Origin of the sequence: Mesorhizobium sp. M1406 (genome assembly GCF_040317555.1) — a bacterium.
Classification (GTDB): Bacteria; Pseudomonadota; Alphaproteobacteria; order Rhizobiales; family Rhizobiaceae; genus Mesorhizobium.
The window spans coordinates 54,645-109,540 of record NZ_JAMYKW010000003.1; the positions used below are offsets into that span (position 1 = coordinate 54,645).

General features: G+C 61.9%; 57 protein-coding genes and 1 pseudogene (2 of these 58 cut by a window edge). 24 read left to right on the forward strand and 34 right to left on the reverse strand.

The features are described 5' to 3' along the window. The 6 genes from NKH03_RS04235 to NKH03_RS04260 form a co-directional block, all read right to left on the reverse strand. Nucleotides 1–1,492, reverse strand: partial view of a molybdopterin-containing oxidoreductase family protein gene (locus tag NKH03_RS04235; RefSeq protein ID WP_352967260.1) — the 5' portion only. Its footprint begins 617 nt before the window's first position; only the first 1,492 of its 2,109 coding nucleotides appear in the window; it begins with the start codon at nt 1,490–1,492; its stop codon lies beyond the left edge, outside the window. Nucleotides 1,493–1,706: 214 nt separating this feature from the next. Further along, nucleotides 1,707–3,584, reverse strand: a complete 1,878-nt coding sequence (locus tag NKH03_RS04240) for an ABC-F family ATP-binding cassette domain-containing protein (protein ID WP_352967261.1) — start codon at nt 3,582–3,584, stop codon at nt 1,707–1,709. A 136-nt stretch (nt 3,585–3,720) separates the two neighbouring features. Further along, nucleotides 3,721–4,176 (reverse strand): Ros/MucR family transcriptional regulator, encoded by a 456-nt coding sequence (locus NKH03_RS04245; protein ID WP_352882620.1) that lies wholly within the window; start codon nt 4,174–4,176, stop codon nt 3,721–3,723. Nucleotides 4,177–4,328: 152 nt separating this feature from the next. Then, a complete protein-coding gene (locus NKH03_RS04250) occupies nt 4,329–4,532 on the reverse strand; it encodes a hypothetical protein (RefSeq protein WP_352868274.1) in 204 nt (67 codons plus the stop codon). A gap of 10 nt (nt 4,533–4,542) precedes the next feature. Further along, a complete protein-coding gene (locus NKH03_RS04255; RefSeq protein WP_352967473.1) occupies nt 4,543–5,469 on the reverse strand; it encodes a DMT family transporter in 927 nt (308 codons plus the stop codon). Between the two features lie 45 nt (nt 5,470–5,514). After that, nucleotides 5,515–6,348 carry a hypothetical protein gene (locus NKH03_RS04260; RefSeq protein ID WP_352967262.1) on the reverse strand — a complete coding sequence of 278 codons (834 nt, stop codon included), beginning with the start codon at nt 6,346–6,348 and terminating at the stop codon, nt 5,515–5,517. A 110-nt stretch (nt 6,349–6,458) separates the two neighbouring features. Between NKH03_RS04260 and NKH03_RS04265 the strand changes: the two genes are divergently transcribed. After that, complete coding sequence (locus NKH03_RS04265) at nt 6,459–7,418, forward strand: LysR substrate-binding domain-containing protein (protein ID WP_352967263.1); 960 nt, start codon at nt 6,459–6,461, stop codon at nt 7,416–7,418. Between the two features lie 72 nt (nt 7,419–7,490). Beyond that, a complete protein-coding gene (locus NKH03_RS04270; protein ID WP_352967264.1) occupies nt 7,491–8,081 on the forward strand; it encodes a GNAT family N-acetyltransferase in 591 nt (196 codons plus the stop codon). Between the two features lie 51 nt (nt 8,082–8,132). On the opposite strand, the gene NKH03_RS04275 is transcribed toward NKH03_RS04270, so the two are convergent. After that, nucleotides 8,133–8,645: a DinB family protein gene (locus NKH03_RS04275; protein ID WP_352967265.1), complete on the reverse strand. Its 513-nt coding sequence runs from the start codon at nt 8,643–8,645 to the stop codon at nt 8,133–8,135. A 61-nt stretch (nt 8,646–8,706) separates the two neighbouring features. Here NKH03_RS04275 and NKH03_RS04280 point away from each other — a divergent pair, with 61 nt between their 5' ends. Then, the gene (locus NKH03_RS04280; RefSeq protein WP_352882564.1) at nt 8,707–9,399 is read left to right on the forward strand and encodes a glutathione S-transferase family protein; all 693 of its coding nucleotides are present in this window, start codon (nt 8,707–8,709) and stop codon (nt 9,397–9,399) included. 82 nt (nt 9,400–9,481) lie between these two features. On the opposite strand, the gene NKH03_RS04285 is transcribed toward NKH03_RS04280, so the two are convergent. Further along, entirely contained in the window at nt 9,482–9,742 is a 261-nt protein-coding gene (locus NKH03_RS04285) for a DUF2934 domain-containing protein (protein WP_352967266.1), read from the reverse strand. Between the two features lie 193 nt (nt 9,743–9,935). On the opposite strand from NKH03_RS04285, the gene ndk reads away from it, so the two are divergent. Both ndk and NKH03_RS04295 read left to right on the forward strand, forming a co-directional pair. Beyond that, nucleotides 9,936–10,358, forward strand: coding sequence for a nucleoside-diphosphate kinase (gene ndk, locus NKH03_RS04290; RefSeq protein WP_352882560.1), 423 nt, complete (start codon nt 9,936–9,938; stop codon nt 10,356–10,358). 126 nt (nt 10,359–10,484) lie between these two features. Continuing rightward, entirely contained in the window at nt 10,485–11,093 is a 609-nt protein-coding gene (locus NKH03_RS04295) for a class I SAM-dependent methyltransferase (protein ID WP_352967267.1), read from the forward strand. A 30-nt stretch (nt 11,094–11,123) separates the two neighbouring features. On the opposite strand, the gene NKH03_RS04300 is transcribed toward NKH03_RS04295, so the two are convergent. The 7 genes from NKH03_RS04300 to NKH03_RS04330 form a co-directional block, all read right to left on the reverse strand. Further along, nucleotides 11,124–11,393: a hypothetical protein gene (locus NKH03_RS04300; RefSeq protein WP_352868075.1), complete on the reverse strand. Its 270-nt coding sequence runs from the start codon at nt 11,391–11,393 to the stop codon at nt 11,124–11,126. 163 nt (nt 11,394–11,556) lie between these two features. Next, nucleotides 11,557–12,321: a YbaY family lipoprotein gene (locus NKH03_RS04305; RefSeq protein ID WP_352967268.1), complete on the reverse strand. Its 765-nt coding sequence runs from the start codon at nt 12,319–12,321 to the stop codon at nt 11,557–11,559. A 94-nt stretch (nt 12,322–12,415) separates the two neighbouring features. Then, on the reverse strand, nt 12,416–12,892 hold the full coding sequence (locus NKH03_RS04310) for a molybdenum cofactor biosynthesis protein MoaE (protein WP_352967270.1): 477 nt from the start codon (nt 12,890–12,892) through the stop codon (nt 12,416–12,418). A 1-nt stretch (nt 12,893) separates the two neighbouring features. After that, nucleotides 12,894–13,151, reverse strand: a complete 258-nt coding sequence (gene moaD, locus NKH03_RS04315; RefSeq protein WP_352868081.1) for a molybdopterin converting factor subunit 1 — start codon at nt 13,149–13,151, stop codon at nt 12,894–12,896. 1 nt (nt 13,152) lies between these two features. Further along, a complete protein-coding gene (gene pgsA, locus NKH03_RS04320) occupies nt 13,153–13,749 on the reverse strand; it encodes a CDP-diacylglycerol--glycerol-3-phosphate 3-phosphatidyltransferase (RefSeq protein WP_352868083.1) in 597 nt (198 codons plus the stop codon). 101 nt (nt 13,750–13,850) lie between these two features. Continuing rightward, nucleotides 13,851–15,935, reverse strand: a complete 2,085-nt coding sequence (gene uvrC, locus NKH03_RS04325) for an excinuclease ABC subunit UvrC (protein ID WP_352967271.1) — start codon at nt 15,933–15,935, stop codon at nt 13,851–13,853. Continuing rightward, nucleotides 15,932–16,696, reverse strand: coding sequence for an SDR family oxidoreductase (locus NKH03_RS04330; RefSeq protein ID WP_352868087.1), 765 nt, complete (start codon nt 16,694–16,696; stop codon nt 15,932–15,934). The genes uvrC and NKH03_RS04330 overlap by 4 nt, the downstream gene beginning before the upstream one ends. Nucleotides 16,697–17,109: 413 nt before the next feature. On the opposite strand from NKH03_RS04330, the gene NKH03_RS04335 reads away from it, so the two are divergent. Continuing rightward, entirely contained in the window at nt 17,110–17,766 is a 657-nt protein-coding gene (locus tag NKH03_RS04335) for an outer membrane protein (protein ID WP_352868089.1), read from the forward strand. Between the two features lie 135 nt (nt 17,767–17,901). Here the strand turns inward: NKH03_RS04335 and NKH03_RS04340 are convergent, their stop codons facing one another. Beyond that, nucleotides 17,902–18,498: a glutathione S-transferase family protein gene (locus tag NKH03_RS04340; protein ID WP_352967272.1), complete on the reverse strand. Its 597-nt coding sequence runs from the start codon at nt 18,496–18,498 to the stop codon at nt 17,902–17,904. Between NKH03_RS04340 and NKH03_RS04345 the strand changes: the two genes are divergently transcribed. Then, nucleotides 18,497–18,781 carry a hypothetical protein gene (locus NKH03_RS04345; protein ID WP_352967273.1) on the forward strand — a complete coding sequence of 95 codons (285 nt, stop codon included), beginning with the start codon at nt 18,497–18,499 and terminating at the stop codon, nt 18,779–18,781. The genes NKH03_RS04340 and NKH03_RS04345 overlap by 2 nt on opposite strands. Before the next feature lie 207 nt (nt 18,782–18,988). On the opposite strand, the gene NKH03_RS04350 is transcribed toward NKH03_RS04345, so the two are convergent. Continuing rightward, on the reverse strand, nt 18,989–19,456 hold the full coding sequence (locus NKH03_RS04350) for a hypothetical protein (RefSeq protein ID WP_352868093.1): 468 nt from the start codon (nt 19,454–19,456) through the stop codon (nt 18,989–18,991). Between the two features lie 565 nt (nt 19,457–20,021). On the opposite strand from NKH03_RS04350, the gene NKH03_RS04355 reads away from it, so the two are divergent. Further along, the gene (locus NKH03_RS04355; RefSeq protein WP_352967274.1) at nt 20,022–20,333 is read left to right on the forward strand and encodes a transcriptional regulator; all 312 of its coding nucleotides are present in this window, start codon (nt 20,022–20,024) and stop codon (nt 20,331–20,333) included. 19 nt (nt 20,334–20,352) lie between these two features. On the opposite strand, the pseudogene NKH03_RS04360 reads toward NKH03_RS04355, so the two are convergent. From NKH03_RS04360 to NKH03_RS04385, 6 genes and pseudogenes are all read right to left on the reverse strand, one after another. Next, nucleotides 20,353–20,960, reverse strand: a pseudogene (locus tag NKH03_RS04360) (LysE family translocator). 101 nt (nt 20,961–21,061) lie between these two features. Then, nucleotides 21,062–21,898, reverse strand: coding sequence for an EamA family transporter (locus NKH03_RS04365; RefSeq protein WP_352967276.1), 837 nt, complete (start codon nt 21,896–21,898; stop codon nt 21,062–21,064). Next, nucleotides 21,895–22,476: a TetR/AcrR family transcriptional regulator gene (locus tag NKH03_RS04370; RefSeq protein WP_352967278.1), complete on the reverse strand. Its 582-nt coding sequence runs from the start codon at nt 22,474–22,476 to the stop codon at nt 21,895–21,897. The genes NKH03_RS04365 and NKH03_RS04370 overlap by 4 nt, the downstream gene beginning before the upstream one ends. 138 nt (nt 22,477–22,614) lie before the next feature. Next, nucleotides 22,615–23,067 carry a hypothetical protein gene (locus tag NKH03_RS04375; protein ID WP_352967280.1) on the reverse strand — a complete coding sequence of 151 codons (453 nt, stop codon included), beginning with the start codon at nt 23,065–23,067 and terminating at the stop codon, nt 22,615–22,617. A gap of 213 nt (nt 23,068–23,280) precedes the next feature. Continuing rightward, nucleotides 23,281–24,135, reverse strand: coding sequence for a 23S rRNA (adenine(2030)-N(6))-methyltransferase RlmJ (locus NKH03_RS04380; protein WP_352967281.1), 855 nt, complete (start codon nt 24,133–24,135; stop codon nt 23,281–23,283). A gap of 61 nt (nt 24,136–24,196) precedes the next feature. Further along, on the reverse strand, nt 24,197–24,802 hold the full coding sequence (locus NKH03_RS04385) for a hypothetical protein (protein WP_352868107.1): 606 nt from the start codon (nt 24,800–24,802) through the stop codon (nt 24,197–24,199). A gap of 803 nt (nt 24,803–25,605) precedes the next feature. Here NKH03_RS04385 and NKH03_RS04390 point away from each other — a divergent pair. Next, nucleotides 25,606–26,643: a UDP-glucuronic acid decarboxylase family protein gene (locus NKH03_RS04390; RefSeq protein WP_352967475.1), complete on the forward strand. Its 1,038-nt coding sequence runs from the start codon at nt 25,606–25,608 to the stop codon at nt 26,641–26,643. Then, nucleotides 26,640–27,671 carry a UDP-glucose 4-epimerase GalE gene (galE, locus tag NKH03_RS04395; protein ID WP_352967282.1) on the forward strand — a complete coding sequence of 344 codons (1,032 nt, stop codon included), beginning with the start codon at nt 26,640–26,642 and terminating at the stop codon, nt 27,669–27,671. Before NKH03_RS04390 ends, galE begins: the two co-directional genes overlap by 4 nt. A gap of 1 nt (nt 27,672) precedes the next feature. On the opposite strand, the gene NKH03_RS04400 is transcribed toward galE, so the two are convergent. Both NKH03_RS04400 and NKH03_RS04405 read right to left on the reverse strand, forming a co-directional pair. After that, complete coding sequence (locus NKH03_RS04400; protein WP_352967283.1) at nt 27,673–28,098, reverse strand: hypothetical protein; 426 nt, start codon at nt 28,096–28,098, stop codon at nt 27,673–27,675. Between the two features lie 429 nt (nt 28,099–28,527). Beyond that, nucleotides 28,528–29,130, reverse strand: coding sequence for a DUF995 domain-containing protein (locus NKH03_RS04405; RefSeq protein ID WP_352868115.1), 603 nt, complete (start codon nt 29,128–29,130; stop codon nt 28,528–28,530). Nucleotides 29,131–29,358: 228 nt separating this feature from the next. Here NKH03_RS04405 and NKH03_RS04410 point away from each other — a divergent pair, with 228 nt between their 5' ends. The 3 genes from NKH03_RS04410 (at nt 29,359) to NKH03_RS04420 (ending at nt 33,151) form a co-directional block, all read left to right on the forward strand. Beyond that, on the forward strand, nt 29,359–30,987 hold the full coding sequence (locus NKH03_RS04410; RefSeq protein WP_352967284.1) for an ArnT family glycosyltransferase: 1,629 nt from the start codon (nt 29,359–29,361) through the stop codon (nt 30,985–30,987). 191 nt (nt 30,988–31,178) lie between these two features. After that, nucleotides 31,179–32,105 carry a lysylphosphatidylglycerol synthase domain-containing protein gene (locus NKH03_RS04415; protein WP_352868119.1) on the forward strand — a complete coding sequence of 309 codons (927 nt, stop codon included), beginning with the start codon at nt 31,179–31,181 and terminating at the stop codon, nt 32,103–32,105. A 44-nt stretch (nt 32,106–32,149) separates the two neighbouring features. Then, a complete protein-coding gene (locus NKH03_RS04420) occupies nt 32,150–33,151 on the forward strand; it encodes a glycosyltransferase family 2 protein (RefSeq protein WP_502913486.1) in 1,002 nt (333 codons plus the stop codon). A 245-nt stretch (nt 33,152–33,396) separates the two neighbouring features. Here NKH03_RS04420 and NKH03_RS04425 read toward each other — a convergent pair whose 3' ends face one another. After that, nucleotides 33,397–33,798 carry a hypothetical protein gene (locus NKH03_RS04425; protein WP_352880857.1) on the reverse strand — a complete coding sequence of 134 codons (402 nt, stop codon included), beginning with the start codon at nt 33,796–33,798 and terminating at the stop codon, nt 33,397–33,399. Nucleotides 33,799–34,087: 289 nt separating this feature from the next. Further along, the gene (locus NKH03_RS04430) at nt 34,088–35,968 is read right to left on the reverse strand and encodes a glycosyltransferase family 2 protein (protein ID WP_352967287.1); all 1,881 of its coding nucleotides are present in this window, start codon (nt 35,966–35,968) and stop codon (nt 34,088–34,090) included. Between the two features lie 603 nt (nt 35,969–36,571). Between NKH03_RS04430 and NKH03_RS04435 the strand changes: the two genes are divergently transcribed. After that, entirely contained in the window at nt 36,572–37,495 is a 924-nt protein-coding gene (locus NKH03_RS04435) for a glycoside hydrolase family 26 protein (protein ID WP_352967289.1), read from the forward strand. Nucleotides 37,496–37,628: 133 nt separating this feature from the next. Then, nucleotides 37,629–38,147 (forward strand): DUF995 domain-containing protein, encoded by a 519-nt coding sequence (locus NKH03_RS04440; RefSeq protein WP_352967291.1) that lies wholly within the window; start codon nt 37,629–37,631, stop codon nt 38,145–38,147. 130 nt (nt 38,148–38,277) lie between these two features. On the opposite strand, the gene NKH03_RS04445 is transcribed toward NKH03_RS04440, so the two are convergent. Both NKH03_RS04445 and NKH03_RS04450 read right to left on the reverse strand, forming a co-directional pair. After that, the gene (locus tag NKH03_RS04445; RefSeq protein WP_352868133.1) at nt 38,278–38,727 is read right to left on the reverse strand and encodes a DNA polymerase III subunit chi; all 450 of its coding nucleotides are present in this window, start codon (nt 38,725–38,727) and stop codon (nt 38,278–38,280) included. 28 nt (nt 38,728–38,755) lie between these two features. Then, nucleotides 38,756–40,267, reverse strand: coding sequence for a leucyl aminopeptidase (locus NKH03_RS04450; protein ID WP_352880847.1), 1,512 nt, complete (start codon nt 40,265–40,267; stop codon nt 38,756–38,758). Between the two features lie 353 nt (nt 40,268–40,620). On the opposite strand from NKH03_RS04450, the gene lptF reads away from it, so the two are divergent. The 7 genes from lptF to NKH03_RS04485 all read left to right on the forward strand — a co-directional run bounded on the left by lptF (nt 40,621) and on the right by NKH03_RS04485 (nt 48,592). Next, entirely contained in the window at nt 40,621–41,823 is a 1,203-nt protein-coding gene (gene lptF, locus NKH03_RS04455; RefSeq protein WP_352868138.1) for an LPS export ABC transporter permease LptF, read from the forward strand. Next, nucleotides 41,820–42,905 (forward strand): LPS export ABC transporter permease LptG, encoded by a 1,086-nt coding sequence (gene lptG, locus NKH03_RS04460; RefSeq protein WP_352880879.1) that lies wholly within the window; start codon nt 41,820–41,822, stop codon nt 42,903–42,905. Before lptF ends, lptG begins: the two co-directional genes overlap by 4 nt. Next, entirely contained in the window at nt 42,905–45,325 is a 2,421-nt protein-coding gene (locus tag NKH03_RS04465) for an LPS-assembly protein LptD (RefSeq protein ID WP_352868141.1), read from the forward strand. The genes lptG and NKH03_RS04465 overlap by 1 nt, the downstream gene beginning before the upstream one ends. A 90-nt stretch (nt 45,326–45,415) precedes the next feature. Continuing rightward, complete coding sequence (locus tag NKH03_RS04470) at nt 45,416–46,351, forward strand: SurA N-terminal domain-containing protein (RefSeq protein ID WP_352868144.1); 936 nt, start codon at nt 45,416–45,418, stop codon at nt 46,349–46,351. A 13-nt stretch (nt 46,352–46,364) separates the two neighbouring features. Beyond that, complete coding sequence (gene pdxA, locus NKH03_RS04475; RefSeq protein WP_352868146.1) at nt 46,365–47,381, forward strand: 4-hydroxythreonine-4-phosphate dehydrogenase PdxA; 1,017 nt, start codon at nt 46,365–46,367, stop codon at nt 47,379–47,381. Between the two features lie 10 nt (nt 47,382–47,391). Continuing rightward, on the forward strand, nt 47,392–48,231 hold the full coding sequence (gene rsmA / locus NKH03_RS04480) for a 16S rRNA (adenine(1518)-N(6)/adenine(1519)-N(6))-dimethyltransferase RsmA (RefSeq protein ID WP_352868149.1): 840 nt from the start codon (nt 47,392–47,394) through the stop codon (nt 48,229–48,231). Between the two features lie 67 nt (nt 48,232–48,298). Continuing rightward, nucleotides 48,299–48,592 carry a DUF1330 domain-containing protein gene (locus tag NKH03_RS04485; protein ID WP_352880836.1) on the forward strand — a complete coding sequence of 98 codons (294 nt, stop codon included), beginning with the start codon at nt 48,299–48,301 and terminating at the stop codon, nt 48,590–48,592. Between the two features lie 6 nt (nt 48,593–48,598). Here NKH03_RS04485 and gmk read toward each other — a convergent pair whose 3' ends face one another. The 5 genes from gmk to NKH03_RS04510 form a co-directional block, all read right to left on the reverse strand. Beyond that, nucleotides 48,599–49,255, reverse strand: a complete 657-nt coding sequence (gmk, locus tag NKH03_RS04490; protein WP_013532512.1) for a guanylate kinase — start codon at nt 49,253–49,255, stop codon at nt 48,599–48,601. A 3-nt stretch (nt 49,256–49,258) separates the two neighbouring features. Beyond that, on the reverse strand, nt 49,259–50,149 hold the full coding sequence (locus tag NKH03_RS04495) for a YicC/YloC family endoribonuclease (RefSeq protein WP_352880834.1): 891 nt from the start codon (nt 50,147–50,149) through the stop codon (nt 49,259–49,261). Nucleotides 50,150–50,307: 158 nt separating this feature from the next. Then, a complete protein-coding gene (mltG, locus tag NKH03_RS04500) occupies nt 50,308–51,555 on the reverse strand; it encodes an endolytic transglycosylase MltG (protein WP_352967293.1) in 1,248 nt (415 codons plus the stop codon). 102 nt (nt 51,556–51,657) lie between these two features. Beyond that, nucleotides 51,658–52,920, reverse strand: coding sequence for a beta-ketoacyl-ACP synthase II (gene fabF / locus NKH03_RS04505; RefSeq protein ID WP_352967295.1), 1,263 nt, complete (start codon nt 52,918–52,920; stop codon nt 51,658–51,660). Between the two features lie 34 nt (nt 52,921–52,954). Then, entirely contained in the window at nt 52,955–53,191 is a 237-nt protein-coding gene (locus tag NKH03_RS04510) for an acyl carrier protein (protein WP_006203723.1), read from the reverse strand. 498 nt (nt 53,192–53,689) lie between these two features. Here NKH03_RS04510 and NKH03_RS04515 point away from each other — a divergent pair, with 498 nt between their 5' ends. Both NKH03_RS04515 and NKH03_RS04520 read left to right on the forward strand, forming a co-directional pair. After that, nucleotides 53,690–54,220 carry a putative pterin-binding protein gene (locus tag NKH03_RS04515; protein ID WP_352868167.1) on the forward strand — a complete coding sequence of 177 codons (531 nt, stop codon included), beginning with the start codon at nt 53,690–53,692 and terminating at the stop codon, nt 54,218–54,220. A 115-nt stretch (nt 54,221–54,335) separates the two neighbouring features. Continuing rightward, nucleotides 54,336–54,896, forward strand: the 5' portion of a protein-coding gene (locus tag NKH03_RS04520; protein ID WP_352967476.1) for a putative bifunctional diguanylate cyclase/phosphodiesterase. The gene runs 1,320 nt beyond the window's last position; only the first 561 of its 1,881 coding nucleotides appear in the window; the start codon lies at nt 54,336–54,338; its stop codon lies off the right edge, out of view.

Here is a 54,896-nt window from a genome sequence, read left to right on the forward strand (position 1 = left end):
TGATGTCGATATGCTGCTGCTCGGTGAGACCAAAACCCGGGCGGTCGGCGACCCCGAGGCGCTCAGCCAATTCCTCGATGACGAAATGGTTGGTGCGCGGCCCTTCCGGTGGCTCGATCAATTTGGGGCCAAGCGTGATGTGCTGATTGCCGCCGCCCTTGTAGACGTCGTCGTGCTCCAGGAACATCGTCGCCGGCAGCACGACATCGGCGAGCTTGGCCGTGTCGGTCATGAACTGCTCATGCACGCAGGTAAACAGGTCGTCACGCATAAAACCCTGCTTCACCAGCCGCTGCTCGGGCGCGACGTTCACCGGGTTGGTGTTCTGGATCAGCATGGCCGTTACCGGCGGGCCGCCATAAAGCGCATCGCTGGCGCCGGTCAACACCGGGCCGATGCGTGAATGGTCGAGATGGCGGATCGAGGGATCGCGCATCTTCGTGCCTTCAAGCACATCCTGGTTGAGCTTGAAGATGCCGGAATTGGAGTGGAAGGCGCCACCGCCCTCATATTGCCAGCTGCCGGTGACAGCCGCGATGCACGACGCGGCATGCATGTTGACGGCGCCATTGCGCTGGCGTGCAAAACCATAGCCGAGCCGGAAATAGGTTTTCTTGGTCGTGCCGACAAGCCGGGCGAAGGCCTCGATCTCGGCGACCGTCAAGCCTGTGATATCAGCCGCCCATTCCGGCGTGCGCGTCCTCAGATGCTCTTCCAACCCTTTTGGGTCGTCGGTGTACTTTTCGAGATAGGGGCGGTCGGCGAGGCTGTCGCGAAACAGCACATGCATGACAGCACACGCCAGCGCGCCATCGGTGCCCGGCTTCAGCACCAGGCCGAGATCGGCCTGCTTCATCGTCGCGTTCTCGTAGACGTCGATGACGACGATCTTGGCACCCCGCTCCTTGCGCGCCTTGATGGCGTGGGTCATGACGTTGACCTGCGTGACCACCGCATTGGTGCCCCAGATCACCACGCAGTCGGACTTGGCCATCTCGCGCGGGTCGGGACCACGCAGCGCGCCTGCCCCCATCATCCAGCCGGTCCATGCCAGGTTGGTGCAGATCGAACCGAAGAAGCCGGAATATTTCTTGGCATGGCGCAGCCGGTCGATGCCATCGCGCTGCACCAGCCCCATCGTGCCGGCATAGTAATAAGGCCAGACCGTCTCCGAGCCGTATTTCTCCTCGGCCACGATGAACTTTTCGGCGACAAGATCGAGTGCTGCCCCCCAGCTCGCTTCCTTCCAGGCGCCGTCGCCCTTGGCGCCAGCTCGGATCAGCGGTTTCAGCAGCCGGTCGGGATGATGGACGCGGTCGGCATAGCGAGCGACCTTGGCGCAGACGACGCCGGCCGTATAGCTGTTGGACTTGGCGCCATGGACGCGACCGATGCGGTTGCCGTCGAGCAGTTCGACCTCGAGCGCGCAGGTCGACGGGCAATCATGCGGACAGGCCGAATGGCCGATTCTGAGCTTGGCGTGCTGGTTCATGGGTGCAAAGTAATTGATTGTGACCGGCGCGTGTAGGGCCAGATAGCGCCTTCCCTTATCCCCCTGTGGGAGAAGGTGGACCGGCGCGCAGCGCCGGGACGGTTGAGGGGTGTTCCAGCGGAGTGAGACGCTGGCGTTCCCTGGAACACCCCTCATCCGACCTCGCTTCGCGAGGCCACCTTCTCCCACAAGGGGAGAAGGAAAGAACACTCCCCTACTCCGCCGTGCCTTCCTCATACTCGGCCGACATGGTCAGCCATTTTTCCTCGTGGCCGGCCAGCGTCTGCGCGAGTTGCGAGCGCTCCTTGGCCAAACGGGTCGCGGTCGAGGGATCCTTTTCGTAGACGGCCGGATTCGACAGCTCGTCCTCAATGCCGTCGATGCGCTTGCGGATGCGGTCCATCAGCGCTTCGGTGGCGCGGATCTCCTTGGCCAGCGGCTCGAAGGCGGCGCGGCGCGCTGCCGCGTCGCGGCGGCGATCGGCTTTTGACGCCTTGTCGGCCTCGCGCTTGCCGCGGCGGTCGCCGGACACGCCGGTGACCAGCGTCTTGTAGTCTTCCAGGTCGCCATCGTATGGGTTGACCGCGCCGTCCTTGACCAGCCACAGCCGGTCGGCGGTCGCTTCCAGCAGATGGCGATCGTGCGAGATCAGGATGACGGCGCCGGGAAACTCGTTCAGCGCATGGATCAGCGATTCGCGGCTGTCGATGTCGAGATGGTTGGTCGGTTCGTCGAGGATGAACAGGTTCGGACCCTCGAAGGCCGACAGCCCCATCAACAGCCGTGCTTTCTCGCCGCCGGACAAATCCTTGGCAGCGGTGTTCATCTTCTCGGTCGTGAGGCCAAACCGGGCGACGCGGCCGCGCACCTTCGATTCAGGGGCTTCCGGCATCAGCCGGCGGACATGCTCATAGGCGTTTTCCTCAGGCCGGAGATCATCGAGCTGATGCTGGGCGAAGATCGCCACCTTCAGCCCGGGCGCCACCGTCATGGTGCCACTCTCCTGCTTGAGCCGGCCGGACAGCAATTTGGCGAAGGTCGACTTGCCGTTGCCATTGGCGCCGAGCAGCGCGATGCGGTCGTCGGCGTCGATGCGCAGCGTCATCTTCTTGAGGATCGGCTGCCCGTCGGTGTAACCGACATTGACGTTGTTCAGCGCCACGATCGGCGAGGCCACCGTCTTCACCGGTTCGGGGAACGAGAATGGCCGCACCGAATCGTTCACGATCGCCGCGATCGGCTTCATCCTCTCCAGCGCCTTGATGCGCGACTGGGCCTGCCTCGCCTTGGAGGCCTTGGCGCGGAAGCGTTCGACGAAGGATTCCATATGTTTGCGGGCGGCTTCCTGCTTGACGCGGCCCTTCTCCTGCAACTCCTTCTGCTCGGTGTACTGGCGCTCGAACTGGTCGTAGCCGCCGCGCCAGAAGGTCAGCTTCTTCTGGTCGAGATGGACGATCGAGTTGACGGCGCGGTTGAGCAGGTCACGATCGTGCGAGATCAAGAGCACCGTGTGCGGATATTTCGACACATAGTTTTCCAGCCACAGCGTGCCTTCGAGATCGAGATAGTTGGTCGGCTCGTCGAGCAGCAGAAGGTCGGGCTCCGCGAACAGCACCGCGGCGAGTGCCACGCGCATACGCCAGCCGCCGGAGAAGGACGAGGCGGGGCGGCGCTGTGCCGCGTCATCGAAGCCGAGGCCGGCGAGAATGGTGGCGGCCCGGGATTCGGCGGAGTGGGCGTCGATATCGGCCAGCCGCATATGGATATCGGCGATACGGTGCGGATCGGTCGCCGTCTTTTCCTCTTCGAGCAGTGCCGAGCGTTCGAGATCGGCCTTGAGCACGATCTCGATCAGCGCGTCCTCGGTGCCCGGCGCTTCCTGCGCCACCTGGCCGATGCGGGTGTTCTTCGGCAAGCTGATCGAGCCCGTCTCCGAGGGAAAATCGCCGGTGATGGCCTTGAACAGCGTCGTCTTGCCGGTGCCGTTGCGACCGACAAGGCCAGCCTTGGTGCCGGCCGGCAAGGTCAGCGAGGCATGGTCGAGAAGCAGGCGTCCGGCCATCCGGAGCGAAAGGTCGTTGATGATCAGCATGGCCGCGCTTTTGCACTGGACACCAACGCTTCGCAAGACCTTGTGGGCCAGTTGGCCGCACAAGGTCTTGAAACGACGCCCACGAGGGCGCCGTCAAAGCAGTCGATCAGTGGCTCGCCTAGCGGCCAGGCAGCGCTCAGGCAGGGACCTTGCGCTTCGCTTTGGTAACGGCGGCCGGCGCTGCTGCCGGCTTGCGGCCAAGTCCTGTCGACTTTGCCAGCGCCGACCGTGTCGCCGAGTAATTTGGCGCAACCATCGGATAGTCCGGCGGCAGACCCCATTTGGCCCGGTAGTCGTCTGGGCTCAGGCCGTGGTCGGTCCGCAGATGCCGCTTGAGAGATTTGAACTTCTTCCCGTCCTCAAGACAGATGATGTAGTCGGGAAACACCGACTTCTTCGGATTCACCGCCGGAACAAGATTTGGAGTTTCCGTGACAACCGCACCGGCGAGCTTGCGAACCGAAGCACTGACGCTGGCAATCAGCTCGGGCAAGCCAGAAGCCGGAAGTGGATTGTTGCCTACATAGGCCGAGACAATATCGGCCGTCAGCTCGATAACGGTCTTATCATCGATATTTGACAATTCTTTCATCCTATTTGCGACAATATCCTCCACCCCAGCGAAGACTTATGTCGATGTATCTCTTTACCCGCGTCCCCCTACGGACCGCCAACTCTCAACAAGGAATCAAGAACCGGCAAAATAGCTTTCATGCGAAATCGACGTCGCGCAAATTAGAAAATCTAATACTTCGAACCTGCAGACTTCGCGGCGAGGCTATCGGCCAATATCTCTAGAATACGCTTCCAGCGGGCGCAACGCCCGAAATCCTTCTGTTCTATCGCCTTTTCGGCCTTCATCGCGGCGTAAAGCGGCGCCTCGGCGCCAAATTCCTTGATCAGCCAATGCGCTTCCTGAATGTCCAGACGTTCATTTTCGTCAAACATGGCATTTTCGTCAAACATGATTTTCGGCCTCCGAACGTTCCACACCGACCGCGACGCAACTGCCGATGACGAGGACGGCTCCGACAATGGCCGTCATCGTCAGCCGTTCACCGGACACGGTCAGCAGCACGGTCGAAGCGATCGGCGTGAGATAGGCGACGACCGCGACCTTGCCGCTGCCTTCGAGCTTCAGGGCGCGCGACCAGAAATAGTAGCCCAATCCCATCGGACCGGCGCCGAGGTAGAGGCCGAGAGCCAGGTCCGTGCCGACGGGCCAGGCGAAACCGTCGTGAACGCACCACAGAAACGTCAAGGCGACACCAATCAGCGCCGATGGCAGCAACAGACGTTCCGGTGAGGTGACAACCCGTCCCACCATGATCGAATAGAAGGCCATGCACAGCGCGGATCCGAATGCGGTGAGATAGCCGACGAGATCGCCCTGGAGCCAGGATTGGTTACGCCCTCCCGAAATCACCAATGCAACGCCAACGAAGCCCACCACCGCGGCAAGGCCCAGCAGCACCGGGCGCTGTGGATTTTCCAAGGCGATGACCGCCGCCGCGACCATCAACGGCCAGGTATAGGCCACCAGATTGGCCTCGATCACCGGCATCGAAGCAAAGGCCATGTATTGCAGCACCATGGTGCCGACGAGGCCGATGAAGCCGACCGCGAGAGGCACGAGCGCTGCCCCGGCCGCAACCGGCGCGGCGCTCTCCCTGCTCATCAACCGGATGGCGGCGAAGACGAGTGCGGCGCCTGCAAATTGCAGGAACTGCACCTGCGACACCGGGTGGCTGGCCAGCAGGGATTTGCCGACCAGCGCGTTGGTCGACCACAACGCCACCGCGCCGGCAGCGAAGACCAGCGCGGATATCGAGCCTGACCCATGCCGAAAGGTCCGGCATGGGGCTCTATCTCTATGTTTGACCATGATCCTGCCCGAAAACCGGTTCCCACTTTTCGGGATCATGGCTCGTCACCACGATTCCCTGGCTCCGCCCGGAGCCGGCGCGTCGACCGCGGCGGGCACGGGATGCTCTGCCTCGAACCGGCGATAGGCCGGCAACTGGTTGGTCCAGACATCTTCGGCCAGTTCGTTGACCCACTCACGGTCGTGATCATTGTCGGCGGCGAGATAGAACATGCGGTTGTCGTCGACATAGGGTTTGGCCACCGAGCGCTGGTTGAGCACCAGCGTGACGCGCTCGCCGAACCGGATCGGAGCGGTGCGATGGAGGACGCCCAGGAACTGCCCCAGCGTCGCGTAGTTCATCTTGTGATCGATGCGCATGACACGGTTGCGCGGGATCTCGCGGCCGGATTCGAGGGTGGCGCGGCCGGTTTCGGAGTCGTCGCAGTAGATTTCGAGATGGCCGCCGACCAGCGGATTGCTGATCGACAGTGGAATGAGTTCGGTGACCGGAACGCCATCGCAATGCCATTCCACGGCGCCGTCCTTGGGGTTCATGAAGGTGACCGTCGAGCCGACGATCGACAGCGGATAGGGCTCCAGCTTGGTGCCCATCATGTCGGACAGCCGCTCCAGGCGCAGCTTGTCATGGAGCAATTCCCTGATCTCGGGGATGAAACGGTCTGCCCCGGTGATGAAGGTCAGATCGAGGTGCTTGTGCACGGCATGGCTGGCCTTGAGCTTCAGAGCAGCCTCCTCGATCGCGGCAAGCAGTGCCGGATCGTAGCCATGCAGATATTGCGCGACGCCGAAACTCGACACTTTCCAGGCGGTTTCGTGACCGATGATGGCCTCGCGGCTCATCGCATAGCGCAATTCGGGTATGATATGGGCGTTCATTGTACTTCTCCAAGTGAGGGCAATCACTTAGTTAGCAGTCGATTAAATTAGCATCCCCTGTAAAATTAGGAATGCTGGTGCTAGTGTAAGCTCAGCTTAAGGTCGAAACCGTGCGTCTGCTCAGTCAGGTCAATCTCAATTCGCTGAAAATCGTGGAAAGTGCCGCGAGGCACGGGAATTTCACGCGCGCCGGCGAAGAACAGTTTATCACCGCTTCAGCGGTCAGCCAGCGCGTCAAAAGCCTGGAGGATCAGCTGCGATTCAAGATCTTCCAGCGCGGCGGCAATGCGGTGTCGCTGACGCCGGAGGGCGAGACCTACGTCTCGCGCGTTCGCGAGGCGCTGGAGAGAATCGTCGCCGCCAGCATGGAAGCGACCGGGCAATCCCAGGAACATGTGCTGAAGATATCAGTGCTGCCGACCTTCGCGGCACGCTGGCTGTTTCCGCGCCTGCCGCTGTTCCAGCAGCGATATCCCGACATCGTGATGCGGGTCTCGACCTCCTACGCGACGCATGAGTTCACGACCTCCGAGTTCGATCTTGAAATTCGCTATGGCGACCGTCACTTTCACGGGCTGCAATCCGATCTGCTGTTTCGGGAAGACCTGACACCAGTGTGCAGCCGCAAGCTGTTCCATGAAGTTCTCGGCGACAAGAAGCTGTCGACGGTGATACCGGACGACCTTAGGCACTTCACGCTGCTGCATTCCGATACGTGCACCCAGAACTGGCAATCCTGGCTTGGTTTCGCCGGCGCCAGCTTCGTGCTCAGCAAGGCCAAAAGCATTTATTTCGACTCGTGCATGATGTCCTACGAGGCAGCCAATTCCGGGATGGGTTTTGCAGTGGCCAACCGCGCCTATATGGCCAGCGATATCCGCGCCAAAAGGCTGGTGGCCCCGTTCGCCGTCCACCATCCGAACACGGCTGGCTGGTATTTTGTCTCTTCCCCGAAGAGCCTTGCCGCACGCAAGGTGCTGCTGTTCAAGCAATGGGTGATGGCGGAAGCGGCTCTGACGCAGCGCCAGCTCGACAGCGAAACCAGCGGCGAGGCCGCCATGGCTGTCTGAATTTCGGGCGAGCATTTGGTTGGCCGCCGATGAGATACGACCGGCAAGAAGCAAGTTGAGAGCCATCAGTTAATGGACGCCCAATCCATACAGCCCGCATTGGTCGGTGTGATTGTAGAGCTCGTGCCGCTTCAGCAGGACCATTCGTCGGGGCTTCTGAGCGCGGCGGCGGATGGCATGCTGTGGAACCTGAAGGCCACCGTGGTCCCCGGTCCAGACACGATCGATGGATATATGGCCAACGCCCTGGCTGGACGACAGGCCGGCACTGTCATGCCTTATGCAATCGTCATGCGCAGCACGGGACTGATCCGCGGAAGTACGCGGTTTTGGAAGATCGATCGAGCGAATAGAAAGCTGGAGATCGGGCATAGCTGGCTCAGCAGCTCGGTTCAGCGGTCCGGGGTCAATACCGAGGCGAAGTATCTTCTCCTGACTCATGCATTCGAGGTCATGGGATGTGTCCGTGTGCAATTCACCACGGACGAACTGAATCATACGTCAAGGGCGGCCATTCTGCGAATTGGGGCCAAACAGGAAGGGATCGTTCGCAACGAGCGGATCATGCCAGACGGTAGGAAGCGCAATTCCGTCCGGTTCAGCATCATCGATTCCGAGTGGCCTGACGTAAAGACGATGCTGCGGCACAGAATGCAGCGATAATAAGCGAGGGCCCTCAACCTTCGGGCGCACAACCGCCAAACATCGCCGGGATCAGGCGAAGGCCCTGCCTTCCTCGGTGCGCTGGAAGAGCATCAGATCCAACCCCAGGCTTGGCCGTCCCAGGATGGTCAGGATTGTATGTGCCTGGCCGCGATGATGAGTCTGGTGATTGAAGACATGGTCGAGCGCCGGCGCCAGCCTCTGCGAGACCGTGCGCATGTCCGAGACTGTCATGTAGGTGAAGCGGCCCGTCAAAGCCTTGTCATTGAGGCCGCCGACCCAATCGATGATCCTCCGGTCCTCGGCTTCACGCGCCATCCGCAGACCGGGCAATCCCCGATGCAGGATGGCGTCCAGCGTCGTCGGCGCGTCGCCCTCGCCGGTGAAGCGCTTCATCCAGATGCGGTCGGCTGTCAGCAGGTGGTTGAGCGTGCCCATCATCGAGCCGAAGAAGGCGCCGACATTGCGGTTGAATTCCTCTTCATCGAGCTCCGCGGCGGCATCATAGTTGCGTTTGTTGGCCCATTGATTATAGGCCGCAAACATCATGAAATGCTGTCTCATGGCTTCCCCTCGGCTCGCGTCGATAAGGAGGCCTACCTAACCCGCGAGAGGGCCGCCGCCAATGACCATTCTGCTGTATGACCTCGTCGGACGCGACACCACACGTCCGTTCAGCCCGCATTGCTGGAAGGTGGTGATGGCGCTTGCCCACAAGGGGCTCGACACAGCAACCGCGCCGACGCGCTTTCTCGAGGTGCCCGCTGTCGAGGGCGGCGTTTCGAAAACCGTTCCGGTGATCCGCGACGGCGAGACGGTCGTTTCGGATTCCTTCGCCATCGCTCTCTATCTCGACGAATCCTATCCGGACCGGCCGACGCTGTTTGGCGGTGAAGGCGGCAAGGCGATGGCGCGCTTCATCGAACGCTGGTCGCAACTGACCATTCATCCCTATGTGACCACCGCGGCGATCATCGACCTGCATGCCATGCAGGACGCGGAGAACGCCGCCTATTTCCGCCAGAGCCGGGAGCAGCGTTTCGGCAAGCGGCTGGAGGACGTGATAGCAGCCCGGGAGGCCGGCCTCGGCAACTTCAGGGCCTCGCTGGAACCATTGCGTTCAATGCTCGGCTATCAGCCTTTCATCGGGGGTGCGTCGCCGCTGTTTGCCGACTATATCGTCTTCGGCGCGCTGCAATGGGCGCGCATAGCCTCGCCCTACCAATTGCTCGACGACGGCGACGTGATGGCGCAATGGTTCGCCCGCTGCCTCGACCTGCATGGCGGGCTGGGACGAAAGGTGGCCGCGGCGGCGTGACGCTAAAACGCATGCCCTTTGCCGCAAGGCAGGGCCGTCAGTGTCCTGCAAGAAAGCTCAGCCGCGAGGCGATAGCCAGGCCTTACTTGGCCGCTGCCTTCTTTGGCTTGCTGGCCTTCGTGGCGGCCTTTGCTTCCTTGGGTGCGGCTTTTGCCTTGGTGGCGCCAGCTGCCTTCCTGGTTGGTTTTTTGGCTGCCGACTTCCCCGCGGCATCCTCCTGGTCGACATCGGCCGCCGCCTGATGCCAATGGCGCTCATGGTGTCCAGCCGGCTGTCCCTCTTGCAGCCAGATCTGATGCGCGCGGTTGCGAATGCGTTCCTGACGATCGTCTGCCATGGTCATGTTGTCTCCATGCGGGCCGACTTCAGTGCGGCTCCGACAGGTAACTATAGCAAGCAAAGCGTTGCTGTGCAGCCATCCGATCTCGCCCGCGGCTCCGTCCGCTTCGCGGACCGCTCCTCGCCCCTTGGCAATGGGCCGGGCGGCTTGTATAGAGCCCGCCACCCTCAATTCCATTCTCAAACAAGGACGACCCATGGCGCTCGAACGCACATTTTCCATGATCAAGCCGGACGCAACCCGGCGCAACCTCACCGGTGCCATCACCAAGATGCTGGAAGAGGCCGGCCTGCGCGTCATCGCCTCGCGCCGGGTCTGGATGAGCCGCCGTGAGGCGGAAGGTTTTTATGCCGTGCACAAGGACCGCCCGTTCTTCGGCGAACTGGTTGAGTTCATGTCGTCGGCACCGACCGTCGTGCAGGTGCTGGAAGGCGAGAACGCCATTGTCAGGAACCGCGAAGTGATGGGCGCCACCAACCCGGCCAATGCCGCCGAAGGCACGATCCGCAAGGTGCATGCGCTGTCGATCGGCGAAAACTCGGTGCACGGCTCCGATGCGCCGGAGACCGCGGCGGAAGAGATCAAGTACTGGTTCTCGGATACCGAGATCGTCGGCTGAGCCGATAGTCCAAAGCGTGATCACGTAAAGAAAGGCTGGCGTTTCGCCGGCCTTTTTTTCGGCCGAACAGTCAGCCCGCGTGCGAACCGCATGTGCTAGGATGCCGACGATGGAGCGGACCACAGCATGACCAGTGCCATTCCGGGTTTCTTCCAAGGCACGGAGATGCCGAACAGCGACTGGTGGGAGGCGCTGTGGCCCAACCCCGCCGCGGTGGTTTCGGCAACGGGGATCAAGCCAGGCATGGATGTGATCGATCTGTGCTGCGGCGATGGCTGGTTCACGCTGCCGATCGCCAGGGTGGCTCGTCATGTCGTGGCCATCGATATCGATGCCGATCTGCTCGAAGCCGCCAGACACCGCTTGGTCGAAAGTGGCGCGACGAATTGCGACTTTGTCGCGGGCGACGCCTATGAGCTTGCAAGGCTTACGCCTCGACCCGCTGATTTCATCTTCATGGCGAACGCCTTTCACGGCGTTCCTGACCGGCCGCGTCTGGCGCGCGCGGTGCGGGCGGCACTCGGTCCGGGCGGACGTTTCGCAATCGTCAACTGGCACCAGCGTCCACGCGAAACAACGATGATCCAGGGCGAGCCTCGCGGACCGAGGACCGAATTGAGGCTGTCGCCGGAACAGACCGTGGCGGCCGCAGAGGCGGGTGGCCTCAGGCTTGCCAACATGGTCGAGGTGCCGCCCTATCACTATGGCGCCGTATTCGAACAAACGACGGCTTGAGAGGCCCGCCGCCGCCACGGCGGGTTCTGGTCACTTCGGCTGACGATCTTTTACGTTTGCATGGGCGTTCGCTGCTTCCGTATCGGTGGCCGGTGTCTGGGTATCGGCCCCCGCGAATGGACTACCCTGCCCAGGCGCGAGATCGCCGCTGTGGCCGGCCTTGTTGGTCTGGAACGGGTGGCCATCGGCGCTGAGACCATGGTCAAGGGCATTGACCAAATGGTCGTCCGCCGACGCAAGGCCGGTAAGAGCAAGGAGCGATACGCCTGTGACAGCAAGGATAAGCGTGTGCGTTTTCATCTCTGGACTCCTTTGAGTTAAGCCAGAACGAGCCGCAGCAGGTCTGGCGGCTTCAACCGAGGGATATCCGAAATATCCCCTTTGCCTTGCCCGCCATGTCTGGGAGAGAAACGCTTCTCTTGCCCGAATTATTCCGAAAAAAGTTTTGGCAATGAAATACGCGCTAGCTCGCGGCGCTGAAGCGCAGGATTTCGAGGCCATCCTTGTCGGCAATGATGAGCTTGCCGGCAGCGACATTGTATGACGCAGCCTTGGCCAATGCATCGAACAGCGCCTTTTCCTCGGCCATCACCTCGGGCGCGCAGGCCTTGTAGGTCGAGCCGATGTCGCTGATCGCGATCGTCTGGCCATCGATCTTGGCGGTGGCGAAATAGGTATTGCAGGGGCCGCTGCCGCCTGCCTTGCCAGCCTCGCTGACCCTGAACGTCGCTTGCGGCGCGGTGATGGCGCCGATGCCGTCGACATAGTCGACCAGCCAGAGCTGGTCAAAGACGGAAACCGCCGGCTCGGCGCTCGGCGTCACCATCTTCAGCATGATGGTCTGCGGCACGTCGGTCAGCGGATCGACCTGATGGCGGACATCGGAGATGAACAGGAGCTTGTCATCAACGGTAATGCGGGCTTGCAAAGCGTAGGTCATCCGCGACCGGATGACGGAGGGATCGAATTTAATCTCGAAGCCGATCGGCACCTGGCCAGCCGGCTTGACGGTCTGCTTGCCGATGATTTTGGCCGGTGCATCGGCCAGCGACACGTCGGCAAGCTGGACCGAGAGCACGGCACTAGGCGGCAAGGCGATGCGCTCGCGATAGATGACCTCGCCTCTCACGGAATTTTCGGCGGCAACAGACGGTTCCGGCACGGCCAATATGCCAACGACCAGAGGCACGAAACCGAAGACGAAGAACTCCGCGATCCTGTCCAGCATGACCATCTCCCCTTGCCCAGGCTGGCCAATCAGGCTGACCAACCGCAGTTAATTGGCCAAAGGATTGCGGTCAATACATGGCTGTGGCGGTATTTTAGTCGGACGATTTCCAGCGGCCGACCGCCTCGTCGTCGGCTTCCTTGGCCTCGACCCAGCCGCCCTCGGAACCGTCGGCGCGATGCTCCTTCTTCCAGAACGGCGCGCGCGATTTCAAATAGTCCATGAGAAAATTCGCCGCCTCGAATGCCGCCTGGCGATGCGCGGAGGCGGCCACCACCAGCACGATGTTGTCGCCGGGCGCGATCTTGCCGTGGCGGTGGATGGCGGTGAGACCCTGCAGCGGCCAGCGCTCGACCGCCTCAGCAGCGATGCGGGCGATTTCTGCTTCGGCCATGCCGGGATAGTGCTCGAGCTCAAGCGCCGAGAGCGCGCCCTGCTCGTCGCGGCAAAGTCCGGAGAAGGTGACGACGGCGCCGATATCGGCGCGGCCTTGCGTCAGTCTGGCGATCTCGGCGGCGACGTCGAAATCCTGCGCCTGGATGCGCACGACAGGTACGACCGCGGCGCTCATGTCAGCCCCCGGTCATCGGCGGGAACAGCGCAATCTCGCGCGCGCCCGCGATCTTCTCACGGTGCTCGACATGTTCCTGGTTGATGGCGACGCGGATCACATCGGGATATTGCAGCGCGTGCTCGTAGCTCTCGCCGCGCGATTTCAGCCAGCGCAAGAGGTCGGCGACCGTCTCGATGTCAGCGGGCAAGTCGACGTCTTCCTCAGGCATGCCGATGCGTTCGCGCACCCAGGCAAAATAGATGAGCCGGGTCGTCATCTCACTCGTCCATGATGTGCTTGAGGCCGGCTCGGAAATAGTCGTAGCCGGTGTAGAGCGTAACCAACGCCGCGATCCATAGCAGCACCAGCCCGGTCTGGGTGGTCAGCGGGAAGATCTTGTCGCCGGCCGGCCCGGCCAGCAGGAAGGCGATGGCGACCATCTGGATGGCGGTCTTCCATTTTGCCAACTGCGTCACCGGCACCGAGACCTTGAGCGCCGCCAGATACTCGCGCAGGCCCGAGACGAGGATTTCGCGGCACAGGATGATGATCGCCGCCCATAGCGACCATCCGGCGATGCCGGCATGACGGTCAGTGTCCGCGGCCAGCAGCAGCAGGCAGGTGGCGACCAGCAGCTTGTCGGCGATCGGGTCAAGCATCTTGCCGATGTTGGAGGTCTGCTGCCAGGCGCGCGCCAGGTAGCCATCCAGATAATCGGTGATCGAGGCGAGCAGGAAGATGACCAGCGCCGACCAGCGGGCGAAGTCGCTCGACTTCAAATGCCCTTCAAGAAAAAAGCACAGCACCACCAGCGGCACCGCGACGATGCGGGCGTAGGTGAGCATGTTGGGCAGGTTGAACGCGCGCTGGGCCATATCTGGGAAAACTCTTTCTGCCTGCCTACTCAAATCAGATGCCAACGTAGGGGGTCAACAGGCGACAATCGATTGGCCAGATGAAAATAGCATCCTGGCTGTCAGCTCTCGTGGAAATGATTGTAGACCAGTTTCGCCACCCGCTCTGAAATGCCGTCGACTTTCCTCAGATCCTCGATGGCGGCGCGGCTGACCGCTTTGGCGGTGCCGAAGGCCAGCAGTAGGGCTCGTTTGCGGCCCGGACCGATACCGCTGATCTCGTCGAGCGGGCTCTTGACCATCTCCTTCTTGCGGCGCGCACGGTGCGAACCGATGGCGAAACGGTGGACCTCGTCGCGCAGGCGCTGGACGAAATAGAGCACGGGATCGCGCACGGGGAGCGAAAACGAGTCCTTGCCCCTGACGAAGAAGCGCTCACGGCCGGCATCGCGGTCCTGGCCCTTGGCGATGCCGATCGCCACCACCCGGTCCTCGATGCCGAGATCCGAAAGGATCTTGCGCACCGCGCTCATCTGGCCCTGGCCGCCGTCGATCAGGATGACATCGGGCCAGGCCGGGAAGTTGCCGGAAATATCGTCTTCGATATCATCGCCCGTTTCGGCCGCCATCGCCTCGCCCGCCGCCGCATCGTCAGCAACGGCAACATCGCCATGTTCCCTGAGCAGCCGCGAAAACCGCCGCTCCATCACCTCGCGCATCATGCCGAAATCGTCGCCAGGCGTGATCTCGGTCGAGCGAATGTTGAATTTTCTGTACTGGTTCTTCACAAAACCTTCCGGCCCGGCGACCACCATGGCGCCGACCGCATTGGTGCCCATGATGTGCGAATTATCATAGACTTCGATGCGCACCGGCGGCTTGGCAAGGCCGAAGGTTTCGGCGAAGCCGGCAAGCAGGCGTCCCTGTGTGGAGGTTTCGGCAAGCCGCCTGCCCAGTGCCTCACGGGCATTCTGCAGCGCGTTGTCGGTCAGGTCCTTCTTCTCGCCGCGCTGTGGCACAGAGATCGCGACCTTGCGGCCGGCGCGGGTGGAGAGCGCCTCGGCCAACAATTCCTGGTCCTCGACGCCATGCGACAGAAGAATGTTCCGCGGCGTCGGCTTGTCGTCATAGAACTGCGCCAGAAACGAGCCCAGCACCTCAGCCCCCTCCAGCGCCGGATCGGCCTTGGGGAAATAGGCGCGGTTACCCCAATTCTGGCCTGTGCGGAAGAAGAACACCTGGATGCAGACCTGGCCGCCTTCCTGATGGATGGCGAAGACATCGGCCTCGTCGACGGTCGCCGGATTGATGCCCTGGTGACTTTGCACATGCGACAGGGCGGCCAGTCGATCGCGATAGATCGCGGCGCGCTCGAAATCGAGAGCTTCAGACGCCTGCTGCATGGCGGCCGAGATTTCCGTCTTCACTTTCTGGCTGCGGCCGGACAAAAAGTCCCTCGCTTCGCCGACCAGCACGGCATAGTCCTCATGCGAGATCTCTCCGGTGCAGGGGCCGGCGCAGCGCTTGATCTGATAAAGCAGGCATGGCCGCGTGCGGTTCTCGTAAAAGGAGTTGGTGCAACTCCTGAGCAAAAAGGCACGCTGGAGCGAGTTGATGGTGCGGCCGACGGCGCCGGCCGAAGCGAAGGGGCCGAAATAGTCGCCTTTGCGCGAGCGTGCGCCGCGATGCTTGTAGATGCCGGGCGAAACATGATCGCCGCTCAAAAGAATATAGGGAAACGACTTGTCGTCGCGCATCAGAACATTGAAGCGTGGCCGCAAGCGCTTGATAAGATTGGCTTCGAGCAATAGCGCTTCAATCTCGGTGCGGGTGACGACGAACTCCATCGTCGATGTCTCGCGCACCATGCGGCCGATGCGGGTGGTGTGGAAGCGGCCTTGCGCATAGCTGGTGACGCGCTTCTTCAGGCTGCGCGCCTTGCCGACATAGAGCACGTCGCCGGAGGCGTTCATCATGCGATAGACGCCGGGCGCGTTGGGCAGCCGCTTGACCAGCGTCTGGATCACCTCGGCGCCGACCATGCCTTCGGCGTCGCCGGCATGCGGCGTCCAGTCGATGGCGGTGAAGGCGACATCGGGACCCGCAGGTTCGACGATCTCTTCGACCGCCTCGTCCTCGAGGTCGATATCGGGGGGCAGATCATCGGCGCCGCCGCGCGGCTTGTTCTTGTGATCCAAAGGACTCATTCCGTCATGCCTGTCACATCGGGCGTCTGCCATGCAAGATGCTGGCCGCCATCGAGCGCGATCATCTGGCCGGTGACCGAGCGCGCTTCCCAGAGATAACGGATTGTGGCGCCGAATTCCGGCAATTCCGGGCCGCGCTTGAGGATCAAGCCATCGACTTGGGCGGCAAAATCGCTGTCGTCCTGGCGTGTGTTCTTCAAGGTCGGCCCCGGACCGATGGCGTTGACGCGAATGCGGGGACCGAGCGCTTGCGCCATTGTCCGCGTGGCCGTCCACAGCGTCGACTTGGACAGCGCATAGGAGAAGTAGCGCGGCGTCGGCCGCCAGACGCGCTGGTCGATGATGTTGACGATCAGGCCCTCCTGCTCCTTAGGCAACGCCCAGGCGAAATTCTGCGCCAGCAGCGCCGGTGCCTTCACATGGACGGCAAAGTGCCGATCCCAGGCCAGCCAGTCGAAATCCAGAACCGAATCGTCGACGAACAGCGACGCATTGTTGACCAGCAGCGAGATCGGTCCGAGCGCTGCTTGCGCCTGCCCGACTAGGTCGCCTACGGCGTCCATATCGGTCAGGTCGGCGGCAACCACGGCGGCGCGGCCACCGCTGGCGATGATTGCGGCAGCCAACGCATCGGCCTCGACATGAGAACGGTTGCAATGGATGGCGACGGCAAAACCGTGGGCGGCGAGATCCTCGACGATTGCCCTGCCGATCCGTTTGGCCCCACCCGTCACCAGCGCCGTGGCCGTGACTTTGCTCATAGCATGTCAATCCTCAATTTCGGCCCGAAAAACGGTGCCGGCGAAATATGGCCCGGCATGCGTTAAATGGCGTTCGCACCTTGGGCAGCATTGTGGCGAAACGGCCTTTTCGGCGTCCCGACTCGCCTTGGACTCGGAGCCGCCCGACCGGAATATAGGGTGCTGGACTCCTTGCACCAAGCGGTGTGCGACGCAGCACGGGACGGCTCCTGCCATTTCGCTGTTGCGAAGATGCAACGTCAAGTTTCTGCCTCATTCGTGCCGGGGAATGACCCAAGTTCAGGTTCGCTTCAGCCGCATTTTGACACGACATTTGGAACCGACGAACGCCAGATCCGTTTCACCCCCCGGGGCGGGTTGATGGCGATCGTGAGAAAAAAGCCTGTGTCCTGTGGCTTAAGGAGTAAAGAACAATGCAAGCCAATCTCAAATTCGCACGGCCGCTCGCCGTGGCGCTCGGGCTCTTCGCCCTCAGCGGGACCGCCTATGCCGCGGACGTCGTCCAGGAAGAGCCGCCGGCACCCGCGCCGATCGCCGAACTTCCGGTCGCTTCGTGGGCGGGTCCCTATGCCGGTCTCAACGTTGGCTACGGCTTCAGCGGCCGTACCAAGGAAAAGGATTTCGGCGTTGAGACCGATACCAAGGGTTTCGTCGGCAGCGTCTTCGGCGGCTACCAGTGGCAGCAGGAGAACTTCGTTTACGGTGCTGAAGCCGAACTCGGCTACAACGGCGTGAAGGGTGACGATAACGGCATCAACTCCAAGGCCGGCTTCGAAGGCTCGCTGCGTGCCCGTCTCGGCTATGCCGTGACCCCGGAAATCCTGCTCTATGGCACCGGCGGTCTCGCCGGCAGAAGCCTGAAGGTGGAAGACACCGTGCTTGACGCCAGCGACACCGCAACCATGCTCGGCTGGACCGCCGGCCTCGGTACCGACATCAAGCTGACCGACAACGTCTTCGGCCGCGTCGAGTACCGCTACACCGACTTCGGCAGCAAGAGCTTCGATGGTATCGGCAAGGTCAAGGCCACCGACAACCGCGTCACCTTCGGCGTCGGTATGAAGTTCTAAGTCGTTCAAGCCACGACACGAAAAAGCCGGGCCTCGCGCCCGGCTTTTTTTGTGTCCGGATGATCACGCGGGAGATCGAATCGATCACCCGGGAGATCGGGGTGATCAAATGGATCACCCGGGTGATCAAGTGGATCACCCGGGAATGCAGGACTTCAGTTCTGGAAATTTCTCGTCGAAGCGTGCCGCCCAGCGCGTCAGCCGGGCGCGGCCCTTCTCCCATTTTCCGGCAAAGCGCAATGAGAGATAGCCAAGGCAGGCGCGCAACGCCATCTGGCCGGCAGTGATCTTCTTCGGCAGCTTCGGCGGGTTGGCGTTGAGCAGATCGAGTGCCGCCGTGATCTTTCCCCATTGGCGGTCGAGCCAGGGCTGGTAGACCATCTCCTCAGGCCGCGTGCGCCGTTCATAGACCATCGACAGCGCACAGTCGCAAATGCCGTCCGCCAACGCCTCCAGCACTTCCGCCTGGAGCCGCTTGTCGGGATTGCGCGGAAACAACGCGTTCTTCGACAAACGGTTGAGGTGCTGGGTAATGGCGCGGCTGTCATGGATGGAGCGGCCGTCATCGAGCACCAGAACCGGGATCTTGCCGAGTGGGTTGGCGATCATCAAGTCGGCTGGCTTCTCGTCGGTCTTGATCGGCACCAGATCGACCGCGATGCCGGCATAGGCTGCCGCCATCCGTACCTTGGAACTGTAGGGAGAAGACGACGCGTAGAGCAGCTTCGGCATGGATCGGTTTCCTGTTTTGCAGGCGGGCAGTGTTGACCGATCAGGCGAGATCGAGCAATGGCCACAAGCGGAAAACCCGGCCGCCAGCGAGCCACGGGTTCGGCAAGTCATTGGACTGTCGCGGAACTGCTGGGATTACGCGGCTCACGGCTTCCGCATCGTCCTCGTCTGCTCCGCGAATCGTGAGTTCCAAAGTCACTTCACCACCCAGGCAGCCGACCCGAATTCCGTGCGGGGCAGAAGGCGACGGCACGCGGATCAGCCGGTCAACAACCAAGACTGAAAAGCCTCACGCCGACATTTGATCCGCCATCGATGATACAAAAAAACCCCACCGGACTTCGCCCTATGGCGAAGTCCTGGGAGCTGCGAAAAGATATCCTCCGTCCGCCTCTGTTCTCGCCTTCCGAATGCCGAAGCAACGAGCGGGGCGCCTGTCAGGCACCGCCCTTGACTGTTTCGACACTGCCCCCGGCGAGGGAGGACGCGATTACTTCTTGCCGGACTTCGCGGGTGCTGCCTTCGGCTTGGCCGCGGGTGCCGCTTTCTTCACCGGGGCTGAAGACTTCGCTGCCGCCGCCTTCTTTGCCGGCGCAGCCTTCGCTGCCGGTTTCTTGGCAGGCGCAGCCTTCGCAGCCGGCTTCTTGGCAGGTGCTGCTGCCTTCTTCACCGCGGGTTTTGCCGCAGCCTTCGCGGCCGGCTTCTTGGCCGGTGCCGCCTTCGCAGCCGGCTTTGCCGCTGCCTTGGCAGGTGCTGCCTTCTTCACTGCCGGTTTTGCCGCTGCCTTTGCCGCCGGCTTCTTGGCCGGCGCTGCTTTTGCCTTGGCCGCCGCGGCCTTCGGCTTGGCAGCAGGTGCTGCTTTCTTCACTGCAGCCGCGACCTTCGCCGTCGCTGCTTTTGCGGGTGCTTTCTTTGCCGGTGCCTTGGACGCCGGCGCTTTGGATGACTGCTTAGCCATGCGATGCCCCTTCCGTTGTGCCGACGGTCGTAATGACCTGGCGCGCTCATGCATATCTGACTCGCGGCTTGCTAGCCAGCGAAGCAATAGACTGATTTTCGCAGCTTAAGTTTTGGTTACGAATGGCACACGATCGCGCTGACCATCGTAAAAATCCGCTGCTGATCTTCGATCACTGCCTAGAGTGTGCGGCTGACATTCTCCACACCCTGCGACGGCGAAGCTGTGAAGATCAGCCGCCAGCTTTGCGCATCGATCTCCGGCTGCTGACATCATGACCTGCTGCTTTAACGGCGCGATCATCTCGTGCGAGCTGGCGATCTACACTTCAATGAGATGACCGATCGCTGCTTGACCTTGTCAAGCACGATCCCATCACCCGGCCTGTTCGTGAATTGACAGACTACTCTACATCGCAGAGTATTCTGCAAGAGGAAAAGGGGAGTGCTTCAATGTCGATCACGCAGGAGCGAGCGGCGGTGTCACTGTTCGAGATTGCCGAGACGGCGCCTCATGGCGGCAGCGTCGTTGGAGGTCTCCGGCGACGCCGCATCGAAGCTGACCGATGAGTGCCGACGAAATCATCCACCAGAGCACTCGGCTCAGGATCATGGCCGCCCTGAATATGCTGGAAAGGCGAGAAACGCTGGACTTCAGCCAGTTGAAGGCCATCATGGACGTCACCGACGGCAATCTCGGCGCGCATCTCGATACGCTGGCCAGGGCCGGCTATGTCGATATCGAAAAACTGTTCGTCGGGCGCCGGCCGCAAACGCGCATCAGGGCGACGACGAGCGGACGACGCGCGTTCCGCGGCCACGCCGCGTTCCTGCGCAAAATTCTCGATCGGGCCGAGGCAGCGCCGCGCAGAAGATAGCGTGGCGATCGCACGTATCTCAACGCTTGGCGACAACGGCGACGCCGGCACCGATCGTCACACCCACCGCGCGATTCACCCGGCGCACGATCTTCGGCGTGCGCAAGGAGCGGGCGCGACCGGCGAGGATGGCATGGCCGCCGATCACCACGACCTCGACGGCCAGGACTATTATTATCAGCACACCGAGACGATCCCCGTTGATCGATGCGCCGACCACGTTGGGCAGCGGTGCCACGTAGAACAGCGGCATTTTCGGATTGGCAAGATTGAGCGCGATGCCGGTGGCAAAAATCGTCAGCAGCCCGTGTCGTCCGGAGACGGGTTGCAGTTCCGCACGACGGGCACGGCGGTCCACAGCCTGATGCCCATCCAGATCAGATAAGCCGCTCCTCCTTAACCAAGCACCGTCATGACGATCGCCATCTTGGCCGCGATGATCGACAGGCCAAAGGCGGCGAGGATCAGGAAGATGAGAACGCCAACCACCGTGCGTGCACCATAGGCGATACCCGAGACGGCGCCGCTGGAGATGGTGCGCGCGACGATTGTCATGTTGTCCGGTCCGGGGCTGGCAGCGAAGACGAAGAAGGCAGTAGCGAAAGCAAGGATGGTGGCAAGGTCCATTAAGACCCCGAAAGCGACTGTTGCTCCCGGGCGTTCTGATTAGCCAGTTTGCCTGTCGGCGACATCAGGAAAATTCAGGATCGTCGCGATGCGGATTTTCCTCACGGCTGATAGCCAAGACAGATGGCGCCGAGCGCGACAATGGCACAGGCGCCGACCCGCCGCGGCGTCAGCATCTCGCCGAGGAACAGGCGCCCGATGAAGGCCGCGAAGACGACGCTGGTTTCGCGGATCGCGGTGATCGGGCCGGCCGGCCCGAGCGCGAAGGCCGCGACCACGACGCCATAGGCCAGAAGTGCGAACAGGCCGCCGCCCAGCGCCTTCCAGGTTTCCGGTGCCCGCGGGTCGACAGTAAGGCGGCCACGGCAGGCGACGAAGGTCGCCGATAGCAAGGCGCCGTAGATCAGCAGGACCCAGGCGGTATAGGCGCCGGCATTTCCCGCCGCGCGAACGCCGATCGCATCGACTGTCGCATAGGCGGCGATGATCGCGCCCGTTGCCAGCGCATAAAGGATCGATGTCGTGGCGGCCCTGCCCCTTCCGAGTGAAAGACACATTATGCCGCCGGCGATCAGCGCGACGCCGGCTGTTTGCGGCATGGTGAGCTGCTGGCTGGCCAGGAAAAATCCGCCGAGCGTGACAAGCAGCGGCACGCTGCCGCGAACGATCGGATAGACCTGTCCCAGCTCGCCATATCTGTAGGCGGCCACCAGAAACACGCTATAGCCGACCTGCAGGCAGGCCGAGAGCACGATATAGAACCAGGCCGGCGCGGCCGGAAGGGCGTTGAAGACGGCGAAGGGAATGGCAAGCGCCGTGCTGGAAAGGCTCATGACGGTGACGGTCCACAACCTGTCGGTCCCGGTTCGCAGAAAGGCGTTCCAGGTCGCGTGCAGGATCGCGGCAAACAGCGCGAGCCCGATGACCAATGGGCTCATTGCGGCCTGCGCGAAGCAGCGATGATGCCCAGGGCCGCCTTGCGGGCGTCGCGAATGGCGGTGTCCGCCTGCCCCATCTGCGCCAGCAAGGTCGCACCTTCGATCAGCATCAGCAGTGCCGCCGCCACACTCTCGGCGCGGCCGCGCGGCATCACCCCTTCGAGGATCGACTGCATGCGCCGCTTGAGGCCGTTCTTCTGCCTGGCGGCAGCCTTGAATACCGGATGCCTCGGATCGCCGAACTCGGCCAGCGCATGTGCAAACAGGCAACCATGAAAATCCGGGCTGCGGAACCAACGTTCATGCCAGCTGAAGATTTTTCCGATTTTCTGCTCTGGCGTGATGCCCTCCTTGGCGAGCCGGTCGAGCTGGCGGTCGAAACGCATGGCGCGGTAGTCGAGCACCTCGACGATCAACTCGTCCTTGCTCGGGAAGTGCCGATACATCGTCATCTTGGCCACCTCGGCTTCGGCGATGATCCGGTCGATGCCAGTGGCGTGAAAGCCGGCGCGCTTGAACAGCGCGTAGGCGGTTTCAATGACGTGCTGGCGTTTGTCGGAAGCAGGCGATGACGTCATGACGCTTACCAGTGATGAGACAGGTCTGTCTCATAGCTATGCGGCGGATCGCATCTTCTGTCAACACAGCACGGAAAAACGCCCGCGGCCGATCGGGCCGCGGGCGCGAAAAGTGATTGGAGACAGAAAGCGCCGCGTTCAGCGCAGGACGCGGCAGCGGCCGTTGTAAACCATCCAGCGGTCGAAGCCCGAGACGCAGAATTCGACATTGTCGCCGATCGAGGCGAAACCCTGGCCTTCCTCGATCAGATACCAGATGGTGCGGTCACGGCCGTCGGAGAGACTGACGGTGGCGCCGCAGTAGCGGCGACCGATCGGCCAGGTATCGTTGGCCGGCAGATAGCGGTGCTGGTGGATGCGCTGGAAATCGGTGATCCGCACATCCGGCAGATGAGGCACGTGGTGCACCTGGTAGGAGAAGCGGCTGGTGATCTTGTTCAGCACCCAGGCTTCGCCGCAGATGCCGCCATCGTCGTCGGAATAGACGCCAAGGTCGGCCGCCTGCACGGCCTGGGTGACACCGAGAGGCGCGGCCAGCGGTGTGCAGAGCGAAATCAGGACAGTAAGTGCGGATTTGGCGAAGCGAGTCATGACAGCCTCTCAAGGTCGATTGCGCGCACTGTGCGGATTCGCTTGGCGGCGGTCAAGCGGTTGCGGAAACAATGGTTTCCCAGTTGAAACCGCGTTGGCCAAGGCCGGATTAGCGCGAGCCCGGGTTGTTAAGGAGCCCGCCTTCCCAACCCTGCCGGAACGCGGGCATTTTCGCGCCTGGCGCCGAATGGCGAGATCTGAAGCCCTTCACCGTCAAGCCTGCTCGCCTGCCAGCCATTCCAGCGACCAGTGCGCCGGCTTTCCCACGGCGAGCAGTCTATGCAAAGCCGGCAGCAGCGTCCGCAGTTCGCCCTCCAGCGTGAAAGGCGGGTTGACCACCAGCAGGCCGCTGCCGTCGAGGCTGGGCTCCGAAGTGGCCGGCCTGATCTCGAATTCAATGTCGAGCAGCTTCGGGATGCCGGATTGCTTCAGCGCCTTGCGGAAGGCGATGATCGCCTTGCGGTCCTTGACCGGATACCACAGCGCATAGATGCCGCCGGGCCACCGCTTGTGCGCCCTCATGAGCCCGTCAACGAGGCGCTCGAACTCACCCGCCTCCTCGAAGGGCGGGTCGATGAGAACCAGGCCGCGCTTTTCCTTCGGCGGCAGATGCGCGCCGAGCGCCAGCCAGCCATCGAGTTCGATGATCCGGGCCTGGAAATCACCGGCAAAGAGCGTCCTCAGCTTCGCGACATCCTTGGGGTGAAGCTCGATCGCCGTCAGCCGGTCCTGCTTGCGCATGAGGTGACGCACGATCAGCGGCGATCCCGGATATTTCTGGATGCCACCCTCGGGGTTGAGCGACCGCACCGTCTCCAGATAAGGCGCAAGCAGTGCCGCCACCGGTGCGGCAAACGGGGCATCGATCAGCCTGCCGATGCCGCCTTGCCACTCACCGGTCCTCTGCGCTTCGACCGACGACAGATCGTAGCGGCCGATGCCGGCATGGGTGTCGATGACCCGAAACGCCTTGTCCTTCTGCTTCAGATACTCGAGCAATCGCGTCAGCACGACATGCTTGACGACGTCGGCAAAATTCCCGGCGTGATAGGCATGGCGGTAGTTCATGGTTCGGTGCCGTTATGCATGTCGTTGTCCCAAAACCGCTGCACACTTTGGGCGACTTGCATCAGCCCCTGCCCCAGCGCGGCGGTGGCGGCTGCGAGTTCGGATTTTCCGGCCGGCCGCCGCGAGTGCGCAAAGTCAGCAAAAACCCGATCAAGCCGACCGCCACCAGCGAGAAGCCGATCGGCCGCGCACGGCTGTCGATCTCGCCGACACCGGAGCGCAAAATGAGATCGACCGCTCGCATCGGTATGTCGTCGGCATCACCCGGTCCAACGGTGAAGATATAAGGGCCTGGGCTGATGGTCTCGATCACGCCGGCCTCGTCGCGAAAGATCTTGTCTGGCAGCTGGGGGCTGGCCTGGCGCGGATTGTCGGAATGGTTGAACTGGAGCGTCGAGGCGAGCACCGTGCGGCCACTGCTGGCGGCGGTCAGCGTCAGCACGGTGCGCTGCTGCGAGACGATGCGTTCGGCTCTTGCGGTCAGGTCGACCAGCACCCGCACCGGCGCGTCGCGGCTGCCGAGCGGCACCGTCCGCGGCTTGAAGCGGCCCTGCTCATAGACCCGCCAGGTGCCGATCTCATGACCGGAGAAATTGCTCATCGCCCAGGGATAGATGACACCGATGCCGGTGCCGGCGAGCAGGATCAGGACAAACAGAAAGCGCATTCACATCACCACAGGCTATCGTGACCTTGCCAATAGCGCCCCGACGATCAAAAGGCGATGGCCAGATGCCGCGGCTTTCCGGCCGCTGGAGCGGGCGACCGAGAAGACCCCAGAAGCGGATCACACGGGGCAGCAACCAGATCGGCGGCATGGCCGCACAACAAGGCAGACAAGGTTCTACCTATGCGCTCAAACGCAATTGCGATAATGACCGGCATTCTCCAATGAAATGAATGCGCGTGGACACTTTCTGGCAAGATGGGACCACTGGCTCGGGCGCGCGCCGAAGATTGTCTCACCGGTTCTTTTTTGGAATCCCTCGCTGCCAAGCTCTGAGTCGGCCTTAAAACGAGCATGCCTCGTCCGACCATCTAATTTGCGATGGTCGAGCCAATACGCTGATTCACAAAGAGAATCGTCCTTGGACGCCTATGGCTCGGCTTGGAGAAGCCGACATGGGCTTTATGATTAACCATTCGTAAACAGATATGATTAAGGAGTTGCTAATTTAGTTGACTATAATTTCCACAGGTATATTTTTGATGCGTTGGGATGTGCAATTTGGGCGAGCAATCGACGATGATGGCACCAGACGTGTGATCGCGATTTCGGGGCACGGAGAATGCTGAGCGGCGGCACATAGATCGTGTAGCGGCACCAGCTTCGCGAACCCCAAAGAACAATTAAAGCACATCAGTGATGGCGATTCCGCTGATGCGGAGGTTTGCCGCGTTCTCATTGAAGTGGCTGGGCAATGCTTTGTCCGGCGGGGCGATAGCGTGTGCGATGCGTGCGGGGAAAGCATGAGTAAACTCATCAAGGTTCTGAAACTGGAATCCGGCAGCCAAAGGGGCGCCAACCAAAAACGAAGCCGCGCCCTGGTCGCCGGAGGTGCTGGATTTCTAGGATCGCATTTATGCGAACGCCTTTTGCGGGACGGATACGACGTCGTCGCGCTGGACAATTTCCACACCGGCAAGAGATACAATCTCAATACCCTTCTGCGTAACCCGAGATTCATGTGTATCGAGCACGATATCGTCGATACACTGCCTTCGGGTCTTCAGTTCGATGAGATCTACAATCTCGCCTGCCCAGCCTCTCCGCCGCACTACCAGGCAGATCCGATCCATACCTTCAAGACGAGCGTGCTTGGCTCGCTGAACCTTCTGGAACTCGCGCGCCAGAACAACGCCAAGATATTCCAGGCCTCGACCTCCGAAGTCTATGGCGACCCCTTTGTGCACCCACAGCCCGAGAGCTACTTCGGCAACGTCAATACGCACGGACCGCGGTCCTGCTACGACGAAGGCAAGCGCTCGGCCGAAACCCTGTTCTTCGACTATTCGAGAACGTATGGCCTCGATATCCGCGTCGCGCGCATTTTCAACACCTACGGCCGCCGCATGCAGCCCGATGACGGGCGCGTGGTTTCGAACTTCATCGTCCAGGCGCTGCAGGGCAAAGACCTGACCGTCTATGGCCACGGCCTGCAGACCCGTTCGTTCTGCTATGCCGATGACCTGATCGAGGGCTTTGTCCGGCTGATGAATACGCCGAGTGCGCCCACGCACCCGGTCAACCTCGGCAACCCCAGCGAATTCACCATCATGGAATTGGCGACACTGGTCATTGATTACACCAACTCCCAATCGAAGATCGTGCATCGGCCACTGCCGATCGACGATCCCAGACAGCGCAAGCCGGACATTTCCTTTGCCAGGGCCAATCTCGGCTGGGAGCCGAAAGTCGGCCTGCGCCAGGGGCTCGCACGTACCGTCGAGTATTTTGATACCCTGCTTTACGGAAGCCAGCTGGCCAAAGGAGCCACGGCTTCATGACCCGTGCGGCAATCCTGGTGACAGGTGGGGCCGGCTTCATCGGCAGCCACACCTGCAAGCTGCTGGCCGCCGCCGGCTATTTGCCGGTGGTTTTCGACAATCTGAGCCGCGGCAACGAGAAATCCGTCGCCTGGGGTCCGCTTGTCGTCGGCGACATCCGCAGCCAGACCGCGCTGCGGGCCGCGATGAAGACATATCAACCGACGGCGGTCATCCACTTTGCGGCGCTGGCCTATGTCGGAGAATCCGTTCACCAGCCGGCCGAATACTATTCGACCAACGTGACAGGCACCATCGCGGTGCTCGATGCGGCGCGTGCGAACTCAATCGAGAACATCATCTTCTCCAGCAGCTGCGCAACCTACGGCGTGCCGGAAGCGTTGCCCGTTCGCGAGACCTCCGCGCAAAATCCGATCAGCCCTTACGGGCGCACCAAGCTGATGGGCGAACAGATCATCTCCGACTATGCGTCCGCATACGGAATGAAATTCGTGATCCTGCGCTATTTCAACGCTTGCGGCGCCGATCCCGACGGCGAACTTGGTGAGTGGCATTCGCCGGAAACGCACCTTGTTCCCAGAGTGCTCATGGCCGCATCAGGCATCATCGACGAGATCGAGGTTTTCGGCACGGACTACGACACGTCGGACGGCACCTGCGTACGCGATTATATCCACGTCAGCGATCTGGCCCGCGCCCATCTGAAGGCCCTTATTTATCTCGAGGGCGGCGGACAAAGCCTGGCGGTCAACCTCGGCACAGGGCGGGGCGTATCCATCAAGGAGATTGTCCAGGCGGTCGGCCGTATGACGTCAAGATCCGTCCCGGCCGTCTTCAGGAACCGGCGCCCGGGAGATCCGGCGGAGCTTTACGCCGATCCGGGAAGCGCACGCGAACATCTCGGCTTCGTGCCGGAGCTCTCCGACATCGACACGATCGTCAGAACGGCTGCCCCATTTTTTGGGCTGGAGACAAAGCCGATGAAGCTGCCACCGATCAAGGCGGCAGCTTCGGCCGCGGCTCGGTAGATCAGAGATAGCGGGGGCGGCAGCTCGCGCGTTGGCCAAACCCGCTAGGGCTGCAGATATAAGGCGAACCGCTCAGGAACCTGCCGCCACTGCCCGGATTGAAAGAGACCTTCACCGGCGCCGGCGTGCGGACTTTGGTCCGCTGCGGCGATGCAAAGGCGTAATCTCTTTCGGTCGTTCGAACTGTGCTGGTCATCAGGATCTGAGGCTCGGCTCTGAGCGAACGTACGAAGTATCCAGCTTGGACCGGCTGGACCGCGGGCTCGCTGCGGACCGCATGGACCACAGGCTTGATGAGAACCGAATTGGTTTCGGTCGCATCCATCCCCTGGCAACCTGCAACCATAAAGCTCATCACTGCAGCCGTAACAATAGATACGATATTTTTGCTTGGGCGAAATGCGCCCATTGCCGAATTGTTCATCATTTGTCCCTTGCTATCAAGTGTAATCCAAGGGCGCGTCGCGACATACCTATGCCTTCGCCGCTTTCACGCCGTATGAGTGACCCTTCGCACATCACACCTGAACATTAGACATCACTAATTATTAAATTTCATCAAAACCGTATGGTAGGCCCCACCATCTTGTCGTTCTGTCATATACGATTGAATGATATCAAGCGGCGGTCGGCGTGCCGACCGCACCCGCCGAACCGCGTGATGCTTCACCATAAGCGATTCGCCAGTTCCTTGACAGGCACTCCGGCATGAGCCGTCTGGATGGGTCGGAAGCGGGTTGCGAGAGTCATTGGCGTCATGGCTCTTGCCGGCCATGCTGAACGGTACCACCAGGGATCAAGACTGGGGGAGCCTCCGGGGCGGGTCCGGCCGTGTCTCAGCGCGGCTGGACACGGCCTAATTCTTGGAATCGACCAGCTTGCGCGCCTCTTCGAACCGCGCGCCCTTCGTGTCGCCTGTTTCGAACTTCCGGTCTTCGTCGGAAAGACCCTCGGGCGATCGCCTAAAACTGTACCATTCCCCATCCGGATCCTTGCGTTTCTCGATGTTCCCGCCCTGGATCCGGTGGCTGTAGCAGGTGCGATGCTGCTTGCCGGTGTAGCCCTTCGACCGCCAGGCGAGCTCCATGCACATCTTGCCGCCGCTGGTCACCAGCCATCTGCCCTCCGCGACAGATGCCGTGTCCTGCCCGGATGTCCAGGCCTTGAGGTGCCGATCGCCCTGCGCGAAATAGGCCGCTCCGTTCTTCCATACCCATGTGCGGTCGGCATATAGAAGCTGCAGTTCGTAGGCTGTCGGAACAGTTGCGCTATTCGCTTGCGCGGGTGCGCTGTCCTTGGCGGCAGCCGCGTGCGCCGTTCCCGAAAGGGCCGTCTGGCCGAAGAGGGCCAGGAGAAACAGTAGCTGCGCGCAACTTGCGAACCGACGACGTTCCTTGTGTCGCCGACGGTCGACACAAGGCGGCGGCGATCTGGTCGGAGCTATCTGCACAATTGGCATTCGCATGTCTGCTTGACCCACGGCGGCGCTATCGGCGCGACAGCCATGCGAACTATTTAACAGCCGCGAGAACCGCGATGTCAACGTTCGCGAAGCCGACGACAACAACTATTCGAGACACGCATAGCCGCTGTCGTCAAAATTAGGGATTGCGTCGTATACTGCCGCACCTTTGACAATCGCGCGCAAAAACAAAATCCGCGGACATCAGAGAGGACGCGGTTTCAAATGACGGACGACCCGGAATTGGATCAGGCCGAAGTTCAGCAATACCTGCGGCAGTCGGCCGGCTCGGATACGGCTGCTCGCGACTACCTGAGCCCCAACACGGCGATCTTGCTGGGGATCCTGTTCATTGCGGTCGTGTTCAGGTTCCACAACATAACCTTGCCGCTGGTCGACGCCTTCAGCTGGCGCGAGACGAGCACGGCAATGATGGCCGACAATTTCCAGCAGCACAGCTGGAACATCTTCTTCCCCGAGGTCAGCTGGACCGGGCCCGGGCCAAGTTATCAGGGCCGCGAGTTCCAGATCGTCAGCTATCTGACCGCCCTGCTCTACCAACTCTTCGGCTGGCACGACTGGTTCGGCCGCATGGTTGCGGCCTTCTTCGGTCTGGTGACGGTGTTTTCGCTACACAGACTAACGGCGCTGTTCTGGGGCGAGACGCACGCCCACGCCGCGGCACTTGCCTACGCGCTGATGCCGGCGGCGATCATGATCGACAGCTCGTTTCTTCCCGACCCCTCGATGCTGGCCCTGGTGACGCTCGGCGTCTGGCTTTTCGCGAAATACTGGGCCGGCGGCAGCGGCTGGCTGTTGCCGCTCGCCACGGCCAGCTTCTCGCTCGGCGTGCTGTCGAAGCCGCCAGGCCTCGCCGCCGGCGCCGTCATCTTCTACCTGATGGTCTGCTGGATGCTGGAGAAGAAGTGGAAGCAGGCGACCAGGGTCTTCCTGTCGGGGCTTTTGAGCCTGGCCATCATCGGCGCCTATTTCAGCTGGGCGATCTATCTCGGCCGCAGCTATCCGCCGTTTCATGTCGCCGGCAGCGGCTATATCTGGGATTCCGGCTTCTGGACATTCTTCAGGAACAGCTTCTACTTCAAATCCGTATGGAACACGTCGGTCTGGTGGTTCTACGGCTATCCGTTCATGGTGCTGATCGCGATCGGCTTCTGGATGCCGCCCAGACCCGCCGAAGACCCGAGGCGACGCACCCTTTCGGCCATTCCCTATGTTTGGCTGGCCGCGGCCATGGCCGTCTACCTGGCGGCGGCGCGCGAGATCACCAGCAATCCCTGGAACTACCACATTTTCCATGTGCCGTTCGCGATGTTCTGCGGCCGCGGCGCGCTTCTCCTGGCAGCGCTTGCATCGGGAACCGTTCTGTCGCCGGCGGTCGTACTGCGCTCGATCTGCATCGCGGCCATCGCACTCGTGTGGTCGACCTTTCCCCTCGTCAGGACAATGAAGACGCCGATCGCCATGAAAGGCAAGCTGCTTGGCGAGGAATTGGCGCGGTTGGCGCGCCCGGGCGACCTCGTCGTCGCTATCGCGCCCGAGGCCGGCGATCCCGTCGCCGTCTACTACAGCAGGGCGCGCGGCTGGGTGTTCCCGCCTGGCGGAGGCGATGTCGAATGGTCGAAATTCGTCGCCGACGACGCTACCGCGATCGCGCAGCTCGAGGAGTTGCGCGCGCAAGGCGCGGACCTGTTCGGCACGGCCAAGAACGCAGCCGACAAACAGGACCGGTTGTTCGTCGAGCATCATGACGGGGTCATCGACTATCTGGACAAGACCGCAACCAAGCTTGTGGATTCGGATGATTTGCTGGTCTATAGGATCACCCGTCCATGAGAGCCGCGACAGTCTGGGGCCGCGGGCCTCGGACAGGATATGGTCCCGACGTGTCAGCGGCCCCGCATTCGCCCGCGGAAGGCGGGCAAGGCGGTGGGCCAGGCAAACCGATCCCCGATGACGCCAGGGATATTCGGGCGCCACGCGATGCCGCCGCTGGAACTCGGCGGTGAAAACCGGCGGAGAATTGGTTGAAACGGGCAATCTCGATAGTCGTGACGTTGGCCCTGCTGGCCTGGCTGGCCAGCGACTCGCGCTGGCGCATGGTCGGCGACGCCTTCGACCGCATCACGCCCGGCACGTTCGCGGTGGCGACGATCGCGTTTTTCGTCACCTATGTCTTGCGTGCGCTGCGCGTCTGCGACGAGTTCCGCGACGAAGTGCATGGCCGCTTCGGCGCCTGCCTGCGCATTATCCTGATCCACAATGCGATGATCAACGTCGTCCCTTTCCGTGGCGGCGAGACAGCCTTTCCGCTCCTCCTGCGCCAGGTCTTCGGCGTACCGATCATGCGTGCCAGCGCCTCGCTGCTGTGGTTCAGGCTGCAGGATGCCTTCGTCGTCGGCGTGCTGGCCCTGGCGGTGTGGCCCGGCCTGCATCCGGCGATAAGGATTGCTGGCGTGGCCGCCTTGATCGCCGCGGCCTGGTACCTGCCGCGCTGGGCGCGCGCGCCGCATGACTGGGCCGGGCGCGGCAGGATCGTGGCCAAGCTCGGCCTGCTTCGCGACACCTTCACCGAGGCGACCGGGCGCTCCCGCTACGGCTGGTGGTGGACGATCGCCAACTGGTCGCTGAAGCTCACCGTGCAGGGATGGCTGCTGGCGCTGATATTGGGGACATCTTTCACCACCGCCTTTCCCGGCGTCGTCGGAGCCGAAGGCGCCGCCATATTGCCCGTGCAAGGCGTCGCCGGCTTCGGCACCTATGAAGCGGGTGCGGCGGCGGCGCTGCTCACCTCCGGAATCGCGATGAAGAGCGGCCTGCAGGCGGCCCTGGCGCTGCACCTGTTCATCTTCTGCTCGGCTATCGCCACGGGCGCGATCGCCTGGCTGTTTCCCTCGAAATCGACGCTGCCGGGGAACCCGGCTGTCGGACCTGCAAGGAAGCCATCCCAATGAACGTATTGCCCATCCCTGCTTCGGGACTGCCTGACGGCGCGGTAATGCCGGACCATACGCTGTCCATCGTCGTACCCATGTACAACGAGGCCGACAACGTCGAGCCGTTGCTGGCACGGATTCACCAGGCGATGGAGCGCTACGACCAGCCGTGGGAGGTCGTGCTGGTCGATGACGGCAGCACCGACGGGACGGTGAGCGAGATCAGGCGCCTGGCAATGCATTACGGCCCGCATGTGCATGCGGTCGAGTTGGTGCGCAACTACAAGCAGACCGCCGCGATGCAGGCCGGCATCGACGCGGCGCGCGGCGACGTCATCGCCACGATCGACGGCGACCTGCAAAATGATCCCTTCGACATCCCGCGCATGGTCTACCGCCTGCAGAGCGAGGATCTCGACCTGGTGGTCGGCTGGCGCAAGGACCGCCAGGAAGGTTTTTTCATGCGCAGACTGCCCTCGCGCATCGCCAACGCACTGATCGCGAGTGTCACCGGCGTGCGCCTCAAGGACTATGGCTGCAGCCTCAAGGTCTATCGCGGCAACGTGATCCGCAGCGTCAAGCTCTATGGTGAGATGCACCGCTTCATCCCGGCCTGGCTGGCCACGGTGACGACCCCCAGACGCATCGCGCAGGAGGTGGTGACGCATCATGCCCGCATCCACGGCCAGTCCAAATACGGCATTTCGCGCACCTTCAGGGTCGTGCTCGATCTGGTGTTCATGTATTTCTTCATGCGCTATCGCACACGGCCCGGGCATTTCTTCGGCGGCATCGGCATTGTGCTTGGCGCGCTGGGTTCGCTCATCCTCGCCTACCTGCTTTGCCTCAAGTTGCTTTTCGCGGAGGACATCGGAACACGTCCGATGCTGTTCACCGGCTTCTTCCTGCTCATCGCCGGGGTGCAGATGGTGACGTCGGGCGTGCTGGCGGAAATGCTGGCACGTGTCTATCACGAGGCGAATGGAGCATCGGCCTATGTCGCGCGGCCGCGGCCGGCTTCCGGTGACAATGACGGCTGGCAACGCCCTAGCCGGCCATCGTGACCTGATCGGAACACCCTGGAGGTTCCATGCCGATTGTGATGATCGGCTCAGCCGGCTGCCAGGAAGGTGCCGACCGAGGAAGGGCTGGCAAGGTTCGTCGACTGGTTTCGCCAAGAATGGCGGTCGAGGGCAAGAGGCAAGGCGCAACGCATGCGCCAACCTCTCGCCCTCGACTTTCGCCCCCCGGCGAAGACCAGAGCGGCCGACTCTTCAGTCAAATCGCGCCGCCACTTTTGGGTTCGATTCTAGTAACGCGAACGGCAGCTGGCGCGCTGGCCGAAACCGCTCGGGCCGCAAATCCAGGGCGAATGACCCAGGAACGGGCCGCCATTGCCCGGCCTATAGGAAATCTTCACCGGCGCCGGCCTGCCGACCCGCTGCGGCCGCACGAAGGCCGCATAGGCCTCCTGCCTCGTGCGCGTCACGGTGGTCATTTGTGTGAGCGGTTTGCGGTTGATCAGATGCAGCCGCTTGTTCTTGATGTAGTGCACCTTCTTGCCGAGCGTATGAACCACGGGCTTGGTGCCGATCGAGCTGGTCGCATCCATGCCCTGGCAACCGGACACCATCGAGATCAATGCAACAGCGGCAAATGCACAGGCATATTTCTTGCCGATCCTTGCCCCGCTTTCCATAAATTTTTTCATCGCCTTCCCCTGCCACGAATACAAGTTGCTGGAGCGCGGAGATCTATTCTCTCTTATTTGCTTTTCCGCGCCACGTGAGCAGCCCATCGCCGCTCACATCGTGGCGAAATATTAGAGGAAGCTTATTAAAATTCGTGCAAGCGACATGATGAGCGCGGTCTTTCAGCGCTCGATCGGATATTATTAAAATTTGATCTTTTGAGCTCGCGCCCGCCACTGCCGCGGTCGCCGGCAGCCATCAAGCCAAATGCAATTCAGGAAGCTGCTTGCGCGCGTACGCCTCACGGCGTCAGCGGGGCGATCCCCAAGCTGGATCGAAGTAGAAATTGCGGGCACCGATGTCGCCCTGGCCGGCGCCGGAAACCACATAGGCGATCCTGACAATGCGGAGGCCGCCGGCGCCCTGCTGCAGGCCATAGACGCCTTCCATGCCGCGATCGTAGAAGCTCACGGCCGGAACGGCGAGCGCCAGCGTGGCAAGCGACGCCTGTAAGGCGACTTTCGCGGCATTGGCACGCAACGGGATCCTGTTCTCGATGACGTGCCTTACGACGATGACCACCACCAGAAGCCCGTAGAGGAAGGCGTTGAAGGCGGCGAACCAGTAGAAGCCGGTGGCGTCGAAGGGGTGATCCACGAGCAGCACGGGCAGCGCCGCGCCGATCGCCAGCGCCACATAGGGAGCGAGGGCGCGGGCCGGCAGCAGGTTCTTTGGGCCGCTGCCCTTTGGCGTGACCCGGAAATCGACGAACGATTTGGTCAGATAGTCGCGGATCGACGACAGCGTGCCGGCGAGCACCCAGGGCCAGCGCGCGAAGAAGAGGAACAGCGTGCCTTCCCAGCTGATCGTCTTGGCCGTCATCGGGCGCGAGAGGCCGAAAGCCTTCAGCATCATAACCAAGCCAACCAGGGCGACGGCGTTGGGCACATAGTGGACGAGGAAGTCGGCGTACATGACATTGGCGAAGTTACGCCCGGTGAACAGCGCATACATCGGCGTGACGTACATCAGCAGCGCAAAGACGGCGAACAGCGGATACCAGAGCTGGCAGAACAGGAACTGGAACTTCAGCCGCGGCGGAAGCTTGGGAAAATATGTGGGAGAATATTCGAGCAGGATCGTCACCAGGCTTCGCGACCACTGGAATTCCTGGGTCACGAGATCGGCAAAGGTCTGTGGGCCGTCGCCATGGGCGATGGCGTCGAGCGCGTGCACCCCACGCCATCCGGCCGCGTTGATCAGCATGGAGGTGGAGTGATCCTCCGCCAGTTCCGGACCGAGACCGCCCGCCTGCTTCAGCGCCTTGGTCCGCACGGCATAATGCGAGCCGATGCAGAGCGGAGCTCCACCGCCCGTATGGCCGGACTGCAGGGGGCCGTGAAACATCCCTTCCGGAAACAGCCGGCCGCGCGCCGACCAGCTCTCGGCGGCATTGTTGTCGCAAATGCTCGGCGCCGAGACATAGCCAACCGAGGGATCGGCGAAGGGATAAAGGATTTCCCTGAGATAAGTCGGCGTCGGTACGTGATCCGCGTCCATCTGAGCAACGAAATCGTAACGCTCATAGCCATAGTGGTCATAGAAGAACGCCAGGTTGCCTTCCTTGCAGCGGGTGCGGCGCGGCCATGTCGTGCGGTGATAGTCTTCCCTGCCGCGCCGCGTCGAAATCAGCACGCCGTGAGCCTCGCACCAGCGAACCGTCTCCTCGGAAGGGTCCTCGTCCGCCAGCCAGGTGTCATGTGGGTAATCCTGCGCCAGCATCGCTTCGAGCGTGCGCGCAACCACGGCAAACGGTTCGGACGGGGCCTTGGTGACCACCATCGCGACCCGAGAACGCTTCGGGATCGTGTGAAGCTTGGACGGTTTCTTCGACGCATGCACATTCAAGAGGAAGTACAGCGGCATGAGCGTGAGCCAGAGCAGAATGAGCGTCGCGAATGTGTATGGCCCGACACGCTCGACATGCTCGGGCTTCAGCCACCAGATCCAGAAAAACCCGAGTGTGACGAACCAGAAGGCCAGCGCGAGTCTCAATATCCATTGCTGAGTGGCCGACAGAACGGGCACCAGAAAGGGCCCCTTCCGCGCAGTGGCGGCCAGAGCCGCTTCAGACCGATGCGCCCGTCTGCTCGTATGGCCGATGATGCGTGCCTGTACGGAAGCACTCATAACTTACTCGCCGCCACTTGGGCTTCCGCCGACAGAAGGCTGAAAGCTCTCAAACCCCGGCGGCAGAATCAGCCCGCACTTGCTTAGAGTCAACTAAATTAAGTATTCGTTAACTACGATCCCTGAGGCTTGGTTACCTGACGCCTTTGAATCGGGGCGGAATAATCGCAACCGACCAGCCCTGTCGGGACAAGCCGGCAAATTTTTCAGTGCCGGCTGACGGGGGCGAGGCTGCTCGGAGGGAACCGGTCCGCTAGCAGCGTTAACCATGTCGCGCGTGTTAAGGTTAAGCAACCGTTAATTGCACTTGACTCTTGGCCCTGACCGGCTCTTAAATTAGCTAGTGATGATATATCGGGATATTGACGCGAATTTGTGAGTATCGCGGCGAACTTCTCTCAGTAGCTCCTCGGTATTGGTGCCGTGAGAGATAATTTGGGTGGGCTCTGTGCGAAGGCTCGCACACCCGCCGATGGTCGCTCCGAAATCCCGCAGATTGCGCCATTAGGGCTTATTGGTTTTGGATAGTCGTGTCGATCAAACATCGATGCGCACGGGCGAAGCTTTACTTCCGCGGGAAGTTGAAGCCATGGGAGGTCAGACATGAAACGCTCTGCAGCAAATGCACTTGCAATCGCGCTGGTATTGGGCGGGAGCGCCGCGTTCCCCACCGCAGGAGGCGCCGGCTCCGTCGCAGGGACGGACCCCGTTCAGACGAGCAGTGCCGCCTCCGCATTCGGATCCTATGATCCCTATGGGGACTTCAGCACCGACAAGAGTGCCAGCATCGAGGAGTTGTTCCTACCCTGGGAGGACGTCGATCTGGCGACGCTGCCACAGGCCGACGCCTATGCGCTGCAACGCGGCCGTTCGCTGCTGATCACGGTTGAGCCGTGGACCTGGTCGAAGGACTGGCGCATCACCCCGCCCGAATTGCGCGACGGCATACTGGGCGGCAAATATGACGCCAACATGCAGGCGATCTGCGACCTGGTGGGACAGATGAAGAGCCCGGTGACCATTCGCTGGGCGCAGGAGATGGAAGACAAGAACGGCCGCTTCACCTGGGCCAACTGGGCGCCCAAGGACTGGATTTCCGCCTACAAGCGCGAAGTCGATCTTTGCCGCAAAGCCGCGCCGGCCGCCAAGTACATGTGGTCACCCAAAGGCGAAGAGGGCTTGGAAAAATACTACCCTGGCGACGATTACGTCGATGTCATCGGCCTGTCGGTGTTCGGTCTGCAGAAAAAGGACAATAACGAGGCCGGTCATGATCGTACGTTCGCCGAGATGCTGAAGCCCGGCTATGACCGCGTGGCAGGGTTCAACAAGCCGATCGTGGTGGCGGAACTCGGCTATGTCGGAAAGCAGGACTATGTCTCGAAGTGGCAGGAAGATACCCGTAAATCCTATGCGGAGTTCCCAGCGTTGACCTCGGTCGTCTACTTCAACCAGAAGGAAGTGTGGCCGTGGCTGGATGGCTACGGTCTGCCCGACTGGCGGGTGACCCAGCACGTCCTGCCGTAGACGCATCGTGCCTACCCATCCCGACGTGATCGGGATGGGTCTCCATCTCCTTGTTTGATCGTGATCCTTCCCGAACCAGCGGTTCGGGAAGATGGTTGAGGCATGGCATAAATCAATCCGTGGGGGGGGTTTCGTGAAACGAATACTAGGAAATCGTCTCGGATCGGCCTTCGCCTGCTCCGTTCTTGTTCTTGCCTTCCAGATCCCCGCGACAGCCAAAACGGCGACGAAAATCGCCGAGCAGGCGCAAAAAGCCACCGCGGTTCCCGACGAAGGCGTCTACCAGATCTATCAGAACCATTCGTGGCTGTGGGCCAAGAAGGGCGCCGGGTTCTTTGCCGTCAAACAGCGGCAGTTCGACGCCTGGACCCACGACAAAGGCAAGTCGGGCTATGGCGACGGCATGTGGTTCATTCCCGGCGGCGGCAAGTTGTGCTACCGCGCGCAATGGCACGGCTCCTGGGGTGTGAAGGGCTCGATGACCTGCTTCGAGCATCGCCAGGCAGGCAACGTGATCTACAAGCGTAAATCACCTGGTGGCGAGTGGTATGTTTTCAGGAGTTCGCATCACAACCGGTCGGACGAGGCGATGAAATTGAAATACGGCGACTACGTCACCAGGGAAATGGACCGGATCAAGGCAAAGCAGTAGATACTGTCTTCCGCGACAAGCCACTGGTAAAGCGGGCCGACTGAACGGTTCAGGCGACATGCTTTACTTTAGATCTTTGTTTTTATGCAGCCGTTCTCCCAAAACCGAGGCCATTTTTGGGCGACATGTATCAGGCCTTGCGCTCCCAGCGGCGGTCTGGCGTCTGCTGCCAGTAGGTGACGGCATGGCCGGCGTCCTTCATCATCTTCCAGTTTCCCCGAGCCGCTTCGACCTGGGCGGCATCGTGGCCGTCGAACAGAAACACCGCGCGCTCGTAGCCGCCAAGGTCGGGCGGCACCGCGCCGTCAACGAGGAACCTTATTTTGGCCTGGTTGGGATTGCCGTCGCCGGTGGTCAGCAGGATCGGCTGTTCGCCGGGATGGGCCTCCCGATCGGTTGCGTGGGCGAGGAACGAATCGTCACGGAAGGTCCAAAGATGCTGGTCGAGCGCATCACGGCGTTCCTCGGTGCCGGTCTGCACCACGGCGCGCCAGCCACGATCGATGCTGCGCTCCAGGAGGCCTGGCAGCGCATCCTCCAGCGTCGATTCGGTCAGGTGGTAGAACAGGACGTCGGCCATCGCTTCGTTCTATAGTGATTGAATCCGCTCACTGCTCATAATTGTCGCGCACCAGCCGGTCGAGCAGCCTGACGCCGAACCCCGACGCCCAGGACTGGTTGATCTCGTTGGACGGCGAGCCCATTGCCGTGCCGGCAATGTCGAGATGCGCCCACGGCGTATCCTTGACGAAGCGCTGCAGGAATTGCGCCGCGATGATGGCGCCGCCATAGCGGCCGCCGATGTTCTTCATGTCGGCGTTCTTGGAATCGATCAGCTTGTCGTATTCGGCGCCGAGCGGCATGCGCCACAGCCGCTCTTGTGTAGCCTGCCCCGCCGCCGTCAGCCTTTCGGCCAGTTCGTCATTGTTGGAAAACAGGCCGGCATGGTGCTGGCCGAGCGCGACCATGACGGCGCCGGTCAGCGTCGCCAGATTGACCATGAATTTCGGCTGGAAGCGGTCGTTGCAGTACCACAGCGCATCGGCCAACACGAGGCGGCCTTCCGCGTCGGTGTTGAGCACCTCGATGGTCTGGCCCGACATCGAGGTGACGATGTCGCCGGGACGCTGGGCATGGCCGTCGACGGCGTTTTCGACCAGACCGATGACGCCAACGACATTGGCCTTCGCCTTGCGCGCGGCCAGCGCATGCATCAGGCCGGTGACAGCGGCGGCACCGCCCATGTCGCCCTTCATGTCCTCCATGCCGGACGCCGGCTTCATTGAATTGCCGCCGGTGTCGAAGGTGACGCCCTTGCCGACGAAGGCAACCGGACTGTCCTTTGGCTTGCCGCCGTTCCACTGCATGATCGCCATGCGGGCGCCGCGCGGCGAGCCCTGCGCGACACCGAGCAGCGAGCCCATGCCGAGCTTCTTCATCTCCTTCTCGCCCAGGATCTCGACCTTGACGCCGAGCGCCTCGAGTTCCTTGGCGCGGGCGGCGAACTCGACCGGCCCGAGCACGTTTGCCGGTTCGTTGACGAGGTCGCGCGCCAGAAGCACCCCTTCGATCACCGCCTCGGCATCGGTGAAAGCCTTTTTCGCCGCGGCCGGATCGGCGGTGTGGATGGTCACCTTGACCGGCTTTTTTGGCTCGGCCTTGCCGTCGTCCTTGTCCTTCCTGGTCTTGTATTTGTCGAAGGAATAGCTGCGCAGGAGAATGCCCGCCGCAAGGCTTGCCGCATCCTTGCCACTTGGCGACGCGCCGGCGAGGTCGAGCACCACGGCCACGTCGGTCGCCTTGCGCAGCGACGCGGCAATGGTGCCACCAAGCTTCAGCCACGCATAGTCGTCGAGTCCCGACACCTTGCCGGCGCCTACCGCCACCAGCCTGTCGATGGACGCCCCCTGCGGCGCCAGAACTTCCACCACGTTGGCGAACTTGCCAGTGAACTCGGCCACCGGAAAGGCCCGCTCCAGTGTCTTGCCGGGATCGCAAGCCTTGGCTGCGTCGCTCAGGCCGCCCTCATCCGCCGAGAGCACGAAGACCGTGCCCTTCTTGTTCGACGCGGTCTGGGGTGCGGAGAATTTGGCGAAGGCGATCGACGGTCTTTGGCTCATCATGTCCTGCTTTCGGGGAATGCGCGGCTTTTGGGGAAGCGGTTCGAGACGATGCGCGACATTTGGTCGTTTTCCGGCATTTGGCAAGACTTTGCCGAATTCGCATCCCATATGACCTACGGAATCGATAATGATTCTTCGCGGCACGGCCCCGCTTTTTGCCGCAACCTGTTGTTAACCATCGATGTTCTCCCTTTCTTATCCATTCCCGCCGACACTCCGGCCCGCCGGGGCAGCTGACTTGGGACGGGAACCGGGTCGAGCCTCTGTTGGAGCCAGTTGTGCGGGCGCCGCCGGACAGCTACCCTTGTGCGGTGGCATGATGCCGTTCGAGAAAATCGAGAAAAGCCTTCATGAAGGTCGTTGAACGCTACATCATGCGCCGCGCTTTCGTGGTCTTCATGGCCGCGCTTGTCTGGACGCTGGCCATCGTCTGGACGACGCAGGTGCTGGCAAAGATCGACCTGGTTACCGACAGCGGCCAATCGGCGCTGACCTTCTTCGAGGTCGCCGCCCTCATTCTTCCGTCCATCATCCCGATCGTGGTGCCTTTTGCGCTGGTGGTGGCGGTCGCACAGACACTCAGTGTCATGAATTCGGATTCCGAGCTCGCCGTCGTCAACGCCGCGGGCGCCTCGCGCTGGACGATCGTGCGACCAATCATGCTTTTGGCGCTCGCGGCCGCCGTCTTTTCCTTTGCCGTCGACAACGGCATCGACCCCTATGCACGGCAGAAAAACCGCGCCCTGGTGGCGTCATCACGCGCGGATCTGTTGTCGCTGATCATCCAGGAAGGCACCTTCCGCAAGATCGAGGACGGGTTGTTCCTGCAGGTCGGCGAGCGGCTTCCCGACAATCGGCTGGGCGGCATCTTCGTCGCCGATTCACGCGAAGAAGGCGTCAACCTCGTCTATTACGCCAAGACCGGCAGCATCGTCGAACGCGGCGGCGAAAAGGTGCTGATGATGAATGACGGCGTCATCCATCGCAAAACGCTGACCGGGGATCTCTCCGTTATCCGGTTCACCTCTTATGCCTTCGATATGTCGGCCTTCATGGCGGCGGCTTCGGCGGTGACGCTCCTGCCGAAGGACCAGACGACCCAGTATCTGCTCAACCCAAGTGCCAACGACAAGAGCTATCAGCAGAACCCCTACGAATACCTGGCCGAGGTCAACCAGCGGTTTTCGGAATGGACGTATTCCATGGTCTTCGCGCTCATCGCGCTCGCGGTCGCCGGAGACGCCCGCTCGCACCGCGAGGCGCGTGTCAATCCGCTCATCACGGCCATAGGGATATCACTGTTCGTGCGCTGGCTGGGCTTTTTTGCCGCCAGCAAGGCCGATGACATCCCGCAATATGCCTATATGGTCTATGGCGTGCCGATCGTGGCTTCCGCGGTGGCGATCTGGTTCATCGTCTCCAACCGGACCATGGAACTGCCGGTGGCGTGGGCGGACTGGATGACAAACTTCGCCACCCACATCGGTGACAGCTGGAACGCTCTCAAGCTGCGTTTGTCCAGGCGCCGCACTTCAGGGCAAGGGGTCGGCTGATGGGCTGGACGCTGGGCCGCTATTTCTTCTTCCGCTATGTGACGATCACCATCTGGTTCTTCATCGGCCTCTTGGCGCTGGTGTTCCTGATCGATTTCACCGAGCTCTCCGGCCGCACCACCGGCCTGCCCGGCTTCACCTACGGGACGGCAGTGGCCATCTCAGGCCTCCGCATGCCGATGATCATGCTGCAGACAGTGCCGTTTGTCGGTCTCTTCTCGGCGATGGCGACGCTGGTGTCGCTCAACCGGCGCTACGAACTGGTCATCGCGCGTTCCGCCGGCGTTTCCGCCTGGCAATTCCTCTTGCCATGCTGCATCGGAGCCTTGCTGTTCGGCGTCCTGTCGGTGGGCGTCATCAATCCGCTCGCCGCACACGCATTCTCCTGGTCCGAGCAGATCGAAACCCAGCTGCGTTCCGGCAAATCGAACACGGTTTCAGCCGATGCCGCACCCTGGATCCGGCAGAAAACCGGCTCGGGGGACACCATCATCGGTGCGCGGGCCATCCTCAACCAGGGCATGGAGATGGCCGATGTCGTCTTTTTCATTCTCGACCCGCAAGGCAACATCGTCGAGCGCAAGGACGCCGCGCGCGCCTTCCTGCGCGACGGCTATTGGGACTTGCAGGACGTCAAGACGCTCAAGAGCGGCACGATCCAGGCATCGGCAAGCGATCGCGTGCCTACCAATCTGAGGCCCGAATTCGTGCAAGAGCGGCTGGCGCGGCCCGAAACCATCCCGTTCTATGAACTGCCCGGAAAGATCGAGGTTGCCCGCTCCTTCGGACTCAAGGCAAATGCCTTTGCCATGCAGTTTGATTCGCTGGTGGCGTTGCCGTTCCTTCTCGTCGCCATGACGCTGATTGCGGCAACGGTTTCAATGCGATTTGCCAGGATGGGGCAATCGGCGACGATGATTCTGGGTGGCATCATCGCTGGCTTTCTGCTTTATGTCGTTTCGGTGCTGGTGAAGGCATTCGGCGTGGCGGGATTCGTGCCGACTGTCGTAGCCGCATGGGTGCCGGTCGTGGTGGCTATGTTCTTCGGGGTGACTTTCCTGCTATACAAGGAAGACGGCTAGTGAGGGAAGCGTTTTTGCCCAGCAACAGGCAGGCCCGTTTGGCGCGCCTCTATGCGGCGACCGCCTTGGCGTGCCTGTTTGCCAGCGCCGTCCCGATGCCGGCGTTCGCGCAGGATGTCGGCGACATGGCAACATCGGTTCCGTCCGGCTCACAGATGCTGCTGGCGGCCGATACGCTGGTCTACAACAACGACAACCAGACGGTGACCGCCGTCGGTGGCGTGCAGATAGACTATGGTGGCAATCGCCTTGTCGCCCAGCGGGTCGAATACAACCGCAACACCAAGCGAATGGTCGCGAGCGGCAATGTCGAAGTCATCAACAGCGACGGCACCAAGATCAATTCGGAACATATCGACATCACCGATGACTTCGCCGACGGCTTCGTCAACGCGTTGCGCGTCGAAACCATCGACAAGGCCTATTTCGCCGCCGAAAGCGCCGAGCGCATGGGCGGCGTGCTGACCACGTTCCACAATGGCGTCTACACCGCCTGCGAACCGTGCGAGGACAAGCCCGACAAAGCGCCGACCTGGCGCGTCAAGGCCAGGAAGATCATCTGGAACGGCGAGAAGAAGACGGTTCGCTTCGAGAATGCGAATTTCGAGTTCTTCGGTTTTCCGCTCGCCTATCTGCCTGCATTCGAGATTGCCGACCCGACGGTGAAGCGCAAGAGCGGCTTCCTGATCCCCAGCATCGTCTACAAGAGCGATCTCGGCGTCGGCGTAAAAATTCCCTATTACTTCGCCTTGTCACCGACCTATGACCTGACCGTCACCGGCACCGGCTATACCAAGCAGGGCTTCCTCGGTGAGGCCGAGTGGCGCCAGCGTTTCAACAATGGCCAGTACAGTTTGAAGATCGCCGGAATCCACCAGCAGGATCCCGATGCCTTCCTCGACACGACTGCTTTCCCCAGCACCGCTGGCCACAATGTCGATTCGGGCTCAGCGGGCGATCCCAATAAATTCCGTGGCATGATGGGCACGCAGGGCCAGTTCGCCATCAATCCGCGCTGGAATTTTGGCTGGGACGTGTTGCTGCAGACCGACAAGAACTTCGCGAACACCTACAACATCGACAAGTATAGTGCCTCCGTCCATCAGTCGACGGTCTATCTGACGGGTCTCAACGGCCGCAACTATTTCGACGTGCGCGCCATGCACTTCGACGTGCAGGAAGATACACCCAACGACAACATCTCTGCGCGAAGCGGCCAGCAGCCATGGGTGCTGCCGTCGCTCGACTACGCCTATATTCCCGACGTGTCGGTGGCCGGCGGCCAGCTGTCGCTCAATGTCAACGCCCGCGTCATCAGCCGCGACGATCTCGACAAGACCTTCTACATCCCCACGCAGCGTGTTCCTGGCATCGAAGGCGAATCCGGACGGCTCACAGCCGAGGCCGAGTGGAAGCGGAGCTTCGTCACCGATGACGGACTGGTGCTGACGCCGTTGCTCGCGCTGCAGGGCGACGTGGACTACCTCAACGCGTCGTCGGCTTCGCTCGACGCCATCAATCAGATGGCAACAAATTTGGGCCAGCAGGACGACATGCGCTCGTCGTTTGCCCGCTTCATGGCAACCGCAGGCCTCGAGATGCGTTGGCCGGTGCTGTTTTCCATGGCCAGCGGATCCAATCACGTGATCGAGCCGATGGCGCAGGTCTTCATGCGCCCGAACGAGCAGTATGTAGGCGGTCTCGCCGTTCCCAACGAAGACGCCCAAAGCATGGTCTTCGACGCGACCACCTTGTTCGAACGCGACAAGTTCTCCGGTTATGACCGTGTCGAAGGCGGTTCGCGCGCCAATGTCGGCTTCCGCTATTCCGGCTCATACAACAATGGCTGGGGTACCAATGCGATTTTCGGCCAATCCTACCAGATCGGCGGCGAGAATTCCTTCGCCGCACCGGACCTGGTCAATGTCGGCGCCAATTCCGGCCTCGACACGACCAAGTCCGACTATGTCGGTCTGTTCGGCATCAGCAGTCCCAACGGATTCGCTGCCTCGATCAGCGGCCGTTTCGACGAACAGACCTTCGAGAACCGCCGCACCGAGGTGAAAGCTGCCTATTCCGGCCTGCCGGTGTCACTGAGCGCCAAATACGCCTTCATCCAGGCCCAGCCACTATACGGGTTCACGACCGACCGCCACGAGGTCACGCTCGGTGCATCGACGCATCTCGCCGAGAACTGGCGCGTCTTCGGCACCGGAACCTACGACCTGCAGGAAAGCGTGCTGGTCAAGGACGGCGTCGGCTTCGCCTACAACGATTCCTGCTTCACCTATCTGATGACCTATTCGCAGTCGCGCGACATAAATACCAAGGCGGTGTCGCAAAGCATCGGCTTCAATTTGTCGTTCCGCACCCTCGGCGACTTCGGCACGTCGACCAGTGCCATCGACACGATCCAGTAACAATCGGCGACATCGTTTCGCCGCATAGGGCTGGCACGGATTCGCGCACCTGGAAACGATAAAATTGGGCGGAACCGGGATAGAATTGGGATGCCAACGATGAGGAAATACCTCTTTTCAGCGGGTTTCGCGTTGCTTGTGGCGGCGACATCCGTGTCGATCACCATGATGACGCCACCGGCTTTCGCCAGCGAGATCAAATACGTCGTCAACGACATTCCGGTCACCACCGGCGACATCGCCCATCGCGCCGCCTTCCTGAAGCTGCAGCGCAAGAAGGGCGACGCCGGCCAGGAAATGATCGACCAGACGCTGCGCATGGCCGAGGCCAAGCGGCTTGGCATCCGCATCAGCGACGCGCAGGTCGAGGCGGCATATCAACGCTTTGCTTCGAGCAACAAGATGCAGCTCAGCCAACTCGACGGCGTCATGGAGAAGTCAGGCGTCGGCAAGAGCCACTTCAAGGAATTCATCCGCGCCCAGATGGCCTGGAACCAGGCCTTGAGCGCGCGCTACCGTTCCGGCGATGGCACCGGTGCCGTCAGCGAACAAGACCTGGTCAGGAAGATGCTCGAAAAGGGCGGCGCCAAGCCGAGCGCTACCGAGTACATGCTGCAGCAGGTCATCTTCGTGGTGCCGGCGGCCGAACGCAGCGCTACGCTGGCCAAGCGCAAGCGCGAGGCCGACGCCATGCGTGCCCGCTTCAGCGGCTGCGACACGACGCGCGAATTCGCCAAGGGTCTGATCGATGTCACCGTTCGCGATCTGGGCCGGGTGCTGGCGCCGCAACTGCCGCCGGACTGGGCCGAACAGATCAAGGCCACCAAGGTCGGCGGCGCCACCGTCACGCGCGCGACCGAACGCGGTGTCGAATTCATCGGCATCTGCTCTTCGCGCGAAGTGTCCGACGACAAGGTCGCCCAGATGGTGTTCCAGAACGAAGGCTCCGGCGACAAGAACGCCGACGAGCTCAGCAAGAAATATGTCGACGAGCTGAAGGCGAAAGCCCGCATCGTCAAGCGCTGACGTGAGCAGCACAATGGTTGCGCTCGCGTTGAGCGCCGGCGATCCGTCCGGCATCGGACCGGAGATCGCCATCGCCGCCTTCATGGCGCGCGAGGCTGCCGCCCTGCCCCCCTTCTATCTGCTCGCCGATCCGGCGCTGATCGCCTCCCGGGCGCGCCTCCTCGGCATTTCGCTGCCAATGGTCGAAACGACACCAGCACAAGCTGCGCAAGTCTTTGCCCGCGCCCTGCCGATCGTACCGCTGACTGCCCGCGGCATCGACAGCCCCGGCCGGCCGGACCCGGCCAATGCGGCCGCCACCATCGAAGCCATCGACCGTGCCGTCGCCGACTGCCTTGCCGGCGAAGCCTTGGCTGTCGTCACCTGCCCCATCGCCAAGAAGCCGCTCTACGATGCCGGCTTCCGCTTTCCCGGCCATACCGAATATCTGGCGCATCTGGCAGCCCGGCACAGCGGCGTCGAGGCGATGCCGGTGATGATGCTGGCAGGCCCCGACCTGCGCACCGTTCCCGTCACCATCCACATCGCGCTGGCGAAAGTGCCCAAGGCACTGACCACCGGGTTGATCGTCGCCACCGCGCGCATCACCGCCGCCGACCTCGCCAGCCGCTTCGGCATCGCAAGGCCGAGGCTCGCCATTGCCGGGCTCAATCCGCATGCCGGTGAAGGCGGCGCCATGGGCCTCGAGGACGAGCGGATCGTGCGTCCGGCGGTCGATATCCTTCGAGCCGAAGGTATCGACGCTTTCGGCCCGCTGCCGGCCGACACGTTGTTCCACGCCCGGGCACGGGCAGGCTATGACGTCGCCCTTTGCATGTATCACGACCAGGCGCTGATCCCGGCCAAGGCGCTGGCCTTCGACGAAGCGGTCAATGTCACGCTCGGCCTGCCCTTCATCCGCACCTCGCCCGACCACGGCACCGCCTTCGACATCGCCGGCAAGGGCGTGGCGCGGCCCGACAGCCTGATGGCGGCATTGAAGCTTGCCCGGCAATTGGCCGACACGAACACGAGGCCGGTTGCCGCATGAGACCGCAGGGATGAGCATCGACGGGCTGCCGCCGCTGCGCGAGGTGATCGAACGTCATGGGTTACAAGCCAAGAAGGCGCTCGGCCAGAATTTCCTGCTCGACCTCAACCTCACCGGCAAGATCGCCCGCACCGCCGGCGACTTGTCCGATGCAACCGTGATCGAGGTTGGTCCCGGTCCCGGCGGGCTGACCCGCGCCTTGCTCTCCAATGGAGCGCGCCACGTGATCGCCATCGAGCGTGACGAACGCTGCCTGGCAGCCCTTGCCGAAGTGTCCGATCATTATCCCGGCCGGCTCGAGATTGTGTCCGGCGACGCGCTGAAGACGGATTTCGCGGCACTTGCCAGTCGAGCGGCCGGGAGCGGCAGCCCGGTAAAGATCGTGGCCAACCTGCCCTACAATATCGGCACGGAGCTGCTGGTGCGCTGGTTGACGGTCAGCGATTGGCCGCCATTCTACACCTCGATGACCTTGATGTTCCAGCGCGAGGTGGCCGAGCGCATCGTCGCGCCCGCCGGCAGCGACAGCTATGGCCGGCTCGGCGTTCTTGCCGGCTGGCGAACGGAGGCGAGGATCGCCTTCGACGTGCCGCCACAGGCATTCACGCCGCCGCCGAAGGTCACGTCCTCGGTGGTGCATCTGGTGCCGCGCGTGGCTCCGCTGGCCGCCGAGGTGAAAAAACTCGGCCGCGTCACCGAAGCCGCCTTCGGCCAACGCCGCAAGATGCTGCGGCAAAGCGTGAAAAGCTTGGGGGGCGAGGCGCTGCTCACCCGTGCAGGCATCGATCCGACACGCCGGGCAGAGACGCTCAGCGTCGAGGAATTCGTGCGGCTGACCAACGCGGTGTAGTGCCGGCGGGTCTGGAAGCGCTTTGGTCGAGGCATAGATAATCTGGCCAACATGCCGGAGGATCAAAATGCCCGCCTATGTCATTTCCGATGTCACGATCCGCGACGAAGAGGCGATCGAGACCTACCGATCCCGCGCCGCAGCCTCCATCGCCCAGCATGGCGGGCGCTATCTGGTGCGTGGCGGGCGGGTAGAGACGCTGGAAGGCATGTGGCATCCCGAACCGCTGATCGTCGTCGAATTTCCAGACATGGAACGGGCCAGGCGTTGGTACGCCTCCGCCGAGTACGCGGCGGCACTGGACGTGCGCGATGCAGCGCTCAGCCGCAATCTGATCCTGGTCGATGGCATAGCGCCCTAAAGCCGGTCAGCCCGTCTTCTCGTCCAACAGTCCCGAGACGAAATCGAACAGGCCTGGCCGGCGATCGCGTCTTAGCCGCTCGGCGACGACGATGCCGCGCACTTCGGCGAAGGCGCGGTCGAGGTCGTCATTGACGATGACGAAATCATATTCCTTCCAGTGCTCGATCTCGTTGCGGGCGTTTTTCAGCCGCGTTTCGATCACAGCCTCCTGGTCTTCGGCGCGGCGCTTCAGCCGCGCCTTCAATTCCTTCATCGACGGTGGCAGGATGAAGATCGAGACAATGTCGGCGCGCATCTTCTCCTTGAGCTGCTGGGCACCTTGCCAGTCGATGTCGAACAGCATGTCGCGCCCTTCAGACAGCGCCAGTTCGGCTGGCTCGCGCGGTGTCGCGTAGCAATTGCCGTGCACCTCGGCCCATTCCAGCAGCGCGTCGGAATCGCGCAGCCGCTCGAACTCGCGCATCGTCCGGAAATGATAGTGGACGCCCTCGATCTCGCTGCCGCGGCGCGGCCTGGTGGTGACCGAGACCGACAGTTCCAGGCTGGAATCGCTTTCCAGAAGGTTGCGCGCGATCGTCGACTTGCCGGCGCCGGACGGCGACGACAGGACGAGCATCAGGCCCCGGCGGCGAATGCGGGACCCCAAATCCTTGGCAACCATCGGCTACTCCAGATTCTGGATCTGTTCACGAAACTGGTCGACCACTGCCTTCAACTCCAGCCCGATCGCGGTGACGGCGGCGGCGTTCGACTTCGAACACAACGTATTCGATTCGCGGTTAAATTCCTGTGCCAGAAAATCGAGCTTGCGGCCGACCGCGCCGCCGCCTTCAATCAGTGCCCGACCTGATAAAACATGCGTCTTCAGCCGGTCGATCTCTTCGCGAATATCGGCTTTGGTGGCGAGGAATGCCGCCTCCATGTGCAGCCGGGTGGCGTCCAGGTTGGCGGAAGCATCCATCAGCAGCCTGACCTGCTCGGCGATGCGTTCGCGGATCGCCGCCGTCTCGCGCGACGGGTCAGCCTCTGCCCGCAGCGTCAGCGCCTCGATTGTGTCGATATGGCCCGACAGCAGCAAAGCCAGCGCGGCGCCCTCGCTTTGTCGTGCCTGTTCGAGCCCAGCCAGGGCGATCTCGAGCGCGACCATGATCACGGCATCGAGCGCGGCCCTCGCCTCTTCGGTTTCGACAGTTTCGGGAATATCGAGCACGCCGCGCAGCGAAAGCAATCCGTCCGATGTCGCGGGAGCAACGCCGAATTGCTCCTGCAGCCGCTTGGCGAGCCCGGCCAGGTCCTTCAGGAAGGCTTCGTTGACAACCGGCTGCGCCTGCGCGCCGGCGGCGCGGCCGATAGTCAGCGTCGCCTGGAAATTGCCGCGTGCAAAACGCTTCTGAAGTGTCTGCCTGACGGCCGGTTCCAGCCGCTCGAAGCCTTGCGGCAGTCGCAGCCGGACTTCGACGCTCTTGCCGTTGACGGACTTGACCTCCCAGGCGATCGAGGTGCCTTCATGCTCGGCGACGGCACGCGCAAAACCGGTCATGCTCTGCAAATTCATATCGTCCACAAGTCCCTGGCGCATCACCCCGAGACCGGCTTTCCGGAGAGGAGCAAGTGCTGCTTGAAAATGACTGCGCCGCGGACACGTCGAAATCGGACGCGCGGCGCTCTTGCAAATGTCGGGGCGTCGCCCGGTGAGCAACGCCTTTCTTTATTCTACTGGGCAGCGCCCGCGTCGCCGCTATCGTCGGCACTGCCAGCGGGGCCGCCGTCAGCGGGCTTGTCGACATTGCTGTCGACGGCGCCGGTGGTGTTGGCGGCCTTGGCGGCGTCATCGGCCTGCTTCTTCTGCAAGGCGCGATAGCGGGCGACATTCTCGTTGTGCTCTTCCAGAGTCGCGGCAAAGACGTGCCCGCCTGTGCCATCGGCGACGAAATAGAGGTCGTCGGTCTTCGACGGATTGGCTACCGCCTCCAGCGCCGCACGGCCCGGATTGGCGATCGGCGTCGGCGGCAGGCCGTTGATCAAATAGGTGTTGTAGGGCGTCTGCTTCTGGATGTCCGACTGGTAGATCGGCCGGTCCGCCGGCTTGCCCTTGCCGCCGAACAGACCGTAGATGATGGTTGGATCGGACTGCAGCCGCATGCCCTTGGCAAGCCGGTTCAAGAAGACGGCGGCAACCCGTGAACGCTCGTCACCCTTGCCCGTCTCCTTCTCGACGATCGAGGCCAGCGTAACGAACTCCTCGACGTTGGCCAGCGGCAGGTCCGGCGCGCGCCGCTGCCAGACATCGTCAACCAGCTTCTTTTGATCGGCCAGCAGCTTGTCGACCATCTGCTGGCGCGTCGCGCCGCGCGTGAATCGCAGCGTGTCGGTGGCGAGGCTGCCCTCCGGAGGAATGGTCGCCGGCATATCGCCACTCAAGGCGGTCTCGCCGGCGATGCGCTGCAGCGCCTGCTCGACCGTCAGCCCCTCTGGAACGGTCAGCGAATACATCACCGACTTGCCACTCTTCAAAAGCTCCATGATGTCGCGCATGGAAGCCCTGGGCTTGATCTCGTACTCTCCGGCCTTCAGCGCGGAATCATTGCCGAAGGCGCGCACGCCAAGGCGGAAGATCCGAGCGTCGCTGACCAGTCCGCGGCGTTCGAGTTGGTCGGCGATATCCTGGACACCGGTGTTCGGCTTGACCAGGAAGGTGTCACCATTGGCCGAGGGGCCGGGTTCGGTGAATTCCTGCTTGCCGAAATAGACCGCGACGCCGGCCGCCAGAACCATCAGCATCACCGAGGAGATGACGAAGTTCATGAACACGACGACCTGGCTGCGTGACGCACGCGAGCGCTTCGGCGGCGGCGTGCCGGCCTCCGGCCGCAACGCCTCGCTGGCCGTTTTCGGCACGATCGGTCCGGATGTCGCCGGCCGCTGCCCGAATTCTCCGTTGCCTGCCGGATTTGTATTCATTTCGCCCTACCGTTTGATCGCCCAACGAATCCCCAGCGGCAGAGTAGAGGCGAATATGGCAAAATTGACGGCACGCCAAAGCATCGTCCGGCAGCCGGACGATCAGCCATTGTAGCGCTGGAAGACCAGCGACGCGTTGGTACCGCCAAAGCCGAAGGAATTGGACAGCGCCACGTCGATCTGGCGGGCACGCGGCTTGTTCGGAACCAGGTCGATCGCTGTTTCTCGCTCCGGGTTGTCGAGGTTGATGGTCGGCGGCGCGACATTGTCTCTGATGGCGAGGATCGAAAAGATCGCTTCGGCGGCACCCGCCGCCCCAAGCAGATGGCCGATCGAAGACTTGGTCGACGACATCGAAATCTTCGACGCGGCATTGCCGACAAGCCGCTCGACGGCGCCGAGCTCAATCGTGTCGGCCATGGTCGAGGTGCCGTGGGCGTTGATGTAGTCGACATCGGCAGGCGTCAGCTTGGCACGGTTCAGTGCCGCCGTCATGCAACGGAAGGCACCATCGCCATCCTCGGCGGGCGCGGTGATGTGATGCGCGTCGCCGGTGAGTCCATAACCCGTCACCTCGGCATAGATCTTGGCGCCGCGCGCCTTGGCATGCTCGAGCTCCTCGAGCACGACAACGCCGGCACCCTCGCCCATAACGAAGCCGTCACGGTCCCGATCATAGGGGCGCGACGCCGTTTGCGGCGAATCATTGCGCTCCGTCGACAGTGCCCGGCACGCGGCGAAGCCGGCGATCGACAGCCGCGTCACCGGCGCTTCGGCGCCGCCTGCGAGCATCACGTCGGCATCGCCCCACATGATCAACCGCCCGGCATCGCCAATGGCGTGGGCGCCGGTCGAGCAGGCCGTGACGACGGCATGGTTCGGGCCCTTCAGCCCGTGCCGGATCGAAACCTGCCCGGAGACAAGATTGATGATCTGGCCCGGGATGAAGAAAGGGCTGATGCGGCGGGGGCCGCGTTCCTTGAGGATCATCGCGTTCTCGGCGATGCCCTCGATGCCGCCAATGCCGGAGCCGATCAGGACGCCGGTGGCGCATTGCTCGGCGTGCGTCTTCGGCTCCCAGCCGGAATCCTTCAGCGCTTCGTCGGCGGCGGCAATCCCGTACAGGATGAAGTCGCCGACCTTGCGCAATTCCTTCGGCTCGAGCACGGCCTCGGGATTGAAGGTGGCATTGCTGCCGTCGCCACGCGGAATGACGTGGGCGATCTTGCAGGCAAGATCCTCCACCTCGAATTCGGTGACGCGCTTGGCAGCGCTGCGGCCGGTCAGCAATTCCTTCCAGCTGTGCTCGAAGCCCATGCCGAACGGTGACAGCAGCCCAAGGCCCGTGACGACGACACGCCTCATCGCAGGTCCTCCCCGGTGATGACTGCGGAAAATATCAGGCCGAAGCCTTGTCGATGTATTTCACCGCATCGCCGACGGTCAGGATCGTCTCGGCCGCGTCGTCGGGAATCTCGACGCCGAATTCTTCTTCGAACGCCATGACGAGTTCGACCGTGTCGAGGCTGTCGGCGCCCAGATCATCGATGAAGCTCGCCTGCTCCGTCACTTTGTCGGCATCGACGCCAAGGTGCTCGATGACGATCTTCTTGACGCGCTCTGCGGTGTCACTCATTTGGGCATCCTCGTCTTTTGTTTGTCTGTCTTCGTTAGCGGGCAGAATGCCGCTAATCAAGCTGAAAGATGGTCCTGCCGGAAACGCAACGGCTACGACCGGTTTTTGCCCGAACCGCCGGGTTGCGGGCCGCATTACACGAAAATCGGCTGAGGTCCAAGCCGAAATGGGCCTTCTCCGATGACTTTGAGCGGGTTCTGTCGCGACCCCGCTCCATCCCCTCCGTCGCGTGCGTGCCTGGCGTCCCGCAAAGGAAATTCCGCGAGAATGGTCCAGCAGGACGACCGACGCGGGTCGATTAGGGTCATTGTTCCAGACGCGAACCGGTCCGAAACGGGCTTCCTGCGCATGCCAACGACAGCCAGATGAAAATCGACATTGGAGATAGGCCGCTAACTGAAAAGTTACTCGGCCATGATAGCGTTAATGATTCCGTCAAGAAATGGTGCCTCGGCGACGGTGGCGCTTTCTTGCGATAATAAGAAAAGGAGTGGACGCATGTCATCCTTGCTCAATAAAAGACGCCTGACGATCAAGCGCTGCCTAATCTTCCTGGCGGTTTTCGCACTTGGCATTCTGCCTGCGCGGGCATTGGAATCCATAAAGCTCCCAGAACCGCCGGACACGGTTGCTTTCAATATCCAGAAGAACGGTGAATCGACTCCGATCACGTTGAGGCAACTGGAGAAGCTCGGCCTCTATAGGATCACTACCCCAAGCCCTTTCGAAAGCGGCCAGCTTACATTTGAAGGTGTCCTGTTCAGCGATGTGCTCAAGCTGGTTGGATTGGAGGGCAAGGATTCTGTGGTTCTGCGAGCCGTCGACGACTATGTGCAGATAATTCCGAGAGAGGACTGGACCGACGGTCCTCTCCTGCTCGCCACGCGACAGGACGGAAAGTTACTGACCCGACGCACCCAGGGTCCTACCCGGCTCGTATACCCCCTCAACGACTATCCTGGTTTCGATACGCCGATTCGCAAACCACGATGGGTCTGGCTGATCAAGGCGATTGAATCCGGCAGCTAGTTTGAGCTTCCGCGTGACCTTGATGGCAAGGCTTGGAAAGAGGGGCTGGCGAGTTCCGGTTACATACGGGACAGCCATAGCCGCGGCCGTGGCCTGTTCGGGCATCTTGATCACGATGTTGTTTCTCAGCATCAGCAAGATAGAGTCCTCGCTGCCCCGGTTCGGGTTTTTCGCCATCCGCGAATTCCACATCGCCATACGCGACGTAACGCATTTGCGGGATATGATTTCGCTCGCTCAAGCTGCTCCCACGTCCGCAGCAAGCCTCGATCAGTTACTGGCGGCAAATGATCTGGTTTATGTCCGCTTCGAGCGGGTCGACGGCAGTGGAACGAGTCGCGAAATTCCGGCCTATGCGGGGATCGTGCCGCGCGTCAACGACTCGGTGACGCGGATTGATGCGCTGATCGCGGCCGGGCTACCTCTCGATGGAATCAGATTGAAGGAAATGGGGCTGGAACTTGATCAGATCGTAGCCCGAATGAATGATGAGTATTATAAATTCGGCGAACAGGTAAACGCCGATCTCTACGCCTCGGAAATCAGCCTGAATAGATTTAATTATCAGATAGCCTTCGCGCTGGCGATTTTGTCGCTACTTGCAATCGGAACCGCCGTATTGCTTATTGGCCGTCGTGAGACCATAAAAAAACTGGAATTTCTGGCTTGGCGTGAC

Excerpts from the sequence above, each read along its gene's own strand:
- NKH03_RS04425 (WP_352880857.1), bottom strand. The coding sequence starts at position 33,798 with ATGAAAAAATTTATGGAAAGCGGGGCAAGGATCGGCAAGAAATATGCC.
- fabF (WP_352967295.1), bottom strand. The coding sequence starts at position 52,920 with ATGAGGCGTGTCGTCGTCACGGGCCTTGGGCTGCTGTCACCGTTCGGC.
- NKH03_RS04430 (WP_352967287.1), bottom strand. The coding sequence starts at position 35,968 with ATGAGTGCTTCCGTACAGGCACGCATCATCGGCCATACGAGCAGACGG.
- NKH03_RS04260 (WP_352967262.1), bottom strand. The coding sequence starts at position 6,348 with ATGAACGCCCATATCATACCCGAATTGCGCTATGCGATGAGCCGCGAG.
- gmk (WP_013532512.1), bottom strand. The coding sequence starts at position 49,255 with ATGGTTGCCAAGGATTTGGGGTCCCGCATTCGCCGCCGGGGCCTGATG.
- NKH03_RS04355 (WP_352967274.1), top strand. The coding sequence starts at position 20,022 with ATGAGTGCCGACGAAATCATCCACCAGAGCACTCGGCTCAGGATCATG.
- NKH03_RS04285 (WP_352967266.1), bottom strand. The coding sequence starts at position 9,742 with ATGACCATGGCAGACGATCGTCAGGAACGCATTCGCAACCGCGCGCAT.
- NKH03_RS04445 (WP_352868133.1), bottom strand. The coding sequence starts at position 38,727 with ATGGCCGACGTCCTGTTCTACCACCTGACCGAATCGACGCTGGAGGAT.
- galE (WP_352967282.1), top strand. The coding sequence starts at position 26,640 with ATGACCCGTGCGGCAATCCTGGTGACAGGTGGGGCCGGCTTCATCGGC.
- NKH03_RS04300 (WP_352868075.1), bottom strand. The coding sequence starts at position 11,393 with ATGAAAACGCACACGCTTATCCTTGCTGTCACAGGCGTATCGCTCCTT.
- NKH03_RS04380 (WP_352967281.1), bottom strand. The coding sequence starts at position 24,135 with ATGAACTACCGCCATGCCTATCACGCCGGGAATTTTGCCGACGTCGTC.
- NKH03_RS04375 (WP_352967280.1), bottom strand. The coding sequence starts at position 23,067 with ATGACTCGCTTCGCCAAATCCGCACTTACTGTCCTGATTTCGCTCTGC.
- NKH03_RS04330 (WP_352868087.1), bottom strand. The coding sequence starts at position 16,696 with ATGAGCAAAGTCACGGCCACGGCGCTGGTGACGGGTGGGGCCAAACGG.
- NKH03_RS04470 (WP_352868144.1), top strand. The coding sequence starts at position 45,416 with ATGCCAACGATGAGGAAATACCTCTTTTCAGCGGGTTTCGCGTTGCTT.
- ndk (WP_352882560.1), top strand. The coding sequence starts at position 9,936 with ATGGCGCTCGAACGCACATTTTCCATGATCAAGCCGGACGCAACCCGG.
- NKH03_RS04335 (WP_352868089.1), top strand. The coding sequence starts at position 17,110 with ATGCAAGCCAATCTCAAATTCGCACGGCCGCTCGCCGTGGCGCTCGGG.
- NKH03_RS04270 (WP_352967264.1), top strand. The coding sequence starts at position 7,491 with ATGGACGCCCAATCCATACAGCCCGCATTGGTCGGTGTGATTGTAGAG.
- uvrC (WP_352967271.1), bottom strand. The coding sequence starts at position 15,935 with ATGAGTCCTTTGGATCACAAGAACAAGCCGCGCGGCGGCGCCGATGAT.
- moaD (WP_352868081.1), bottom strand. The coding sequence starts at position 13,151 with ATGACGACCCGGCTCATCTATTTTGCCTGGGTGCGCGAACGCATCGGC.
- NKH03_RS04435 (WP_352967289.1), top strand. The coding sequence starts at position 36,572 with ATGAAACGCTCTGCAGCAAATGCACTTGCAATCGCGCTGGTATTGGGC.
- pgsA (WP_352868083.1), bottom strand. The coding sequence starts at position 13,749 with ATGGCCCAGCGCGCGTTCAACCTGCCCAACATGCTCACCTACGCCCGC.
- NKH03_RS04450 (WP_352880847.1), bottom strand. The coding sequence starts at position 40,267 with ATGAGCCAAAGACCGTCGATCGCCTTCGCCAAATTCTCCGCACCCCAG.
- NKH03_RS04515 (WP_352868167.1), top strand. The coding sequence starts at position 53,690 with ATGTCATCCTTGCTCAATAAAAGACGCCTGACGATCAAGCGCTGCCTA.
- NKH03_RS04275 (WP_352967265.1), bottom strand. The coding sequence starts at position 8,645 with ATGAGACAGCATTTCATGATGTTTGCGGCCTATAATCAATGGGCCAAC.
- NKH03_RS04385 (WP_352868107.1), bottom strand. The coding sequence starts at position 24,802 with ATGCGCTTTCTGTTTGTCCTGATCCTGCTCGCCGGCACCGGCATCGGT.
- NKH03_RS04420 (WP_502913486.1), top strand. The coding sequence starts at position 32,150 with ATGCCGGACCATACGCTGTCCATCGTCGTACCCATGTACAACGAGGCC.
- NKH03_RS04370 (WP_352967278.1), bottom strand. The coding sequence starts at position 22,476 with ATGACGTCATCGCCTGCTTCCGACAAACGCCAGCACGTCATTGAAACC.
- NKH03_RS04495 (WP_352880834.1), bottom strand. The coding sequence starts at position 50,149 with ATGAATTTGCAGAGCATGACCGGTTTTGCGCGTGCCGTCGCCGAGCAT.
- NKH03_RS04295 (WP_352967267.1), top strand. The coding sequence starts at position 10,485 with ATGACCAGTGCCATTCCGGGTTTCTTCCAAGGCACGGAGATGCCGAAC.
- NKH03_RS04240 (WP_352967261.1), bottom strand. The coding sequence starts at position 3,584 with ATGCTGATCATCAACGACCTTTCGCTCCGGATGGCCGGACGCCTGCTT.
- rsmA (WP_352868149.1), top strand. The coding sequence starts at position 47,392 with ATGAGCATCGACGGGCTGCCGCCGCTGCGCGAGGTGATCGAACGTCAT.
- NKH03_RS04245 (WP_352882620.1), bottom strand. The coding sequence starts at position 4,176 with ATGAAAGAATTGTCAAATATCGATGATAAGACCGTTATCGAGCTGACG.
- NKH03_RS04310 (WP_352967270.1), bottom strand. The coding sequence starts at position 12,892 with ATGAGCGCCGCGGTCGTACCTGTCGTGCGCATCCAGGCGCAGGATTTC.
- NKH03_RS04365 (WP_352967276.1), bottom strand. The coding sequence starts at position 21,898 with ATGAGCCCATTGGTCATCGGGCTCGCGCTGTTTGCCGCGATCCTGCAC.
- lptF (WP_352868138.1), top strand. The coding sequence starts at position 40,621 with ATGAAGGTCGTTGAACGCTACATCATGCGCCGCGCTTTCGTGGTCTTC.
- NKH03_RS04390 (WP_352967475.1), top strand. The coding sequence starts at position 25,606 with ATGAGTAAACTCATCAAGGTTCTGAAACTGGAATCCGGCAGCCAAAGG.
- NKH03_RS04305 (WP_352967268.1), bottom strand. The coding sequence starts at position 12,321 with ATGCTGGACAGGATCGCGGAGTTCTTCGTCTTCGGTTTCGTGCCTCTG.
- NKH03_RS04255 (WP_352967473.1), bottom strand. The coding sequence starts at position 5,469 with ATGGTCAAACATAGAGATAGAGCCCCATGCCGGACCTTTCGGCATGGG.
- NKH03_RS04485 (WP_352880836.1), top strand. The coding sequence starts at position 48,299 with ATGCCCGCCTATGTCATTTCCGATGTCACGATCCGCGACGAAGAGGCG.
- NKH03_RS04280 (WP_352882564.1), top strand. The coding sequence starts at position 8,707 with ATGACCATTCTGCTGTATGACCTCGTCGGACGCGACACCACACGTCCG.
- pdxA (WP_352868146.1), top strand. The coding sequence starts at position 46,365 with ATGGTTGCGCTCGCGTTGAGCGCCGGCGATCCGTCCGGCATCGGACCG.
- NKH03_RS04510 (WP_006203723.1), bottom strand. The coding sequence starts at position 53,191 with ATGAGTGACACCGCAGAGCGCGTCAAGAAGATCGTCATCGAGCACCTT.
- NKH03_RS04405 (WP_352868115.1), bottom strand. The coding sequence starts at position 29,130 with ATGCCAATTGTGCAGATAGCTCCGACCAGATCGCCGCCGCCTTGTGTC.
- NKH03_RS04250 (WP_352868274.1), bottom strand. The coding sequence starts at position 4,532 with ATGTTTGACGAAAATGAACGTCTGGACATTCAGGAAGCGCATTGGCTG.
- NKH03_RS04345 (WP_352967273.1), top strand. The coding sequence starts at position 18,497 with ATGGATCGGTTTCCTGTTTTGCAGGCGGGCAGTGTTGACCGATCAGGC.
- NKH03_RS04400 (WP_352967283.1), bottom strand. The coding sequence starts at position 28,098 with ATGATGAACAATTCGGCAATGGGCGCATTTCGCCCAAGCAAAAATATC.
- NKH03_RS04350 (WP_352868093.1), bottom strand. The coding sequence starts at position 19,456 with ATGGCTAAGCAGTCATCCAAAGCGCCGGCGTCCAAGGCACCGGCAAAG.
- NKH03_RS04340 (WP_352967272.1), bottom strand. The coding sequence starts at position 18,498 with ATGCCGAAGCTGCTCTACGCGTCGTCTTCTCCCTACAGTTCCAAGGTA.
- NKH03_RS04410 (WP_352967284.1), top strand. The coding sequence starts at position 29,359 with ATGACGGACGACCCGGAATTGGATCAGGCCGAAGTTCAGCAATACCTG.
- mltG (WP_352967293.1), bottom strand. The coding sequence starts at position 51,555 with ATGAATACAAATCCGGCAGGCAACGGAGAATTCGGGCAGCGGCCGGCG.